This window comes from Sphingomonas psychrotolerans, assembly GCF_002796605.1.
GTDB lineage: Bacteria > Pseudomonadota > Alphaproteobacteria > Sphingomonadales > Sphingomonadaceae > Sphingomonas > Sphingomonas psychrotolerans.
Genome location: NZ_CP024923.1, coordinates 4183957 through 4241627, shown reverse-complemented (window position 1 = coordinate 4241627; position 57671 = coordinate 4183957). Strand labels below are relative to the sequence as shown.

At 65.3% G+C, this 57671-nt stretch carries 49 protein-coding genes (2 of these 49 only partly in view); 27 read left to right on the top strand and 22 right to left on the bottom strand.

Going from position 1 to position 57671, the window contains the following annotated elements; all coding sequences use genetic code 11:
• Nucleotides 1-240 carry the 3' portion of a DUF1801 domain-containing protein gene (locus CVN68_RS19375; RefSeq protein WP_100283647.1) on the top strand. It extends 180 nt beyond the left edge of the window, so only the last 240 of its 420 coding nucleotides appear in the window; the start codon falls outside the window, past its left edge; it ends in the stop codon at nt 238-240.
• Between the two features lie 37 nt (nt 241-277).
• Here the strand turns inward: CVN68_RS19375 and CVN68_RS19370 are convergent, their stop codons facing one another.
• The 4 genes from CVN68_RS19370 to CVN68_RS19355 all read right to left on the bottom strand — a co-directional run bounded on the left by CVN68_RS19370 (nt 278) and on the right by CVN68_RS19355 (nt 3884).
• Complete coding sequence (locus CVN68_RS19370) at nt 278-1540, bottom strand: SAM-dependent methyltransferase (RefSeq protein ID WP_100283646.1); 1263 nt, start codon at nt 1538-1540, stop codon at nt 278-280.
• A gap of 125 nt (nt 1541-1665) precedes the next feature.
• The gene (locus CVN68_RS19365; protein WP_100283645.1) at nt 1666-2397 is read right to left on the bottom strand and encodes a molybdopterin-binding protein; all 732 of its coding nucleotides are present in this window, start codon (nt 2395-2397) and stop codon (nt 1666-1668) included.
• Nucleotides 2394-3122, bottom strand: a complete 729-nt coding sequence (locus CVN68_RS19360) for a cytochrome b/b6 domain-containing protein (RefSeq protein WP_100283644.1) — start codon at nt 3120-3122, stop codon at nt 2394-2396. Before CVN68_RS19360 ends, CVN68_RS19365 begins: the two co-directional genes overlap by 4 nt.
• A gap of 3 nt (nt 3123-3125) precedes the next feature.
• Nucleotides 3126-3884 (bottom strand): sulfite exporter TauE/SafE family protein, encoded by a 759-nt coding sequence (locus tag CVN68_RS19355; RefSeq protein ID WP_100283643.1) that lies wholly within the window; start codon nt 3882-3884, stop codon nt 3126-3128.
• 71 nt (nt 3885-3955) lie between these two features.
• Between CVN68_RS19355 and CVN68_RS19350 the strand changes: the two genes are divergently transcribed.
• Nucleotides 3956-4564 (top strand): class I SAM-dependent methyltransferase, encoded by a 609-nt coding sequence (locus CVN68_RS19350; RefSeq protein WP_100283642.1) that lies wholly within the window; start codon nt 3956-3958, stop codon nt 4562-4564.
• On the opposite strand, the gene rlmN is transcribed toward CVN68_RS19350, so the two are convergent.
• Nucleotides 4561-5745: a 23S rRNA (adenine(2503)-C(2))-methyltransferase RlmN gene (gene rlmN / locus CVN68_RS19345; protein WP_100284545.1), complete on the bottom strand. Its 1185-nt coding sequence runs from the start codon at nt 5743-5745 to the stop codon at nt 4561-4563. The two genes, CVN68_RS19350 and rlmN, sit on opposite strands and share 4 nt — an antisense overlap.
• Nucleotides 5746-5946: 201 nt before the next feature.
• On the opposite strand from rlmN, the gene CVN68_RS19340 reads away from it, so the two are divergent.
• Nucleotides 5947-6360 (top strand): DUF4168 domain-containing protein, encoded by a 414-nt coding sequence (locus CVN68_RS19340; protein WP_100283641.1) that lies wholly within the window; start codon nt 5947-5949, stop codon nt 6358-6360.
• A 44-nt stretch (nt 6361-6404) separates the two neighbouring features.
• Here CVN68_RS19340 and CVN68_RS19335 read toward each other — a convergent pair whose 3' ends face one another.
• Entirely contained in the window at nt 6405-7337 is a 933-nt protein-coding gene (locus CVN68_RS19335) for an NAD(P)H-binding protein (protein WP_100284544.1), read from the bottom strand.
• A gap of 91 nt (nt 7338-7428) precedes the next feature.
• Between CVN68_RS19335 and CVN68_RS19330 the strand changes: the two genes are divergently transcribed.
• Nucleotides 7429-8400 carry a LysR family transcriptional regulator gene (locus CVN68_RS19330; protein WP_100283640.1) on the top strand — a complete coding sequence of 324 codons (972 nt, stop codon included), beginning with the start codon at nt 7429-7431 and terminating at the stop codon, nt 8398-8400.
• On the opposite strand, the gene CVN68_RS19325 is transcribed toward CVN68_RS19330, so the two are convergent.
• Nucleotides 8345-8803 (bottom strand): hypothetical protein, encoded by a 459-nt coding sequence (locus tag CVN68_RS19325; protein ID WP_100283639.1) that lies wholly within the window; start codon nt 8801-8803, stop codon nt 8345-8347. The two genes, CVN68_RS19330 and CVN68_RS19325, sit on opposite strands and share 56 nt — an antisense overlap.
• Complete coding sequence (locus CVN68_RS19320; RefSeq protein WP_100283638.1) at nt 8800-9465, bottom strand: histidine phosphatase family protein; 666 nt, start codon at nt 9463-9465, stop codon at nt 8800-8802. Before CVN68_RS19320 ends, CVN68_RS19325 begins: the two co-directional genes overlap by 4 nt.
• A gap of 155 nt (nt 9466-9620) precedes the next feature.
• Here CVN68_RS19320 and CVN68_RS19315 point away from each other — a divergent pair, with 155 nt between their 5' ends.
• The 5 genes from CVN68_RS19315 to CVN68_RS19295 all read left to right on the top strand — a co-directional run bounded on the left by CVN68_RS19315 (nt 9621) and on the right by CVN68_RS19295 (nt 16269).
• Nucleotides 9621-10211, top strand: coding sequence for an outer membrane protein (locus CVN68_RS19315; protein WP_100283637.1), 591 nt, complete (start codon nt 9621-9623; stop codon nt 10209-10211).
• Between the two features lie 172 nt (nt 10212-10383).
• A complete protein-coding gene (locus CVN68_RS19310) occupies nt 10384-11049 on the top strand; it encodes an outer membrane protein (protein ID WP_100283636.1) in 666 nt (221 codons plus the stop codon).
• A gap of 131 nt (nt 11050-11180) precedes the next feature.
• On the top strand, nt 11181-12293 hold the full coding sequence (gene dnaN, locus CVN68_RS19305) for a DNA polymerase III subunit beta (RefSeq protein ID WP_100283635.1): 1113 nt from the start codon (nt 11181-11183) through the stop codon (nt 12291-12293).
• A 579-nt stretch (nt 12294-12872) separates the two neighbouring features.
• On the top strand, nt 12873-15020 hold the full coding sequence (locus CVN68_RS19300; RefSeq protein WP_100283634.1) for a TonB-dependent siderophore receptor: 2148 nt from the start codon (nt 12873-12875) through the stop codon (nt 15018-15020).
• A gap of 43 nt (nt 15021-15063) precedes the next feature.
• A complete protein-coding gene (locus CVN68_RS19295; RefSeq protein WP_199560137.1) occupies nt 15064-16269 on the top strand; it encodes a PepSY-associated TM helix domain-containing protein in 1206 nt (401 codons plus the stop codon).
• 305 nt (nt 16270-16574) lie between these two features.
• Here the strand turns inward: CVN68_RS19295 and CVN68_RS23440 are convergent, their stop codons facing one another.
• Both CVN68_RS23440 and CVN68_RS19280 read right to left on the bottom strand, forming a co-directional pair.
• Nucleotides 16575-17429 (bottom strand): hypothetical protein, encoded by an 855-nt coding sequence (locus tag CVN68_RS23440; protein ID WP_158298966.1) that lies wholly within the window; start codon nt 17427-17429, stop codon nt 16575-16577.
• A 276-nt stretch (nt 17430-17705) separates the two neighbouring features.
• A complete protein-coding gene (locus tag CVN68_RS19280) occupies nt 17706-18722 on the bottom strand; it encodes an LLM class flavin-dependent oxidoreductase (RefSeq protein ID WP_100283631.1) in 1017 nt (338 codons plus the stop codon).
• Here CVN68_RS19280 and CVN68_RS24500 point away from each other — a divergent pair.
• On the top strand, nt 18690-19019 hold the full coding sequence (locus CVN68_RS24500) for a hypothetical protein (protein WP_407695518.1): 330 nt from the start codon (nt 18690-18692) through the stop codon (nt 19017-19019). The genes CVN68_RS19280 and CVN68_RS24500 overlap by 33 nt on opposite strands.
• A gap of 265 nt (nt 19020-19284) precedes the next feature.
• On the opposite strand, the gene CVN68_RS19270 is transcribed toward CVN68_RS24500, so the two are convergent.
• On the bottom strand, nt 19285-20832 hold the full coding sequence (locus CVN68_RS19270) for an MFS transporter (protein ID WP_100283630.1): 1548 nt from the start codon (nt 20830-20832) through the stop codon (nt 19285-19287).
• Between the two features lie 128 nt (nt 20833-20960).
• Between CVN68_RS19270 and CVN68_RS19265 the strand changes: the two genes are divergently transcribed.
• Nucleotides 20961-21836 carry a LysR family transcriptional regulator gene (locus CVN68_RS19265; RefSeq protein ID WP_100283629.1) on the top strand — a complete coding sequence of 292 codons (876 nt, stop codon included), beginning with the start codon at nt 20961-20963 and terminating at the stop codon, nt 21834-21836.
• 574 nt (nt 21837-22410) lie between these two features.
• Here the strand turns inward: CVN68_RS19265 and CVN68_RS19255 are convergent.
• On the bottom strand, nt 22411-22653 hold the full coding sequence (locus tag CVN68_RS19255; RefSeq protein ID WP_100283628.1) for a hypothetical protein: 243 nt from the start codon (nt 22651-22653) through the stop codon (nt 22411-22413).
• 73 nt (nt 22654-22726) lie between these two features.
• On the opposite strand from CVN68_RS19255, the gene CVN68_RS23435 reads away from it, so the two are divergent.
• Nucleotides 22727-22888: a hypothetical protein gene (locus CVN68_RS23435; RefSeq protein ID WP_158298965.1), complete on the top strand. Its 162-nt coding sequence runs from the start codon at nt 22727-22729 to the stop codon at nt 22886-22888.
• Nucleotides 22889-22891: 3 nt separating this feature from the next.
• On the opposite strand, the gene CVN68_RS19250 is transcribed toward CVN68_RS23435, so the two are convergent.
• Nucleotides 22892-23236, bottom strand: a complete 345-nt coding sequence (locus tag CVN68_RS19250) for a hypothetical protein (protein WP_100283627.1) — start codon at nt 23234-23236, stop codon at nt 22892-22894.
• A gap of 124 nt (nt 23237-23360) precedes the next feature.
• On the opposite strand from CVN68_RS19250, the gene CVN68_RS19245 reads away from it, so the two are divergent.
• Nucleotides 23361-24122 (top strand): Coq4 family protein, encoded by a 762-nt coding sequence (locus tag CVN68_RS19245; RefSeq protein ID WP_100283626.1) that lies wholly within the window; start codon nt 23361-23363, stop codon nt 24120-24122.
• Between the two features lie 4 nt (nt 24123-24126).
• On the opposite strand, the gene CVN68_RS19240 is transcribed toward CVN68_RS19245, so the two are convergent.
• Both CVN68_RS19240 and CVN68_RS19235 read right to left on the bottom strand, forming a co-directional pair.
• Complete coding sequence (locus tag CVN68_RS19240) at nt 24127-24843, bottom strand: hypothetical protein (RefSeq protein WP_100283625.1); 717 nt, start codon at nt 24841-24843, stop codon at nt 24127-24129.
• Nucleotides 24843-25631, bottom strand: coding sequence for a hypothetical protein (locus tag CVN68_RS19235; RefSeq protein ID WP_158298964.1), 789 nt, complete (start codon nt 25629-25631; stop codon nt 24843-24845). The genes CVN68_RS19240 and CVN68_RS19235 overlap by 1 nt, the downstream gene beginning before the upstream one ends.
• 70 nt (nt 25632-25701) lie before the next feature.
• On the opposite strand from CVN68_RS19235, the gene recF reads away from it, so the two are divergent.
• The 4 genes from recF to gyrB all read left to right on the top strand — a co-directional run bounded on the left by recF (nt 25702) and on the right by gyrB (nt 31434).
• Nucleotides 25702-26769 (top strand): DNA replication/repair protein RecF, encoded by a 1068-nt coding sequence (recF, locus tag CVN68_RS19230; RefSeq protein ID WP_100283623.1) that lies wholly within the window; start codon nt 25702-25704, stop codon nt 26767-26769.
• 249 nt (nt 26770-27018) lie between these two features.
• The gene (locus tag CVN68_RS19225; RefSeq protein WP_100283622.1) at nt 27019-28191 is read left to right on the top strand and encodes a hypothetical protein; all 1173 of its coding nucleotides are present in this window, start codon (nt 27019-27021) and stop codon (nt 28189-28191) included.
• Between the two features lie 304 nt (nt 28192-28495).
• Entirely contained in the window at nt 28496-28825 is a 330-nt protein-coding gene (locus tag CVN68_RS19220; protein WP_100283621.1) for an ArsR/SmtB family transcription factor, read from the top strand.
• A gap of 86 nt (nt 28826-28911) precedes the next feature.
• Nucleotides 28912-31434: a DNA topoisomerase (ATP-hydrolyzing) subunit B gene (gyrB, locus tag CVN68_RS19215; RefSeq protein ID WP_407695517.1), complete on the top strand. Its 2523-nt coding sequence runs from the start codon at nt 28912-28914 to the stop codon at nt 31432-31434.
• Between the two features lie 273 nt (nt 31435-31707).
• Here gyrB and CVN68_RS19210 read toward each other — a convergent pair whose 3' ends face one another.
• The 5 genes from CVN68_RS19210 to CVN68_RS24355 are packed head-to-tail and all read right to left on the bottom strand — an operon-like array spanning nt 31708 to nt 39996.
• Nucleotides 31708-32865, bottom strand: coding sequence for a CaiB/BaiF CoA transferase family protein (locus CVN68_RS19210; RefSeq protein ID WP_100283620.1), 1158 nt, complete (start codon nt 32863-32865; stop codon nt 31708-31710).
• Nucleotides 32862-34679 (bottom strand): glycoside hydrolase family 127 protein, encoded by a 1818-nt coding sequence (locus CVN68_RS19205; RefSeq protein WP_199560136.1) that lies wholly within the window; start codon nt 34677-34679, stop codon nt 32862-32864. Before CVN68_RS19205 ends, CVN68_RS19210 begins: the two co-directional genes overlap by 4 nt.
• Nucleotides 34663-36804 (bottom strand): SUMF1/EgtB/PvdO family nonheme iron enzyme, encoded by a 2142-nt coding sequence (locus CVN68_RS19200; protein ID WP_100283618.1) that lies wholly within the window; start codon nt 36802-36804, stop codon nt 34663-34665. The genes CVN68_RS19205 and CVN68_RS19200 overlap by 17 nt, the downstream gene beginning before the upstream one ends.
• Before the next feature lie 14 nt (nt 36805-36818).
• Nucleotides 36819-37772, bottom strand: a complete 954-nt coding sequence (locus tag CVN68_RS19195; RefSeq protein WP_100283617.1) for a ribokinase — start codon at nt 37770-37772, stop codon at nt 36819-36821.
• 37 nt (nt 37773-37809) lie between these two features.
• Nucleotides 37810-39996 carry a TonB-dependent receptor gene (locus CVN68_RS24355; protein WP_100283616.1) on the bottom strand — a complete coding sequence of 729 codons (2187 nt, stop codon included), beginning with the start codon at nt 39994-39996 and terminating at the stop codon, nt 37810-37812.
• A gap of 188 nt (nt 39997-40184) precedes the next feature.
• Here CVN68_RS24355 and CVN68_RS19185 point away from each other — a divergent pair, with 188 nt between their 5' ends.
• From CVN68_RS19185 to CVN68_RS19145, 8 genes are all read left to right on the top strand, one after another.
• Nucleotides 40185-41033 carry an HpcH/HpaI aldolase/citrate lyase family protein gene (locus CVN68_RS19185; RefSeq protein ID WP_100283615.1) on the top strand — a complete coding sequence of 283 codons (849 nt, stop codon included), beginning with the start codon at nt 40185-40187 and terminating at the stop codon, nt 41031-41033.
• Nucleotides 41033-43447: a sodium:solute symporter gene (locus CVN68_RS24075; RefSeq protein ID WP_233503437.1), complete on the top strand. Its 2415-nt coding sequence runs from the start codon at nt 41033-41035 to the stop codon at nt 43445-43447. The genes CVN68_RS19185 and CVN68_RS24075 overlap by 1 nt, the downstream gene beginning before the upstream one ends.
• Before the next feature lie 47 nt (nt 43448-43494).
• Nucleotides 43495-44337, top strand: a complete 843-nt coding sequence (locus CVN68_RS19175; protein WP_233503436.1) for a LysR family transcriptional regulator — start codon at nt 43495-43497, stop codon at nt 44335-44337.
• The gene (locus tag CVN68_RS19170; RefSeq protein WP_100283613.1) at nt 44334-45887 is read left to right on the top strand and encodes a carboxylesterase/lipase family protein; all 1554 of its coding nucleotides are present in this window, start codon (nt 44334-44336) and stop codon (nt 45885-45887) included. Before CVN68_RS19175 ends, CVN68_RS19170 begins: the two co-directional genes overlap by 4 nt.
• A 594-nt stretch (nt 45888-46481) precedes the next feature.
• Nucleotides 46482-47411: a sensor histidine kinase gene (locus tag CVN68_RS19160; protein WP_233503435.1), complete on the top strand. Its 930-nt coding sequence runs from the start codon at nt 46482-46484 to the stop codon at nt 47409-47411.
• Between the two features lie 17 nt (nt 47412-47428).
• Nucleotides 47429-47908 carry a response regulator gene (locus tag CVN68_RS19155; protein ID WP_100283610.1) on the top strand — a complete coding sequence of 160 codons (480 nt, stop codon included), beginning with the start codon at nt 47429-47431 and terminating at the stop codon, nt 47906-47908.
• A 33-nt stretch (nt 47909-47941) separates the two neighbouring features.
• The gene (locus tag CVN68_RS19150; protein ID WP_100283609.1) at nt 47942-49150 is read left to right on the top strand and encodes a TonB-dependent receptor; all 1209 of its coding nucleotides are present in this window, start codon (nt 47942-47944) and stop codon (nt 49148-49150) included.
• 354 nt (nt 49151-49504) lie between these two features.
• Complete coding sequence (locus CVN68_RS19145) at nt 49505-49783, top strand: hypothetical protein (RefSeq protein WP_100283608.1); 279 nt, start codon at nt 49505-49507, stop codon at nt 49781-49783.
• A 427-nt stretch (nt 49784-50210) separates the two neighbouring features.
• Here the strand turns inward: CVN68_RS19145 and CVN68_RS19140 are convergent, their stop codons facing one another.
• Nucleotides 50211-51098, bottom strand: coding sequence for a helix-turn-helix domain-containing protein (locus tag CVN68_RS19140; RefSeq protein WP_158298963.1), 888 nt, complete (start codon nt 51096-51098; stop codon nt 50211-50213).
• A 210-nt stretch (nt 51099-51308) separates the two neighbouring features.
• Between CVN68_RS19140 and CVN68_RS19135 the strand changes: the two genes are divergently transcribed.
• On the top strand, nt 51309-55949 hold the full coding sequence (locus CVN68_RS19135) for an autotransporter domain-containing protein (protein ID WP_100283606.1): 4641 nt from the start codon (nt 51309-51311) through the stop codon (nt 55947-55949).
• A 191-nt stretch (nt 55950-56140) separates the two neighbouring features.
• Here the strand turns inward: CVN68_RS19135 and CVN68_RS19130 are convergent, their stop codons facing one another.
• Entirely contained in the window at nt 56141-57352 is a 1212-nt protein-coding gene (locus CVN68_RS19130) for an MFS transporter (RefSeq protein ID WP_100283605.1), read from the bottom strand.
• Nucleotides 57353-57473: 121 nt separating this feature from the next.
• Between CVN68_RS19130 and CVN68_RS19125 the strand changes: the two genes are divergently transcribed.
• Nucleotides 57474-57671, top strand: the 5' end (the start) of a protein-coding gene (locus CVN68_RS19125; protein WP_100283604.1) for a TetR/AcrR family transcriptional regulator. It continues 399 nt past the right edge of the window; only the first 198 of its 597 coding nucleotides appear in the window; its start codon is at nt 57474-57476; its stop codon lies off the right edge, out of view.

Sequence of the window (57671 nt, the reverse complement as noted above, 5' to 3'; positions counted from 1 at the left end):
TACGACAGCGGCCATGAAGGCGAGATGTGCCGGCTGGGGTTCAGCCCGCGCAAAACCGAGCTGGTGCTCTATGTGCTCAACGGCTCCCCCGAGCAGGACGCGCAGCTCGCGCGACTGGGCAAGCACAAGACCGGCAAAGCCTGTCTCTATATCAAGAAGCTCGCCGACGTGGACCTGGCCGTGCTCGAGGAATTGATGCGCGACCAGCTCACATCGATGGATGCGCGCTATCCGCGCTGACTCCAGTGCTCCTGCGAAGGCAGGAGCACTAGGTGTTTCAGCCGGCCTGCGCGGACATCCGCGCAGGTTCCTCGGACGAATCGCGCAACGCCGCTTCCGTCTCGATCATATAATCCCGCGTGATCGGCAACGCCGTGCGCGAGCGGGATAGCTGGAGCTGATAATTGACCAGCCCGCCGTTGAGGAACCCGACATACGAGCCGGCGAGATAGAAGGTCCACATCCGGAAGAAGCGTTCGTCGTAGAGCGCGACGATCTCGTCTCGCGCCGCGACGGTGCGATCATACCAGGCCTTGAGCGTGTGGGCATAGTGCAGCCGCAGCACTTCGAGGTCGGTGGGGAACATGCGCAGCCCTTCATAGCCGCGCGCAATCTCCGACAGCGCCGGGATGTAGCCGCCGGGGAAGATATATTTGAGCGTGAACGCGTCGGTGACGCCGGGCGCGCCGGCGCGGCCGATCGTGTGGAGCAGCATCACGCCTTCCGGGGTGAGCAGCTCGCGCACCTTGCGGAAGAAGGTGCGGTATTGCGGCGTGCCGACATGCTCGAACATACCGACCGAGACGATCCGGTCGAACTGCCCGGTCATCGCGCGATAGTCGATCAGCTCGAAGCGCACCTTGCCGTGCATGCCGCGCTCGGCAGCGCGCTCGCGGGCGACTTTGAGCTGCTCCTCCGAAAGCGTGATGCCGACGACTTCGGCACCGGTCTTCTCGTGCAGGTACAGCGCCATCCCACCCCAGCCGCACCCGATGTCGAGCACGCGCATCCCCGGCTCGATCGCCAGCTTGGCGGCGATATGCGCCTTCTTGTCGAGCTGGGCCTGTTCGAGGCTGTTGCCCGGATCGGTGAAATAGGCGCAGCTATATTGGCGGTCGGCATCGAGGAAGAGATCGTAGAGCCGCCGCGACAGATCGTAATGATGCGCGACGTTGCGCTTCGCCTGCCGCGCCATGTTGTAGCGGCCGATGCGGTGCTTGATTGTGTTGAGCAGCCGGCTGAGCGGCTTGGGTTCGAGCGCGGCGGTGGCGTCCTCCCAGCGATTGTTGCCGGTCATCAGCACGAGCAGATCGAGGATGTCGCCCTGCTCGATCGTCAGCCGGCCGTCCATGAAGCATTCGGCGGCGCCCAGCGAGGGATTGCGGACGATCGCCGCGGCGGCGCCGGGTGCGAAGCGGATCGTGACCGGCCTGATCGCGGGATCGGACGCGCCGAAGCTGCGGCTGGCGCCATCGGCGTGGAATATGGTGAGTTCGCCACGCTTCACTGCGCGTGCGAAGAATGTGTCGATCAACGCCATAGACCGTCCTGCACCAACAGCCCCCGCCGGCCTGCTAAATTAGGTGCGTAACGACTTTTTGCAATGCGGAAAAATGCAAGCGGATGTGGCGAATCGTCATCCCCGTTCGCCGGGATGACGGAAAGCTAGATCCCGGCATACCATTCATAGCCGTTCGAATCCTCCCAATAGCCGCCCTTGCCTGCGCCGGTCCCCGCGAGGCTCGCCACCGCTTCGATCCGCATGACGTATTTCGCGTGCTTGTAGCCGAGCTGGCGCTCGACCCGCAGGCGCAGCGGCGCGCCATGACCGACGTTGAGGGGGGCGTCGTTCATCGCCCAGGCGAGAATCGTCTGAGGGTGGAAGGCGTCGACCAGATCGATCGATTCGTAATAGGGCGTGCCGCCGAAGCGATCCGCGCAGTGGAAGACGATGTAGCGGGCGGTGTCGCGGATGCCGGCCAGCTGCAACACCGTCTCGAGCCGCGGCCCCTGCCATTTGCCGATCGCGCTCCACCCTTCGACGCAATCGTGGCGGGTGATCTGCGCGCGCTGGGGCAGCGACCGGATCTGCGCGAGGCTGAGGCTCAGCGGCCGCGCGACAAGACCGTCGACGCGCAGCCGCCAGTCGGCGAAGCGGTTCGCCGCGAGCGCATTATATTCGGGCGTGTTCGGGTTGGCGGTGCCGTTGACCCGGAAGATCGGGCTGCGCTGATCGGGGCGAAATTGCCGCGCCAGCGCGGCGCGGCCGGTGATCGAGCGCTGGAGGAAAAGATGGGCCTCCTCGGCGCTCAGCAGCGCCGGGCTGTCGGTGAGCGAATCGCAGCCGGGAAGCAGCGATGCCCCGGTGCCGATCAGAAGAGTGCGGCGGCTGATCACGAAGGGTCTTCGGGCGCGCGCCACCAGCCGGTGAGCATCGCGCGGACTTCGTTGATCGGGCCGGCGAGGATGACCAGCGTGAGATGGACGATCACGAACAAGGTCATCCCCGCCATCGCGATGAAGTGCACTGACCGCGCCGACTGGCGGCCGCCAAACAGATCCGCCAGCCACGGCCACATGCCGGGCGAGAGCGCGAGCCCCGAGGCGATCAGCAGCGGGATCAGCACGAAGACCACCCCGGCATAACTGAGCTTCTGGAAGATGTTGTAGGCGCGCGGGTCTTCGGAATCGTGAAAGCGCAAGGCGAGATGCGCCTTGAGATCACTCCACAAGGCGCGCGGCGCGAGATCGCCGCGGCGGATGCGCAGGTCGCGCTGGATGTGCCGGTTGATCAGCCCGACGATCATGTAGGCGAGCAGCCCGAAGCCGAGCACCAGAGCGAAGAACAAATGCCAGTGGCGCGCGCCGGCGAGGCTGTAATGGCTCGGGATCGTCGCCCAGCCGGGGAAGCGCGGCAGCTCGAGCCAGGCGGGATCGAAATTCGCGCCATAATGCCCCCAATAGAGCCGCGGATGCGCGTTGAAGATCATCAGCCCGCTGGGGATCAGGATCAGGATCGCGAGCGCGTTGACCCAATGCCAGATGCGCGTGAACAGCCGGTGTCGGTACACCATGCGGCGCTCGATACGGGGCTCGGGGATGGGCTCCATCGCTGCCGGCATAGCCTATCCGCCGTAGGCGCGCACGAAGAAGACGAGCGTCGTGGCCCCGGTGACCAGCAATGTCCACACCCGCACCATGCCGGGCGACAGCCGCTTGCCGATCACTGCGCCTAGCCAGCCGCCCAAGATCGACCCGAGCAGCATCGGCAGGCACGCCCACCACCACACCATCGCGAAGCCGATAAAGATGAACGCCGCCGCGAAGTTCGCAACGGCGAGCATCAAGGTCCGGATCGCGAACAACTCGCGCGGGCGGATATTGGCGAGGAGCCCGTAGACAGCCGTGGTGATCAGCCCGACGCCGCCGCCGAAATAGCCGCCATAGATGCCGAGGAACGCCTGGGTGATCAGCAAGGTCCGCCGCCCGATCGTGACGCGCGCATGCAGCCAGTCCGCCGCGCGCTTGCCGAACACCATCACCGCGAAGGCGAACAGCAGCAGCCATGGGATGAGTATGTCGAAGGTCTCGCTAGGGGTGAGGACGAGCAGCAGGCTGCCGACCAGCCCGAACGCAAAGGTGATCGCGGCGAGCAGCCTGACCGACATGCCGGCGACCGGGCCAAGCTCGTCGCGATACGCCCAGGCGCTGGTCCCCGCGCCGGGAAGCAAGGCGACATTGGAAGTGGCATTGGCGATGTTGGCGGGGAGGCCCAGCGCGATGAGCGCGGGCAAGGTCGCGAAAGTGCCGCCTCCGGCGAGCGCGTTCATTGCACCGCCGACGAGACCCGCTGCAGCGGCGAGCAGAAGATTGGAGGTGCTCATCGAAACGCCCTATGCCGGAAAGCGCGAGACGCTCAATGTCGCGCGAGGAATTTCGACTGAGGGGGCACGCGATGGACGAGGTGCTGGCCGACTATGCTGCAGCGGCGACTCCGGCGCTGATCGCCGGTTACGACGAACTTTCGTCGGCACGGATCTATGCGCCTGTGCGCGACTTTCTGCCGCGCGAGCCCGCCCGGATCGCCGATATCGGCGCGGGCACGGGCCGCGACGCGGCGTGGTTCGCCGGGCAGGGCCACCGCGTCCTGGCGGTCGAGCCGGTGCGCGAATTCCGCGAGGCAGGCAGTGCGCTCCACGGCGACAGGATCGGATGGCTCGATGACCAGCTTCCCGAGCTTGCCAGGCTTCAGTCGCACGGGCCGTTCGATCTGGTGATGCTGTGCGCCGTATGGCACCATCTCGACACGCCCGGCCGCGCCTGTGCAATGCCGAGCCTCGCGCAGGTCACGGCGCCGGGCGGCCGGCTGATTCTATCGCTTCGCCACGACCCTGCCCCCGGCCGCGGCACCTTTCCCGCGCCGCCGGAAGAGACGATCGACCTTGCGGGCGCAGCGGGCCTCGATTTGGTCCACCGGGCCGAGGCCGGGTCGGTGCACCCCGAAAGCCGCGCGAAGGGAGTCCGCTGGACCTGGCTCGTCCTGACGAAGGACGCGCGCGATTAGCCCAGCGCCGCCTGCTTTTCCTCGGCGAGCCGGTCGAGTTCGGCGCGGCTCTTTTTCTCCGACGCGGTCTTGAGCTGGCCGCAGGCGGCGTCGATGTCGCGGCCGCGCGGGGTGCGTATCGGGGCCGAATAGCCCGCCTCGAAGATGATCGTCGAGAAAGCACGGATCCGCTCGGGCGTCGAACATTCGTAGGGCGCGCCCGGCCACGGGTTGAACGGGATGAGGTTCACCTTGGCGGGAAGCTTGTACTTCTTGATCAGCCGGACGAGCTCGTGCGCCTCCTCGTCGCTGTCGTTCTTGTCGCGGAGCATGACATATTCGAAGGTGATGCGGCGAGCGTTGTTCGCGCCGGGATAATCGGCGCACGCCTGGAGCAGCTCCTCGATCCCGTATTTGCGGTTGATCGGCACGATCTCGTCGCGGACTTCCTTGGTCACCGCGTGGAGCGAGACTGCGAGGTTGACGCCGATCTCCTCGCCCGCGCGCGCCATCATCGGGACGACGCCCGAAGTGCTGAGCGTGATCCGCCGCTTCGACAGCGCGAGGCCGTCGCCGTCCATCACCAGCTTGAGCGCATCGCGGACATTGTCGAAATTGTAGAGCGGCTCGCCCATGCCCATCATCACGATGTTGGTGAGCATCCGCCCCTCGGGCTGGCTCGGCCATTCACCGAGCGCGTCGCGCGCGAGCATCACCTGCCCGACGATCTCGCCCGGAAGCAGGTTGCGCACCAGCCGCATCGTGCCGGTGTGGCAAAAGCGGCAATTGAGCGTGCAGCCGACCTGGCTCGAGACGCATAGGGTACCCCGGTCGGCATCGGGGATGAAGACCATCTCGTAATCCTGGCCGTCGTCCGAGCGGAGCAGCCATTTGCGGGTGCCGTCGGTCGAGACCTGCGCCTCGACCACCTCGGGGCGGCTGATCACGAAGCGCTGCTCGAGCCACGGCTGCATGACCTTGGAGATGTCGCTCATCAGCGCGAATTCGGTGACGCCGCGATTGTACATCCAGTGGAAGATCTGCTTGGCGCGGAGCTTCGCCTGTTTCGGCTCGAGCTGCGCGGTCTCCAGCGCCATGCGCAGATCGAGCTTCGACAGCCCGAGCAAATCGATGCGGCCATCGGCGCGCGGCTTGAATTCCCGCGGGACCGGCACGGGATCGATGTGCCCCGGAATGGGCATGAGGGCGGCCGACTCTGTATGCATGCGCGCCATGTAGGCGATTTCGCGCCGCTTTTCCACACCCGCGCGGAAGCGATGCGAACCGGCCCCGTCGGTGCCCTTGTCCCGCGAATCGAACGCCGCATCGCGGAACGGGTTGCCACCCGGGACCCCGACTGACCAGCTTGCGTTCAACAGGGGCACCCACAACCGGAGTGACACATGAAGTTTCGCAATTCCACGCTGATCGCCGCTGCGGCGGTCCTCGCCGCACCGTCGGCCTTCGCCCAGACTACCCAGACCAGCCCGGCACCGCCGACTACCACCGAAGCGGCGCCGGCGACCGGCACTTCGGGTGCCGGCACTGCCGCCACCGCCACCGTCACCGAGGCGGAAGTCAACCAGTTCGCCACTGCGGCGCTGGCAGTCGGCAAGATCCGTCAGGATGCGGCGGTCGCCGAACCCGACAAGAACGCCAAATCGGTCGAGGCGATCACCGCGACCGGCCTCACCGCCGCGCGCTTCAATGAGATCGCCCAGACGATGCAGGGCGATCCGGTGCTCAACAAGCGCATCCAGGACGCAGCTGCCAAACAGGCACCCGCGGCTGGCGCGGCCGCACCGGCCCAACGCTGAGGTCTTGCGGGCGGCGGTGCGGTCGCCGCCCCGGCCTGACGGCGTCAGGCCGCAATCCCCAGCGCGGCGAAAGTCGCCACAAGGGATTCGGGGAGCGGCGTATGCGGCTCCTCGCCGAGCAATTCCACCAGGTCACGATTGTCGAGCTGGACCGGGTGGCGCCAATAGGCCCGCATCTCGATCATCTCGCGCATCGTCGGGTTGAACGGCGCTATCAGCGGCAGTGCCCACCATGGCATGCCCCGGACGGGCAGCCGCCTGCCCAGCGCCTCGCGAATCGCGTCGACGAAGCGCGTGCCGTCCGCGTCCCAATGCCCGGCGAAATGATAGCGCGCGCTCTGCGCCATTTCGCGCTCGCGGCCCAGCAGCCGAGCAAAAGTCTCGCCGACATCAGGCAGATAGGCCCATGCATGGCCGACCCCCTTCGCACCCGGATAGAGGATCGCACGCGCCGTCCCCGGTTTGACCATTCCCTGCGAGAGCCAGCTATTGCCCGGGCGGGGTCCGTAGAAATCACCGGCGCGCAGGATCAAGGTCCGGCCTCCCGAAGTCGCGAGGCTGCGCTCCATTTCCATGCGGATCCTGCCCTTGCGTGTCCGCGGCTGCTGCGGCGAATCCACGCGGGCGAGCTGCGTCGCGGCCGGATCGTAATTGTAGATAGTCCCCGGCAGTGCCAGGCGCGCGTCATTGGCCCGCGCCGCGGCGATGCTGTTGGCGAGCATCGCGGGCACCTGCTCGGGCCAGCCGCGATAGCCCGGCGGATTCACTGCATGAACGATCGCCGAAACCCCCTCTGCCGCGCGCAGTACCGCCGCGGAATCCAGCGCATCACCCTCGATCCACCTGATGTCGGGATCGAGCGTGGGCCGCAGCGAGCGCACCAGGCCGCGCACGTCCCAGCCGTGGCGGAGCAGCGCCCGCGCCGTCTCGCCGCCCACCCCGCCGGTCGCACCGAGCACCAAAGCAGTCTTCGTCATTTCGCTTCTCCCGTTGATCATGAGCAGGAGATGCGCGCGAGGCAGCTCAAATAAAATTGTCGTGCATGCACAGCTCGCCTATACAAAATTGATGAGCGCCCTCGACATTGGGATCGATTGGGAACGGCAGCGGGCGTTCCTCGCGGTGATTAGCGAGGGCAGCCTGTCGGCGGCGGCGCGACGGATCGGGGTGGCGCAGCCGACCGTGCGGCGGCGGATCGAGGAGCTCGAGGTCGAAATCGGCACGCCGCTGTTCACGCGCAGCCCGAGCGGACTGCTGCCGACCGCGCGGGCCGAGGCGCTCGCCGGGCATGTCCGCGCGATGGCACTGGCGGCGGAGGCGTTCGTGCGCTCGGCATCGGCGGAAGCGGGCGAAATCGCCGGGCGCGTGCGGATCACCGCCAGCGATGTAGTGGCGATCGAAGTGCTGCCGCCGATTCTCGCCACTCTGTCGCGGAAGCACCCGGAGCTGGTGATCGAACTCAGCCCGAGCAATCGCAACGAGGACGTGCTCCGCCGCGAGGCCGATGTGGCGGTGCGGATGGTCGCGCCGCAGCAGGAGGCGCTGGTGGCCCAGCGCATAGGCGCGATTCCGCTGGGGCTGCACGCGACGGCAGACTATCTCGCGGCGCGCGGCACGCCGCGATCGCTGGCGGAGGTGCGCGGGCATGTACTGATCGGAGTCGAGCACGACACGCCGGTGTTGCGCGCGCTGCAGGCCGGCGGGCTGCCGATCCGCCGCGACGATTTCGCCTTCCGCAGCGATCATGACCTTGCCCAGCTCGCCGCGATCCGCGCGGGGCTCGGCATTGGAGTCTGTCAGGTGCCGCTGGCTGCTCGGGAAGGGCTGGTGCGGCTGGTGCCCGACGCCTTTGGCTTCGATCTCGAGACGTGGGTGGTCTGCCACGAGGATCTGCGCGGAGTCGCCCGGGTGCGTGCGGTGTTCGATGCGCTGGTGACGGGACTCAGGAGGTATCTTCGCCCTCTCCCATCCGGAGAAGGCGATGTTACCGCCCCGCGCACCCCAATGCCGCCGCGTCGATCGCAGTCGCGGCGCCCTTGAGGCCATAGGTGTCGGCGAAAGCGGCGCCGTTGATCGCGATCGTCTCCACGCTCATGCTGCGGCCGTCGCGGATCGCTGCGACGATTGCGGCGTCGGTGCGGGCGTCGGGCGCCCAGGCGTCGGCGTCGCCGGCACGCAGTTCGAACCGCCGCTCGCCGATCGCCAGCGTCACGCGCGCATTGGGCGCGCGCTGACGGCTGAGGCGGATGTGGAGCTGGTTGCGCAGGCCCTGCCCCGGCCATGTCGCGATGCTGGCGAAGGGCTGGCCGTTGCGCACGCGCATCACCGGCCTGGCGATCGCGAAGCAACGCAGCGGCGAGGGATCGCGGAACGCCCCCCAGCTGCCATAGGTGCCGAGCGCGTCGCGCGGCGGCACCAGGAGGAGCAACGCGAGCGCGATCATGCCGGCGCGGCGCCGCGACCGGTGCCGAGATGGACGATTTGCTCGACCCCGTGCTCGATCCGCACGATCGATCCCTGCGGCAGATCGGGCGCCACCGACGCGCCGAATTGCGGCATCACATGTGCGCCGGTCATCACCCCGCGCAGAATCCGGCTCGACATGCCGTGCATGATCACCAGCCGGTCGCCAGGATCCTGATCGGTATCGGCGAGCCAGCCCGATACCCGCACGGCGATAGAATCATACCATTCGCCGCCCTCGGGAGGGCGCGTGTAGAGCCCGTGCTCGAGATCGAGGAAGGTGCCGACCTCCTTCTGCAGATCGGCATAATAGCGCCCGCTCCACGCGCCCATGCCGATCTCAATCAGGCGATCGTCGGTTTTCGTCTGGTGCCAGTCGAGCTCGAGATGCTCGGCGATGATCGCCAGCGTCTGGAGCGCCCTGCCCGCGCTCGACGACCACAAAGTCAGCTTCGGCTTCGCCCCGAGCAATGCGCGCAAAGCCGCGCCCATCGCATCGGCCTGCGCGAAGCCAGCGCGCGTGAGCGGGGTGTGCGGGTGATCGCCCTGCATCCGGGCGGCGATGTTGAACACGGTCTCGCCGTGACGGGCGATGAAATCGCGGCCCATTCTATTGCTGAGGGGGCGGTTGCTGGCTGGCATGGCCGTCATCCTCAGCGTCTCCCGCCGCCGAAGGCAATGGCCGATTTTCGTCAGCCATGATTTTGCCTCGTTTCGTTCAGGCAACAAACAGGTGCCTTACCGCATCAGCACACCAGCTCGGAGACGGGCTTTGTATCAGTATCGGGAGTATTCATATGCGTAAGCTCATCCTCGCCGCACTCGTGGCATCCGCCGCGGCAACCCCGGCCTTCGCGCAGGACGCGACCTTCTCCGGCCCGCGCGCCGAATCGATCGTCGGCTGGGACCATGTCGGCGACGATTCGCTCAGCAACGGATCGCGCGACGGCGTCGTTTATGGCGGCCAGATCGGCTATGACTATCAGGCTGGCAAAGCCGTGTTCGGCGTGGAAGGCGAAATCACCGGCGCCACCACCAAGGACACCGCGAACGGCGTGCTCGTCGCGGGCGACCGGCTGAAAGCTTCGGCGGGGCGCGATCTCTATGTCGGCGGCCGCGCCGGCTTCGTCGTGGGCGAGCGCGCGCTGATCTATGCCAAGGGCGGCTACACCAATGCGCGGTTCAACACGCATTACACCTCGACCACCAGCGACATCGAGGATCATGACAATGTCGGCGGCTGGCGCGTCGGTGCGGGCGCCGAGGTCAAGCTCAACGACAAGGTCTATCTGAAGGGCGAGTACCGCTATTCTAAGTACGATTCGGACAGCGCCGGCATCGATGCCAAGCGTCACCAGGTGGTGGGCGGCGTCGGCGTGCGGTTCTGAGCTAGCTGACCAGATCCTCCCTCGCGAAGCGGGGGAGGATTCAAGCGAACCCGCCTGTTGCAAAAATGCCACCATTTCCGCTGTTTATGTGAGGTTCATGCAACTCGGGACTCGCATCCCCAGTTATGGACCGGCTCGCACGAACAAGCGGGCCAGTACCCAAGGAGTAGTTATGCGTAAGCTTGTTTTCGTCGCCGCTTTGGTCGCCTCGTCGGCCCTGTCCGCTCCCGCCTTCGCGCAGGATGAGGCCCCCCGCGGCCCCAGCGGCTTCCGGGTCGGCGTGGTCGGCGGTCTCGACATCCTGCGTCCGGGCAGCTCGGAAGACACCGACATCGACGGTGACGACCAGAGCACCGAGGGCGCCCTTTACGGCGTCGAGGCCGGCTACGACATCCCGCTCGGCGGCGCCGTGCTCGGCGTCGAGGCCGAACTCACCGATTCGACCGGCAAGACCCGCGTCAACCGCGCCGATCCGAACACCTTCGGCTATGGCTCGGTCACTGCCGGCCGCGACATCTATGTCGGCGCGCGTCTCGGCTTCGAGGCGAGCCCCGGCACCCTCGTCTATGCCAAGGGCGGCTACACCAATGCGCGGTTGAACGTTCTCGCCGCCGACGGCTCGACCGAGCTCGAGGACCAGAACTTCCAGCTCGACGGCTGGCGTGTCGGCGCGGGCGTCGAGAAGTCGATCGGCCGCAACACCTATGCCAAGATCGAATATCGCTACTCGAAATACACCGACGGCGACTTCCAATATTCGAACGGCACGACCACCGACACCTTCTCGGTCGACACCGACCGGCATCAGGTGGTGGCGGGCGTCGGCTTCCGCTTCTGAGGCCTGCCGCACTATTTTGGTGTGCATGAGAGGGTCGGGGCGCTTGCCCCGGCCCTTTTTGCCGTTAGAGATTGTCCGTGAGCCAATTCGCCAGCGCCCGGATTCGCGCGCGGCACCGGGGGTTTTGAGTGATGAAGGCGACGATCGAACGCGCAACTCTGTTGAGGGGCCTCAGCCACGTCCAGTCGGTGGTCGAGCGGCGCAACACGATCCCCATCCTGTCCAACGTGCTGATCGAGGCGCAAGCCGGCGGCACGATGCGGCTGATGGCGACCGATCTCGATCTGCAGATCGACGAGACGATCGCCGCCGCGGTCGACCAGCCGGGGGCGATCACGCTCTCGGCGCACACCCTGTTCGACATCGTCCGCAAACTCCCTGAGGGATCGCAGGTCGAGCTAGCCGCGGCCGAGGGACGGATCACGGTCAATGCTGGCCGCGCCAAATTCACTTTGTCGACGCTGCCGCGCGACGATTTCCCGATGATCGCCGAGGGTGATCTGCCGACGACGTTCGAGCTGCCGGCCGAGACGCTCAAGCAGATCATCGACAAGACCCGCTTCGCGATCTCGACCGAAGAGACGCGTTACTATCTCAACGGCATCTTCCTCCACGTCACCGACGACGCCCAGCCGCTGCTCCGCGCCGCGGCGACCGACGGCCACCGCCTCGCGCGGGTCACCGTGGCGCGCCCCGACGGCGCCGACGGCATGCCCGACGTGATCGTGCCGCGTAAGTGCATCGCCGAGCTGCGCAAGCTGCTCGACGAAGTCGACGGATCGGTCGGCGTGTCGCTCTCTGCCTCGAAGATCCGCTTCGATCTCGGCCAGGCGATCCTGACCTCCAAGCTGATCGACGGCACCTTCCCCGATTACAGCCGCGTCATCCCGACCGCGAACGACAAGATCCTCAAGATCGACCCCAAGAGCTTCATGCAGGGCGTCGACCGCGTCTCGACGATCGCCACCGAGAAGACTCGTGCAGTCAAGATGGCGCTCGATCGCGACAAGATCATCCTCTCGGTCACCAGCCCCGAAAACGGTGCGGCGGCGGAGGAAGTCCCGGGCGAATATGCCGCGATGCCCTTCGAGATCGGCTTCAACAGCCGCTATCTGATGGACATCCTCGCCCAGATCGAAGGCGACCTCGTCGAGGTCCATCTCGCCGACGCCGCGGCGCCGACGCTGATCCGCGAAAATGACAGCTCGCCCGCTTTGTACGTGCTGATGCCGATGCGTGTGTAGGACGCCGCCAGACTGCAGTGTAAAGCAACAGCACCAAGGTAGTCGGTTTAAACGATTTTTCTGTCAGAGGCAGCTTATGGTGGCCGCCTCGACAAGAAATCCGACTCGCGGTTCAACTGTAAAGCAGGGTGCTTATCTTTTCGGATTTCCGACTGGCAAGCGGCGAAGCGATGCCGCTCGTTGTCCGTCGCGACAGCCGCCTCCCCCATACCTACGCGCTTCGCTATGTGATCGTGGCATGCCGCACACCGGGTGCCAGTTCCAATAGCATCCGAAACGTATGCCAGGGCATAGCGGTAGGCCTGTCCTTTCTGGAGGATAGGGATATCGACCATAGCTGCAAAGCTGCCTGTCCCTTCAGATAGTTCATTGGATCGCGAGCGGAGGAGCCATCGCCGCGCCGAGCCTCTTTACGACCTGCCACGATATTTGCTTGCGGTCGGCGCCTTCGCTGCGACGCAAGCGCCTTAATAATATTGACTCGCAATAGCGTAATACCTAGGCGGCCTCCCCAACGGGGTTCCAGCAGGGGGATGAAGGTTGCGTTATCGGCTCGCCGTGAGTTTGTGTTGCTCGGTCATGTCCGCTCCGGCGATGGCACAGGATACGCCTGAGAACGGTGCGGCGAGCGAGGCAGAGACAAGAAGCGAGGGCGAGGGCGAGGGCGAGGGCGAGGGCGAGGGCGAGAACGACATCGTCGTCACCGGACGCGCCGCGCGGCTCTATCGCGTCGAGGAGACGGCCAGCGGCAAGCTTCCGACCGAGCCGCTGGCGTCCTCGCAAGCGATCACGGTCCTCACCAAGGAGCTGATCAAGGATCAGGGCGCCCGTGACGCGCAGGATCTCTACCGCAACATTTCGGGCGTCAGCTTCTTCTCTTATGCGGGTGTGACTGCGCGCGGCTTTCGCCAGCAGGAGAATTTCTACGATGGCCTGCGCGGCGATCCCTATATCGGCTTCTCGGTGCCGCAGCTCTTCAACATGGAGCGCGTCGAGTTCCTGAAGGGACCGGCGGGCATGCTCTACGGCCAGACGTCGCCCGGTGGCCTGTTCAACTATGTGACCAAGAAGCCGTCGCAGACCTTCTCGGGCTCGATCGGCGTCGTCGGCGGCACGCAGAACCGCTACGGGGCACAGGCCGAGGTCACCGGGCCGGTCAATGACGTGATCTCACTGCGGGCCGGCGCCTTTTTCGAGGACCGCGATCTGCCACGCATTTTCGCCGGCAACAGATCGCTGGTACTCGACGCCGGCTCGACCTTCGATTTCGGCATCGCCAAACTTACCGCGCAGATCTTCCGGATCGAGCTCGACCTCGACGCCAATCGCCTGCGGGGCATTCCGGTCGACAAAGACGGTCATTTCCTGGCCGACCGGCGCTGGAACCACAACGAGCCGAGCGACTTTCTCGACCTGCGCTCGACCACGGCTCAGGCCCGGCTCGACCTCGAGCCGACCGACAATCTCAAGCTCGACGCTTCGGTCCGCCACATCGATGCGGTCGAGACCCAGAAATATCACGAGCCGATCGCGCTGCTCGACAGCAATCGGGACGGCCGGTTCGACGGCGTCGCGCGCCAGTATCGCGACCAGCTGCGCGACAATGACGTCTGGTCGTTCGCCACTAATGCGACCTGGTCGACCGCGCTTGGCGATGGTCTCTCGAACCGGCTGTTGGCCGGCTTCGACTATAGCAAGACCGACTCGATCTTCGACAGCACATCGGTAACCGGTCGCGCCACCGCGACCGCCGGTCTCCCCTGCCCGCTCACTTTCGCCGACCCCGTCTATCGCGCCTGCGATCCGGCGAGCTACGCGCTGCCGCCGATAGTGCGCGACCTGACCCAATCGACCCGCAGCGGCTTTTATCTGCTCAACGAGCTCACGCTCGGTCGGCTCGTCGCGGTGGCGGGAATCCGCACCGACAGGTTCGAGGACGTTTCGCGGCCGGGCAGCGGCGCCACCTCACGCTTCAAGGGGAGCGACGAGAGCTACCGCGTCGGACTCGTCTGGCGCGTGCGCGACGATGTCTCGCTGTTCACGCAATATGCGACCAGCTTCGAGCCGCAAGGGGCGAGCGCGCAGGACCCACGCGCAGGCGGGCCCTTCGCGCCGACCACGGGCGACATTATCGAGGGCGGGGTGAAGACGGCGTTGATGGACGGCCGCATCCAGTCCAGCCTCTCGGTCTACAAGATTCGGCGCGAAAATCTGCTCCAGACCGATCCACGCGGCGATCCGGAAGGCGACGGCGTCAACAACTCGGTCGCCTTCGGCGAGGTCACCTCCAAGGGCGTGGATTTCGACATCGCCTCGGACATCACGCGGAACTGGGTGTTGACGATCGCCTATTCCTACAATGACGCGAGGATCACGAGGACCAACGGGTTGACGGCAATCACCAACGCCGTCGCCGGCGGCCGCTTCGCCAACGCCCCCCGGCACAAGCTCGGCTTCTGGACGCGCTACCAGCCGCCCCGGACCGGTCTCGCCTTCGCCTTTGGCGGCGATTACGTCTCACGGCGGATCAGCCTCTCCAATCAGCCGGTCAATCCCTACATGGTCTTCGATGCCTCGGTGACGTATGCCCGCGGCCCTTGGGAAGCGCGCGCCCGCGTCGACAATCTCTTCGACAAGACCTACGCCGCCTCAGGCTTCAACGATCGCGGCGGCCATTTCCCCGGCGAACCGCGCTCGGCCTTCCTCGAGCTCGCCTACAAGTTCTAACGCGATGGCGACGGCCACACTTCCAGCCGGGCGAACAGGAAAGATGAAGACGAGCCGCCTGTGGTGGCACGTCCATCACTGGGTGGGTTTCAAGCTCGCACTGTTCATGAGCTTCGTCTTCCTTACCGGGACGCTGGCCGTCGTCTCGAACGAGATCGATTGGCTGCTCCAGCCGTCGTTGCGCGTGTCGCCGCCGGGCGAGGGCGCCGAGCCCGACTGGGAGAAGATCGTCGCCGGCGCCACGACCCATCCCGGCATCAAACAGATCCAGGGCATCGAGGAGCCGATCGCCGGCGCTTTCGCCGCCAGGGTCTCAGTGATCTGGGACGATGGTCGCTACGGCTTGCTTCATATCCACCCGGCGACTGGCGCGGTACAGGGGGAGGCCCCTTGGGTCGGGGCGCAGCGCGTCCTGCGCAACATGCACCGGCATCTCAACCTGCCGGTCTGGATCGGGGTGCCGATCGTCTGCACCCTCGCCTTTCTGATGCTGGTCAGCCTCGTCAGTTCTCTCATGGTCTACAAGAAGTGGTGGCGCGGCTTTCTAAAGCTTCCGCGCCGGCGCGACGCGCGCACCTGGTGGGGCGACTTCCACCGGCTGGCCGGCGTCTGGAGCCTCTGGTTCGTCACGCTGATCACGCTGACCGGCATCTGGTATTTCGTCGAACAGATGGGTGCCGACGCGCCGGTTCCCCGGGTCGCGTTCAGCAAGGATGCGCCGCGTGCCGCGCACGGCCCGATCGAGGCCGGCCAGCGGTTTGCGGCGAGCCTGCGCGCCGCGCGCGCGGCCGATCCGCAGCTCGACATCCAGAGCGTTCGATTCCCTTCGGCCAGATCGCCCGCCTTCGTCTTCGAAGGCGCGAAGAGCGCGATGCTCGTTCGCCCGCGCGCCAACGCGGTGTGGACGGATGTCGCGTCGGGCCGCGTCCTCGCTACCTATGACGGCGCCGACCTGGATCTCCACCAGCGGATCAGCGAGATGGCCGATCCGCTGCATTTCGGCACCTTCGGGGGCTATTGGACCAAGATACCCTGGTTTGTGTTCGGCGGATTGCTGACCAGCCTTTCGGTCTCCGGCGTAGCTATCTACGCACTGCGGATCGGCCGCGAGCTCAAACAGGCGACGCCGTTCGCCCTCGGTCTAGGGCGCGCCTGGCACGGGATGGCGAAGTGGCGATGGCTCGCACTCGCATTGGTCCTGACCGCCTTCATCATGCTCCCGGCACTGCTAGCGGAACGGGCAGGCTAGCGATCGGCCGGGCTCGAATGGCCAGAAATGGGCACGGTAGCGATCGCAATTTCAATGGGCTGGAATTGGGCCGTTAGCCGAAGGTCATATAGAGAAATCACGTCATGAAGCGAATGGCCGCTAGTGGGCGCTTGCCGACTGGCCGCCTTTATGAGTCTACGGCCTAGCAGGTTCAAGTCGGGACTGTGGGATATGACCGACGGCGGTTCCGTTACAGCAGGACACCAGAGGACGTGGAACGGCCCTGAACGGCCCTGAACGGTCCCCACCGAGTGGTCCGGCGGCGGGCAGCACTCCCAATCCGGTCAGTCTGCCGCCGCTGGTGGAGGCGGCGGCGCTTGGGGCTTACGCAGATGCGGATACTTTACCAGAAAACGCTCGCTCGCTTCGGGCGAGCCGACAACATGGATTTCGCCGGGACCGCAGGCTTTTTGCAACAATCGCTCAGTTTCCCGGTCAATGTCAGCGCTTGCCGGTCCCGCCCAGCTCATTTCTTCGCCAAGCCGCGCAAGCGTTTTGCCGCTTACTCTGTCGCGCAAGACAAAATAGCCCGCCAGGTCGATGTCGAGTCCTATCTCGGCATGAAACCACGCCAGCCTGGTGGCCGACCGACCTGCCTCGCCGACGAAAAAACACCCATCTCGCAGTTCCACCCGACCATGATGGAGGGCCTGATTCTGCGCCCCTGTCCGGGCGGTGGAGGCTGGCCATACGCGGATGGCATCCCTTGCCGCAGCGCTCACACGCGGAAGGTTCATTTCCGGGACAAAGCTCCAGCGGATATGCCTGGGCACGCGCCAGCCATTCTCTTTCACCCAAGTTTCGAACTCGATCTCGGTCAGGCCTGTGTCGATCATCTCAACTGGCCCGTCGGGTCCCTTTCCGGCAAGACCGTAGCCCAGCAGAGCATTCCGATTTTTCAGCCGCGCGATCCACGCGTCACCTGTCGCCTTGGCGTCAGGTGATGGGCGTTCAGTGGCGTCGCGCTTCCGCCGCCCGCCGTCAGCAAGTGCGGGCTGATCGAGCAGCGCGCGATAATTCGGAGACGGTGCACTCGTCTGCGTCGCATAAGGATGCGAAGTGACTGTCGTGCGATTCCCGCCGTCTTCAACTGCAGGAGAACATGCAGCGCACAAGGCTAGCAGGGGGAACTGGCGCATTGCCGGCATTTTCCGCCACGCATCCTTGCACAGGGCTGAATAAGGTCAATGGCTGCTGCCAGGTCACTGCTGGCCACGGTCCGCCCCCTCTACCAGAGCGGGCTGCCCCGCACGCGACGGCTCGAGCTGATCTCGGCCACCCCGCTCCGCAGCGGCGCCGTCGCCATGCATTACCGGCGCTCCCGCTAATTTAGAGGAGCCTTTTCGCGCTCAGGTCGCGCCGCCGCGCGCCGTAGGTAGCTCTCTCCGGGCAGCGGAACACTCGCTGCGCTCGACTCAGCGCCAGCCCAGGGCAGGCGCGACATGCGTCAAAACGCTCTCAAGAACATGCGCGTTGTACTCAACGCCAAGCTGATTGGGTACGGTCAGCAGCAAGGTATCGGCCTCGGCGATCGCTTCATCGGCGCGCAGCTGCTCGATCAGTTTGTCAGGCTCGGCAGCATAGGAGCGACCGAACACGGCGCGCATATTGTCGATAACGCCGATCTGATCCTGCTCGTCGCCACGCCCGAAATAATCGCGGTCCTCGTCATTGGTGAGAGCGAAGATCGAGCGCGACACCGATACCTGCGGCTCACGGGCGTGCCCTGCTGCCTTCCACGCGTCGCGATAGGTGCGGATCTGCTTTGCCTGCTGAACATGAAACGGTTCACCACTCTCATCGGCCTTCAACGTCGAGCTTTGCAAGTTCATGCCCTGCCGCGCCGCCCACACTGCCGTCGCGTCCGATGCCGACCCCCACCAGATGCGCTCTCGCAGCCCGGCCGAATGCGGCTCCAGCCGGAGGAGCCCTGGTGGATTGGGGAACATGGGGCGTGGATTGGGCTGGGCGAAGCCTTCGCCCTTCAGGAGGTCGAGAAATACCTCGGCATGCCGGCGGCCCATGTCCGCGTCGCTCTCGCCCTGCGCCGGCGTATAGCCAAAATGCCGCCAGCCCTCGATCACTTGCTCGGGCGATCCCCGACTGATGCCGAGCTGAAGTCGGCCCCCGCTGATCAGATCGGCGGCACCGGCATCCTCGGCCATGTAGAACGGGTTCTCGTAGCGCATGTCGATCACGCCCGTGCCGATCTCGATGCGCCGGGTCTTCGCACCCACCGCTGCGAGCAGCGGGAATGGCGAGGCCAGTTGCCGGGCGAAATGATGCACGCGAAAATAGGCACCGTCTGCACCAAGCTCCTCCGCCGCGACCGCAAGCTCGATTGATTGCAGCAGCACATCGCTTGCCGAGCGCGTCGCCGAATGCGGCGCCGCGGACCAGTGGCCAAAGGACAGAAAGCCGATCTTCTTCATGATATCATCCAGTCTAGACAGTCTTGCGAACTGGGGACGGGGAATATCTACGGCAAGGTCAGGATCAGAACCGCTGGATTTCCGATCAGTGACTGCGATTTCCGCGGCTGCGATCCAGCCGGCGGGCGCGGACTGAAACCCATCTCGCTCGTGGCGAAGGTAACGAGCGCCAACGGACGTCCCGCAGTGAAGCTCTCCGACAACCCTTCCAAGGCGACTGGGGAATCTGCCGAGATCGAGCGCTACCTGCGGATCTTCGGCCAGGACGGTCGAGTGCATCAGGCGGTTGCAGTTTAATCAGCCTCTGGCCGGGGCACCTAAGTTATTTGGGCTCGATCTGCGGAGTGAGGCCGTCCCGACGACCGTCTGCGATGAGGCCTCTTAGCAGCGACGCGTATCGGGATTCGGGGATTGCCGCCATTGGTTCGGAGGATGAACGAATGGCGGCTTGTAGAACCGTCGGAGGATCGCCGGGGCGACCGCTATGAGCGCGAAGCTGCCGTCCCGCTCTCCCTATCAAGTTGCCACCGACAACCTCTGAATTGGTTTCCGTCGTGCTCAGTCATTCTCGACGCTCCAGCTCTGTTGCAAGCTGCGCTTGAACATTTCTCGGTACGGGTCGGAACAGGACGAAGCTAAGCCCGGCGAGAATCCACGCTCCGATGCCGCCGTAGACCATGACCAATCCGAACCCCTCGGCGAGGCTGTGCCGGACCAGAAAGTCCGGCAGTTTCCCCACTCCTTCAAGGCCCGCCCCGCTCCCGAAGTGGCCCGACGCAAGGGTCTCCGCCGCGCTGCGCAGGCGAGCGACATCTACCGAGCTTCCCGCTGCCCCTCGCAATGTCGATGCGATCCGCTCAACGAGCAGAAAGCCCATGAGCGCGATATTCACCGCAAGCGTAATCAGGCGCGCGCTCATGTCGATGCCAGATGCCATGCCGGCACGGCTTGCGGGAACCGAGGCCGTCGTCGTGTTAGTCACGGGCGTGTTCGTGATGCCAATCCCAATCCCTGAAAGCAGCAGGCCGGGCAGCATCGTCAGCCAGCCCGGTTGCGCCGCAGCACTACCGAGCTTCATTGCGACGAAGCCGAGACCGATGGTGAACAGGCCGACCGGTATGACGGCCCCTGCTCCGTAGCGCAGGGACATGCGCTCGCCCAGAGGAGGAAAGATCAGCGCGGGCAGGGTGTAGGCGAGCAGGCACAGGCCCGTGCTGAGCGGATCGTATCCCAGCCCTACCTGGAAATAGATCGGCAGGTAGATCATGAACGGCCAGTAGCTGACGTTCATCGCGATGCAGCCGAGGATCGCGCCTGAGAATTGGCGGCTCCGGAAAACGGAGAAATCGAACATCGGATGCGCCTGCCGCCGTTCGGCGAACAGAAACGCGGCGAAGCTGGCGACGGTTGCGATTCCAACCGCCGCGGCCCCTGGCGCGCCCAGCGCGGGGCCCTGCGTGATGAAATAGACGAGGCCGAAGACGGCGAGTGACAGCGTGATGATCCCCGTCGCGTCGAGACGCGTGGCGTCGGGATCCCGGGACTCGCTCACGGCGCTTGCGGCCATTGCGAGCGTCAGCGCAGCGAGGGGCAGATGAACCAGGAAAATCCACTTCCAGCCCGTCAGTGCGATAATTGCACTGCCGACCAGCGGGCCGAAGCCCAGGCCGATCCCCGACACGATGCCCCAGGTTGCAAAGGCCCGGCTGCGGCCGGCGGCATCCTGAAACGCATGCGAGAGGAGCGCGATCGAGCAGATCAGCATCGCCCCGCCGGCCAGGCCCTGCAGGAAACGCCCCGCGATGAGCATCTCGATGCTTTGCGCAAATCCGCAAAGCGCGGAAGTCGCGCCGAAGGCAATGACGCTGATCAGGAAGGTTCGCTTCCGGCCAAAGCTGTCTGCCAGCGCACCCGTTGCCATCAGGACGGTGGTGCATGCCAGCGTGTAGGCGTTCATCACCCACTGCATCTCCTGGAAGTTGCCACCAAGCGTCCGCTCCAAAGTAGGCAGGATCACCGGTACGCTCGTGATCTCGAGGCCGAACATCAGCGCGCCCAGACATACGGCGAGCAGCGCCATCCGGTTCTTGCTGGCTGGACGGAGGGTCATGTGCGGGTGCCTTTCCAGTGCTCGAGCCGAAAATCGGCCGGGCAGGCTGGCTATCTGGCGAGCGCCCAGTAATTACAGAAATGATTTTATTTTCTATCATCCATTAACAATGGTAATAATTGCCCGCCATGGATATCGACCCGCATCTTCTGCGCGCCTTTGTGGCCGTCAGCGAGACCGGGGGCTTCACGCGCGCTGCCCGGCGACTCAACCTGACTCAGCCGGCGGTAAGCCATCAGATCCGGCGGCTTGAGGAGCTGGTTGGTCGGCCGCTCATCCGCCGTACGACGCGCAGCCTGACGCTTACCGGAGATGGCGAGGATTTTTTGTATCATGCCCGGCAGATTCTCACTGGCCTGGAGGCGCTTACGCAACGCTTCCGTCCGCCCGAAGTGACTGGTGTCGTACGGTTCGGCACCCCCGAGGCATTCATGGGCGAGCGTTTGCCGGCGCTACTCTGCCGCTTCTCACGCGCGTTCCCCGCAGTCCGGCTCGACGTTCATGTCAGCACTTATTTGGACCTCAGCACGATGATTGCCGCCGAAGAGCTGGATCTTGCGGTCGTCCTTTCCACCGCGGGAGGCGAGAATGGCGGAATCACGCTGCGCCGGGCAGATTTCGTCTGGGTGGCCGCCGATGGATTCGTTCTGCCTGCGGGCGCGTCGCTGCCCCTCGCCTTCCATCCCCCCAATTGCTTCAATCGGCTGGTTGGCGTGTCAGCGCTGGAGACTGCTGCGCTCAACTGGCACATTGCCTTTACGTCACCGAGTGAACAGGGACTCCGCATGGCAGTGCGATCGGGTCTGGCGGTTGCGGTGCTGACGCGCAGCGATGTCGAACCGGGTATGCGCATACTGGATGGCCACTATGGTCTGCCTGGCCTCCCCGGTGCCGATTTCATGCTGATCCGCAGCCGCGGTGCGGCATCTCCCGCAGCGCGGGCCCTCGGCGAGATGATCACGGAGAGCGAGTCTCCCATGGCATCCGGAGAAATCGCCGTTTGATGTCATGCCAGCTGAATGGACGACTTCGACGAGCCCGACAGCGTTCCAACTGTCGGCACGTCATACCGAGCTGGCGGTCAATCTCGCCGGATCGATGGCGACGTTCCCGGTCGAGACTTGGGAGGTGCGAGCGTCCGCGGGCGATGCATCGCGGACTGCTTCGGGTATCGGCGGATCAAAAGCGGCAGCTTTCGGGACCGCAGCGAGTCGCGTTGAACGACAGCAGTTGGGCGCAAAGCAGAAGTCCAACGCCGCCCACGTGGGGTCGACCTGGCTATGCGAACCCGCCCTGCTACCAATGCCGAATGAACGCGATGGCGGCGTCTCCTCTACCGTTCTCTACCAGTTGCTGCGCGGTATGCCCCCCGAGCGCGGGTAGCGGCTGTTGCGGGTCCGGATCACGTTCCCGCTCGTTACCTTGGGAAGCGACGTGAGGACTTTCGATGTCATGATCAAGCGGCCGTCGGGGAATCAGCGTTTCGCGTCGCCATAGATCTGCCCAACGACCGCGATCCCGTCGAGAAAGATGACGATCCACCATTCCTTGAGCACGGCATCGAAAGTGGGCGGGACATTAGAGCGAGCCATCGTCTTCGTCGCTGGAAAGCTCGACCACCCAGTCGAAGCCTCGCGGTAGTCCATCGGCTTCGAGCCATGAATAGTTGCGGCCGACGTAGCGCGACAATGCGCGGTGCATCCTGTCCATCGCCGCAATGCCCCAGATCACGAGCTGCTCGAGCGGAGAACCCCCAGCGAAGGCTGCTATCGTGGCATCGATGCGCCGCGTACGCGTATAAATCGCGGCGAATCGATCCACTTATCCACGTATTTCCGCGAGTCGCATCAATACGTAGGATTTTGTTTGGGTCCGCCGTGGTAGGGCGCTGCCCATGCACGGATTGGCAGCCCTTGTAGCCTTTAACGACCGGCGGGCGAGCGAAGAACGCGAGCGCGCGGAGCGTGCCGCCAATTCGCGGGATCGCGCGCTGCATCTCGAAATGGCGACGATTTTCGAGCGCCGCGCCGAGTTCCGCAAACGGCTGCTGCAATAGCCTTTACTGCGCCTTGAGGGCGCTCACATCCGCGCGCGCACGATCGCGCACCGCCTGCACCTGTGCGTCGGCATGCCGCTCTACGATCTTCGCGTCCTTCTGCAGCGCTTCGGCGCGGGCCCGCAATCGCTCGGCCTCGAAGCCGTTGGCGATCTCGGCCTGCCCGGAAAGAGTCTCGGCCTCGGCGCGGATCTGCCCGATCTGGTTCTTCGACGCCGACTCGATCGCGTCTGCTTCGGCGCCGGCGGCATCCTGAATGTTGGCGATCTGCGCCTGTTCGGGGGTTTGCGGGCCGCATGCCGCGAGCGTCAGACCCAGCAATGCGGCGGACGCCATCCAGCTTCGCATGACCTTTTCTCCCTTTTTCGCTACGCCAACAGGGTAGCGCCTGATTTGGTTGCGCGCGACCGGATTGAACTTTCGCTCGCGCTCTGCTATTTACACTAATGTCAGTAGAGTGAGCAGGCAGATCATGGCGACCCAGGCACAACAGCCGTTCAATCCCGGCATCCCGATGAAACGCGAATGGGGCACTGCGCTCTCGGCGCTGCGCCGATTGCTCGCCAATGGCGACGACACCGAGCAGGTGTTCCGCATCATGCGTGCGTTGAACGGCGACGTGACCCAGAAAAATTATCGCAAGCTGCTCACTGTCCCCGGCGGCGGCAAGCTGGCTTATCACCGGCTCGAGCTGGCGGAGCGGCTCTCCGATCGCAGCTGGATCGACGGCTTCGCCGAAGGCACCGTCGGGGGGACCTATCGCAGCTTCCTCGACGCGACCGGCTATTCGGCCAAGGGACTCGCGGAAGTGAGCATCAACGCGATCGGCCCCGATGCGCTCGCGATCGAGCACCCCTATGCGTGGATGGGCCGCCGCGAGCGCGACATCCATGATCTGTGGCACGTGCTCACCGGCTACAAGGCCGACGAGCATCTCGGCGAGGCCTGCCTCGTCGCCTTTTCCTATGCCCAGACCGGTGGGCTCGGCTGGGCGTTCATCGCCGCCGGCGCGGCGCTCAAGAGCATCCGCATCACCGGCAAGCTCGATTTCTTCCGCGCCGTGATCGAGGGCTATCGCCACGGCAAGCAGGCCGGCTGGCTGCACGGCGAGGATTATGAAATGCTGCTCGCCGAGCCGATCGAGGCGGCACGGCGCCGGCTCAACATCGCCGAGCCGCGGGCCTATCGCACTGCGCAGGCTAGTCTTGCGGCCGCCGGACTGAGCGGGATCTGACGGTTCAGGGTAGTGGCGGCGGCGGCGGTACCGTTACAGTCGTCGTAGTCGTCGCCGCCGACATCGCCTGATCGAAAGCCGACGCGTCCATCACCGGCCCGGGCAGCGCGAACCGCGCCGCGTCGATCTCGGCCTTGCTGACCGAGCGCAGTTGCAATTCCTCCATCAGCACCAGCCGCAGCGGCGCGCCCTTGGCCATGACTTCCCGGATGCGCTCGGCGAGGTTCGAGTCGGGAAGCAGCGCACCGAACGTCTGCAACCCGGCGTCGAGCACGCTCGCGAATACGGCGCCGACCGGCGCCAGATCGCGATCCGCGCTCATCACCGCCTGGATCGCTTTTCCGCCGGGCTTTTCCGCCCGGATCGTCCACAAAGTCCCGCGCCGACCGGCGACGGTTTCCTCACCGGCGCTGGCGACCAGCATGTCGCGCCGCTCGCCGGCGGATTTGGGAAACATTCCCGACACCTTGTTCGTCGCCAAAGCGAGGAACGCCTGCCGCTCGACGACGAGCGGCGTGGTGCCCTGAAAGATCACGACATAGTCGACCCCGCCGCGACGCAGCAGCATGACCTTGCCGGCGACCTCGGCGCGATAGTCGCCACCCTCGTCGACTTCGACCGTGAGCGCCTCGCGCCCGAGATCGTAGCGCGCAGTGACGTCGGCCGCGGCCGGCAGCGGCACCAGCGCCAATGCGACGGCAAGCACCGCTGCCCGGCGCATCACTTGGCCTTGGTCGCAGGCGTCGGTGCGGGCGCAGGCGCAGGTACGGGCGCCTGCGACGGCTGCACCGACGCCGGCGGCTGGGCCGCCTTCGCTGCGGCGCGGGCGGCAGTCAGGCGGGCCTTGAGCGCCGCTTTGTCGAGCACCGTCGGCAGCGCGAAGACCTTCGGGTCGATCGGGCCCTTCTCGACCTTGTCGAGCTTGAGCGAATTCTCGAAGCGCAGCACCATGCCCTTGCCGAGCATCTCCTCGACGCGCTTGTCGAGATTGCCCACGCCGCCCTGCAATTGCTGCATCCCCGAACCGAGCCGCGTCTGCATCGACAGCGCCTTGCCGACATGGGCGAATGCGGGATCGCTACTGATCACTGCCTCAACCGGCTCGGCCGGTCCCTTTGCGGCGTCCTTGGGGGTGACCTTCCAGATGTCGCCCTTGATCCCGCCCAGCGTGTCGGTGCCGGTCTTGGTGAGTTCATACTCGCCCTGCGGCGGCATCGGGGTGGGCTTCATCCCGTCTTCGCGCATCATCTCGCCGATCGCGGCGAGAAAATCGGTCATTTTCGCCGCGAAGGCGCCCTTGCCGTCGGTGATCAGCATATAATCGGTGTCGCCCTTGTGGACGAGCGCCTGCTGGCCGCTCTCGACTCGGGCGTCGCCATTGGCGGCCGCCTGGACGGTGACCGCCCCGGCGCCGCCGCCCAGCGTGTAGCGGGCAGTGACGTCCTCGGGCGCCTTCGAGCAGGCGGAAAGGGCGAGTGCCGCGACGGCGGCAAGACACATACGGATCATGGAATCTCCTTTGCGCCTTCATCGGCGAAGCGCTGTCCGGCGGCAAGTGGCTGCGCTAGAGGACAGTCAAATGGCTGTCACGCGACTTGTCCTCACCGAATTCCGCAACCATCGCGACGCGACCCTCACCGCCGGCGCGGGCTTCGTCGTGCTCACCGGCGAGAATGGCGCGGGCAAGACCAACATTCTCGAGGCGGTATCGCTGCTCGCGCCCGGGCGCGGCCTGCGTCGCGCGCCGCTCGGCGAGATGGTGCGGCAGGGCGCGGCCGGCGGCTTCGGGGTGGCGGCGACTTTGGGCGATGTCGAGATCGGCACGGGCACCCTTGCCGATGCGCCCGAACGCCGGCTGGTGCGGATCAACGGCGCGGCCCATGCTGCGGCGACGCTGGCCGAATGGGTGACGGTGCTGTGGCTCACGCCGGCGATGGACCGGCTGTTCGCCGAAGGGCCGGGCGAGCGCCGCCGCTTCCTCGACCGGCTGACCCTCGCGCTGGCGCCGGGGCACGCCCAGCATTCCACGCGCTACGAAGCCGCGATGCGCCAGCGCAACCGGCTGCTCGCCGACGAGACACCGGCCGATCCCGAATGGCTGAGCGCGCTCGAGGCGCGGATGGCAGAGCATGGCGCGGCGATCGATGCGGCGCGCCGCGACACGGTGACGGCGCTTGCGGCGCGGATCGCGGCCGAGCCCGAAAGCGTCTTCGCGAGAGCCGGGCTGGCGATCGAGGGTTGGGAAGGCGATGCCGCCTCGCTTGCCCGTGACTTGCGCGACGGCCGCCGCCGCGACGCCGCCGCCGGCCGCACGCTTGCCGGCCCGCACCGCGCGGACCTGCTGGTGACGCATCTCGGCAAGGGCCAGGCGGCGCACCTCTGTTCGACCGGCGAGCAGAAGGCGCTGCTGCTCGGCCTCGTCCTCGCGCATGCCGAACTGGTCGCCGACCGGGCCGGCCGCGCGCCGATCCTGCTGCTCGACGAAGTCGCCGCGCATCTCGATCCCGGCAGGCGGGCGGCATTGTTCGAACGGCTCGCGGGCAAGGGACAGGTATGGATGACCGGGACCGAACCCGCGCTGTTCGAAGCGGTGCCCGGCGGAGCGACGCGCTACTGCGTGGCGCATGGGGTGATCGACCCAGTCTAACGCTGAGGTTGGCTAACGATCCGGTTTCTCCCTCGCCCGTCGCGAGGCTTTGGCTACCCCTTTCCCCCGACATTTACGCGAAGGGCGCGCCTTCGTTTCGGCCGGAAAGTTGGTTGCGAAGGGGCGCTCGTCCTACATTGGAGCAGAGTTTCTGACGCCTGGGGTCCCCTTGCAACTTCCTTCATGTTCTTTTGCCCGTCCCGGGCTCGCGATCCGCCGCGCGGACGATCGCCGGCATCGCCGCCCCGTATGAAGGTCCTGTTCTACCTTCCCGTCGTAACGCCCTGGTGGTTCGACAATATAATCGAACCCATGATCCGGGCCTTGGCCACGCGGTGCGAGATCTATGTGCTGGCACCCGCGCCATGGCGTGGCACGGGCATCAGCGCGCGCGAATTGCAACGGTGCGTCGACCTGCCCGGAATACATTGGTGCATCATGGAAGGTCCTGACCATCCGAGTACCCGCACGATGCCGGAAACCCGGGCTGACATGGTTGCCTGGGTGCAAGACCTTGCGCCCGATTACGTACTTTGTCGCAGCGCGGACTATGACACGGTTCAGGCTTTTCCCGGAACCGTGAAGCTGCTGATGGAGGGGCGGCTCGAGCCCTTCGCCACGCCGCCCTGGTGGATAGTCTTCCAGGATCGTCCGCTCGATCAGGGAATTCTTCCCCAACTTTCCGCCACTGAGCGTGACGCGTTGGTGAACTCGATCGCACCGGCCTGGACGCACTTGCACGAACGCCATGCGGCGCGGCCTGGCCAGCGCGAGAATATATTCGCCCGATGCGGCATCGCCGGCGATCGGCCGGTGCTGCTCGTCCCGCTGGAATATGAAAACGAAGACAATTTCTTCACCATGCACAGCATCCGGACGATGCCCAATCATCGGCTGGTCGCGGAATTGGCGGCACGCGCCGGCCCCGATTTCACCTTGGTGGTTACGAACCATCCGCTCAACGACAGGCATGTCGACAGTGCGCCGCTGCTTGCCGCGATTGCCGAACTGGAGAACGTCGTGCTTGCGCCGCCGGTTCTCGGTAGCCTGCCTGCGACCCTCGCCTTGGCCAAACACGTCGACGGCATGATGCTGGGCGATTCCAAGAGCTTTGCTCAGGGCGCCTTCTTCGGCAAACCGATGTTGCGGCAGAGCAGGTTCAGAAGCGGAGAATGGCTCAAAAACTATTCTGACCTCGATTGCTTCCTGCATGCAGTGGCCGCGGGCGAGGCGGAACGCCCCTCCCCGGAAGATGCGCTACTCTGGTTCGCCTTCTACATGGCAAACGACGCCTTCGACCCCAATGCAGCGGACCTCGGCGCCGGACAGATCCTGACCCATATGGAACGACCGGTGGACAGCGGGCGCTGGGAGGCCGGCATCGCACGGTTGCGGCTCGCGGCCCCTGCGCTGTTCGCATGAGCCGGAACCGCACCGGCCGGCAATCACGCAAATAAATATGCTGGGAATGTAGGATTTGTTCTGCTTGTGTTCGCCAATGAGCGAACCGCAGAACCTCCGCACCAGGCCCCGGCAAACGCCCCCGCCGCTTGACTCGACCCCGCCGCTTGACTCGACCCCGCCGCTTGACTCGAAAAGCGCCAGACGGGTCAAGCAAGATTCCCCCTGCTCCCCTGCCTTATCCGGCAAAACCCCGAACAATCAGCCATTTACCAATCCAACCGAAAGGTTGGCTCCGGCCCGCGCTGCCGCAATTGCCAACCTGATGGTTGGCTATCGGCTTGACTCGACCTTGCATGCCCTCGCCGATCCCACGCGCCGCGCCATGCTCGCGCGGCTCGCAGAGGGGGAGAAGTCGGTCGCCGAGCTGACCCGCGACCTTGCGATGAGCGACACCGGCGCCGCCAAGCACCTTGCCGTGCTCGCCGCCGCCGGCCTGGTCCGCCGACGCCGCGACGGTCGCCGCAGCCTCTGCACGCTCGATGCCGATCCGATCGCCGAGGCGGCTCTGTGGCTGCGCCGCTGGCAGCGGTTCGAGAGTCCCCGCGCCGTCCGGCTGCGCGCGATGCTCGCCGCTGCGGACCGTGAGCGGTGATGCCGGCGGCCGAGGCCCGCGCGAAAGCCGCGCCGCAGCGCCCCATTTTGCTTCCGTTTCGTGACGCGCGACCCTATATGCTGGGCATGGCATCCAACGACGATCAGACCCCCGAAAATCTCCCCAACGCGAACGCCTATGGCGCAGACTCGATCAAGGTCCTCAAGGGCCTCGACGCAGTCCGCAAGCGGCCCGGCATGTATATCGGCGATACCGACGACGGCTCGGGCCTCCACCACATGGTGTTCGAGGTCTCGGACAATGCGATCGACGAGGCCCTCGCCGGGCATTGCGACAAGATCGTCATCCAGCTGAACCCGGACGGATCGGTCTCGGTCGAGGATAACGGCCGTGGCATCCCCACCGGCATCCACACCGAGGAAGGCGTGTCGGCGGCCGAAGTCATCATGACCCAGCTCCATGCCGGCGGCAAGTTCGAGAACACCTCGGACACCAATGCCTACAAGGTCTCGGGCGGTCTCCACGGCGTCGGCGTCTCGGTGGTCAACGCGCTCTCCGAGTGGCTCGATCTCAACATCTGGCGCGACGGCGAAGAGCATTACATGCGCTTCGCGTTCGGCGATGCGGTCGCCCCGCTCAAGGTCCTCGGGCCAGCGCCCGAAGGCAAAAAGGGCACGCGCGTCACGTTCCTCGCCTCGCCAGCCACGTTCAAGATCACCGAATACGACTTCGAGAAGCTCGAGCACCGCTATCGCGAGCTGGCCTTCCTCAATTCGGGCGTGCGGCTGTTCCTGCGCGACGCGCGGCACGAGGAAGTCAAGGAAGTCGAGCTCTATTACGAGGGCGGGATCGCCGCGTTCGTGAAGTATCTCGATCGCAACAAGGTGCCGTTGATGCCCGAGCCGGTGGCGATCGCGGGCACCCGCGACGACGTCACCGTGGACGTCGCGCTCGAGTGGAACGATTCTTATTACGAAAACGTCCTCTGCTTCACCAACAACATCCCCCAGCGCGACGGCGGCACCCATCTCGCGGCGTTCCGCGCCGCGCTGACTCGCACGCTCAACAATTATGCCGACAAATCGGGCGCGCTGAAGAAGGAGAAGGTCACCCTCACCGGCGACGACATGCGCGAGGGGCTGACTGCGATCGTCTCGGTCAAGCTGCCCGATCCCAAGTTCAGCAGCCAGACCAAGGACAAGCTCGTCTCGTCGGAGGTGCGCCAGCCGCTCGAATCGCTGATGGCCGACAAGATGGCCGAGTGGCTCGAGGAAAACCCGGCAATGGCCCGCGCGATCATCCAGAAGGTGATCGACGCCGCCGCCGCGCGCGAGGCCGCCAAGAAGGCGCGCGAGCTCACCCGGCGCAAGGGCGTGATGGACATCGCCTCGCTTCCCGGCAAGCTCGCCGACTGCCAGGAGCGCGATCCCGCCAAGTCCGAACTGTTCCTCGTCGAGGGTGACTCGGCCGGCGGCTCGGCCAAGCAGGGCCGCGACCGCCATTTCCAGGCGATCCTTCCCTTGCGCGGCAAGATCCTCAACGTCGAACGCGCGCGCTTCGATCGGATGCTGGCCAGCCGCGAGATCGGCACGTTGATCCAGGCGATGGGCACCGGCATCGGCCGCGACGACTTCAACGTCGAGAAGCTGCGCTACCACAAGATCGTCATCATGACCGACGCCGACGTCGACGGCGCGCATATCCGCACCTTGCTGCTGACCTTCTTCTATCGCCAGATGCCCGAGATCATCGAGAAGGGGCACCTCTATATCGCTCAGCCGCCGCTCTATAAGGCGACCAAGGGCCGGTCGGAGGTCTATCTCAAGGACGATAGCGCGCTCGACCAGTATCTGGTCGACGCCGGTGTCGGCGGCAACGTGCTCGAGGCTCCGGGCGGCGCGCGCAGCGGCGACGATCTGCGCGATCTGGTCGAGCATGCTCGCCGCATGCGCACGCTGATGCGCTACGTGCCGCGGCGCTACGATCCGATGATCATCGAGGCGCTGGCGCTCGGCAACGGGCTCGATCCCAATGCGAGCCGCGAACAGCGCGAGGGGAGCCTGACATCGGTGGTGACCCGGCTCGACGCGGCGGATGCCGATGCGCGCTGGTCGGCGCGAGTGACCGACGATGGCGGCTATCATTTCGAGCGGCGCTGGCGCGGCGTGACCGATCACCACATCGTCGAGGCGGCGTTCCTCGTCTCGGCCGAGGCGCGCAAGCTCCACGCGCTGGCGATCGAGCAGTCGGCGAGCTATCTGCTGCCCTCCAAGCTGGTGCCGTCCAAGGCGATCCCCGCCACCGAGATCGAGGCCGCGGCCACGCTCGAAGGCGAGGAAGCCGAGGAGCCGGTGACCGTGGCCAAGGGCCAGACCCTGGTTTCGCGGCCGAGCCAATTGCTCGACGCGATCCTCGCCGCGGGGCGCAAGGGGCTGTCGATCCAGCGCTACAAGGGTCTCGGCGAAATGAACGCCGAGCAGCTCTGGGAGACCACGCTCGATCCGACCAACCGCTCGATGCTGGTGGTCCAGGTCGACCAGGCCGATGTTGCCGACGCGATCTTCACCCAGCTGATGGGCGACGTCGTCGAGCCGCGCCGCGAGTTCATCCAGGAGAATGCGCTGAGCGTCGCCAATCTCGACGTCTGATCGGTTCTGGTTGGTAACGGCCGGATATAAACTGCGCCCGGTCGGCATTGGGCTGCATCAGGCCAGAAATGCACTGCATTCGCGGCGAGCGAATGCGATCCGTCAGCGTGCCCGGGCAGGTCGGCTGACCGATTTTGTGCGCGGCATCGGGTTCACGAGCAGGCCAAAGATGGTGGGAATTGGACCGCAACCGGTCCGGCCTGTTCTAGGCGAGCCACGGCGGATTGTGCTGAAGAAGTCGCTGCTGGGGCATTGGCTGGTCAATCGCCGAGCTCAAAGCCGAGTGGCCTTTAAGGTATCGCTGTCTTCATCCAGAAGCGGTGCGGCGAACGCCTCGGGCCCAGGCGTCCGCGAGAACTTGATCGGCCGCGTCACGCCGCGATAGCTGCCCAAGATCGGATGCGGAATCTCGGCCATCATATTTTCGGCTGCGACCTGGGGATGATCGAACATGTCCTCGACGGATCGTACGACAGAACAAGGGACCGCATCGGCCAGCAGATTCTCCCAATCCTCGGCCGAGCGCGTCAGCAGCACTTCGCGCAACTGCGGCACGAGTTCGTCTGCGTGTTCGGCGCGCTTCTTGACGGTGTTATAGCGCGAGTCGTCGCCCAGCGCAGCGAGCCCGATACGGTCGCACAAGGCGCGCCAGAAGTGCGGGGCATTGGCTGACAAATAGAGCCAGCCATCGGCGGTCGGGTGGAGCCCGGTGATCCCGCCCGAGCGCATATCGCGGGAGACGTCGTAGCGCTCGCCTTCCCCCTGAACCATCCGCGCCGACTGCATCGCCATTGCGCTACGCAACAGCGAAACGCCGACATATTGCCCCTCGCCGCTGCGCTCGCGTTCGTAGAGTGCGGAGGCGACGCCGGCCGCCACCAGCGCGGCGGCATAATAATCGACCGGCGAGCCATAGGTCAGCTCGGGCGGCCCGCCTGCCCTTCCCTGCAGCTTGCACATGCCGGTCATAGCCTGGAGCACCTGATCGTAGCCCGCGCGGCCGGCGAGCGGGCCCGCCTCGCCATAGCCCGTGACCGCGCAGTAGATCAGCCTCGGGTTGCGCGCCGAGAGCGTCGGATAATCGATGCCGAGCCGCTCGGCGACGCCCGGACGGAAATTATGGACAAGGACATCGGCTTCGTCGGCAAACTCGAGCAGGATGTCCCGCTCGCCATGCTCCTTGAGGTTGAGCACGACCCCGCGCTTCGATCGATTCACCCCGAGGAAGGCGCGGTTCTCGCCTTCTAGCGTCGAGGGATATTCGCGCAGATTGTCGCCCGCTGGTGGCTCGATCTTGATGACGTCGGCACCTTGGTCGGCGAGGAGCGTGCAGCCATAGGGGCCGGCGATATAGGCGCTCAGGTCCAGCACCTTGACGCCGCTGAGCGGACCCGCGGGACCGGTTCGCTTGGGGCTGAAAAACGGGCTCATGTGACATCCTCGGGTGCGAGCCGCAGCCATGTGAGGCGCCACGCCCCGTCGTGGCGGCCGCCAGCGCGATAATAGGGTTCGAATTTGATCGGAGCGCGGTCGCGCGGAGTGAGCAGCAAGGCTCCCTCAGAATCGGCCGCCACGGCGTCGGCGTCAAGGCGCACCGTCTCTTCGGCTTTGAACCCGTCGATCAGCCGCGTGGCATAGACCAGGGCCCCGCTTGTGAGAGCGACATATTCCTGGCGCAGCACCTCCTGTGCGACGGCAGATCCGTCGGGCGTGAGCGATTCCTGGACGTTGCGGGCCATTGCGCGATGCAGCCGCGGCTTCATCGGAAGGGTGAGGGCAACCGTGCCGGCGGTCTCGACGCGGACGAAGCTGTCGGGCGTGAGCGCTTCATCGTTGCCCGACAGCGTCGCGCTTTCCGCCCAATCGGGAACGCGAATGAGCAGCGGAACCGGCGCGCCGTCGGCTTCCACGGTGAAGTCGATGCTATTGCCGAACGGGTAGCCAGTCGTCTGGGTGATCCGCACCGTGCCGATTCCGGGCACCTCGAGCGTCGCTGTGGACGCGCCGAGCAAATTGATCGCGACTTCGCCGTTCGCGGTCACGCCATAGGCGATACCCGGCAATTCCTCGAGCGCGACCGCCCCGCTTGACTTGCAGCACCGCCAATAAGTCGTGTGGACGCGCTTGCCGTTAGGGAAGCTGTAGTAGCACCAATCCTCGCCGTCGGAAGCCTGGGCGCCGAGAAGATCGTTATAAGCGCTGCGCTCGATCGCCTGGGCGAACTTCGCCTCGCCGAGGATCGCCAGCAACTCGCGGTTGAGCTGGATCCAGGCCATTGTCGAGCAGGTTTCGACATAGCCATACGGGCTGAATGACCCGGCGGCATTGAAGACTTCGCGGGAACGATGCGCAACGCCGCCCCAGGGGCCGCCACCCAAGGTGAGATGGTCGCCGCGCACTCTCTCCCACAGGAAATAAACTGCGGCCAGAAAGCGGTCTTCGCCGGTCGCGCGGTGCAGCTTTGCCAGGCCGACAAGGTTCCACAGCAGCTGATAGGCTTTGCCGGTCGCGATCTCGGACGGGTCGGCACCGGCGAGTGCAGCGGTCAGGAAGGCGCTTCGCGGGTCGGCCTCGGCCTGGTCCAGCACGAGCAGCGCGAGGTCGAGGTAACGCTGCTCTCCGGTGGCGAAATAAAGTTCGCACGCCGGATCGAGCAGCACCGTGGCGGACAGGCCGAAATGATTGCCGAGGTCCGTGATTCGCACCTCGCTCTGGGTGAGGGTGCGCCAGACCAGGTCGCCGATCGCACGCGCGGAGGCCATGTAGCGAGCCTCGCCCGTGGCGCGCGCCACTTCCAGCAGACCGAGGATGAGATAGGCGTGGGTCCAAATATCCCAGGTCCTGAACGCCGGCTCACCGTTCCAGCTGAAGGGCTTGGGGGGCTGCTTGACGGTGAAACGGCGGTGCGGCGGATAATTGCCGAGATAGCCGTCGGCATCCTGCAGCGCGACCAGATGATCGGCGACCGCGCGGACGCGGCCGAGAAGCGCGGCGTCGCCCCATCCCACAGCGGCCCTCGCAGCCGCGTAAAGCCATTTGCCGGCATGCTCGCCGTACCAGTCGCCGCCGTCGTTGACCGCTACCGCGACAGGATCGAAAATCGCGATCGCGGGGCTGTCGGGACCGGTAATGAAGGTGGACAGCCGCCCGCGGCGGTTCGCCTCGATGGCTTCACCGAGCAGCCCACCCAACGTCACTGCGCCAGGCGCTACAAAGCGCAGCTCGCGGCTAGAGATCGACAGCACAACGGAATCCTATCCCGCCCGAACGGTCCTTGGACGGTGCCATGAGCAGATATTTGCCGTGCTCGTCGAGCGCATAGCCCTGCGGGAAATACCAGTGCGAGCTTTGCGGCTGGTATGGGCTGCCCCCGCGGACGACGGCGGCGCGGACATGGCGGTCGCGATATTCATCGGTCCACTGCCAGACATGGCCGGTCATCGCCATCACGCCGAAAGGGCTCGCTCCCGCCGGGTAGGCATCGACGTCCACGAGTCTGGGCATCGTGCGTTCGAGCGATGGAGGCGGCGCCGCGTCGGAGCGCCAGTCGTCCCCCCAGGGATAACGGCGACCGTCATACCCTTGTGCCGCCAATTGCCATTCCCATTCGCGCGGCAACCGCTTGCCCGCCCAGGCGGCGTAGGCGCGCGCGTCCTCGATACCGACCCACACTACCGGCATACGCTCGCTGCCCGGCGCCGGGGAACCGTAGGTCCAGTGCCGCAGGAAGTTGCGAGTGTCAGTCGGCGCGTAGCCGCTTGCATCGAGGAAGGTCTTGAACTCGGCGTTGGTCACCGGGAGGCGATCGATCGCGAAGGCTTCGATCTGCATGCGGTGGCGGTGGAAACGTCGCGGGCTGGGTTCCCACGGATATTGCACGTCGACGCCTTCGGCCGCGTAGCCCTCGATCACGATGCCATGCACTGCGAAGTCGAATGCCCCGGCGGGGATCGAAATCATTCCATCGGGCGCTGCACCATAGGCCTTGGTCGAGGGAATGGGGACAAGCGCTTGCGGCGACGGCGACCAGGTTGCCGAGTGATCGCCAAGCGGAGTCGCGAAGCGGCGCATTTCCGAGAGGAAGGCATCGAGGCCATCGGGGTCTACCCCGCGCTCGAACTGGAGCAGCGCGGCGAACCCGTGCGCCTCCAGTTCGGTGTCGAAAAACGCGCGGCCATCGCCTATCCGGGGTTCGATCGCTTGCCCGTTCCACAGGTCATAATAGGCCGCGCCCTCGATATGATCGACTGCGATCTGCTCGCCCGCCACGCCATATTCCTGACGATTGATCAACGCCCACAAAGTCCGCCCGGCTCCGGGGAAGCGGCTGGCGAATATGCCGGCTTGCAGCGTGCGGTCGTAGGGCACCCAATCGTCGGTCACCAGCAACGGCGCGAACCGGCGCTGGATCATCGCCACCCGGCGCAACGTCGCTGCGTCGCGATCGGTGAGCCGGTTGACGAAACCGAAGACATTCTCCCAGGCGACATAGCCGATCCCGTTGAAAAAGGCGTGCTGCAGGTCGCTCCACCGCTCGCGGCTCCAGCGGTTCTCGATCTGGACGATGTGGCGCGGCTCGACCCATTTGAGCTTCACCACCGTCGGGATCGACTCGTTGGGGACGCGCTTGGTCCAGCTTTGCAGATTCCAGCTGAGGATATGATCGCCCGCCTGCGCGGTGGATTCGGGCTGGAGCACCACCGGCCGCCCGCGTTCCTCGCAAGCGACATGGAAGGCGCGCGGCACCCCCGAATAGGTATCGCCGTTGATACCGTCGGCGCCAACCGCGGCGACGATGTCGGCCATGCGCTCCCAATCGGGCGCGTCGCCTTCGCGCGTGCCATGGTCCCAGGGCATCGTCGGCAGGAAGACCTTGACGCCGCGCCGGTGAAAATCGGCGACGACGCCCTTCAGCCCATCGAGCCCGCCCGGCAAATCGTGGACCAGATCGAACTGGCCGCGGTCATCGACGCCGATGTTGGGATAGATGTACCACAGCAGCACGCTATCGACGCCGCCGAAACGGGCCTGGAGATCGTCTAGATAGCGGTCCACGGTATAGCGCCCGATGTCGGGATCGTAGAAATGCAGATCCTCGACCATCGTCAGCGCATGTACGAAATTGGCCTGCGACCAGGCGAGGTCGGGCCGTCGATACAGGCTGTCGTCGAGGCCGATCCGCAGCCGGTGTTCGCGCCGCCACTCGCGCAGGCCCGCCAGCCATTCGTCCGCCGCCGCCCCGACGTCGATCGTCCAGCGCCCCATTTCCTGGAACGGCCAGCCCGGCGCCTTGCCCGGCGTCGGCAGATAGGGGCCGGTCAGCGCATGGCTGAACTTGATGTTGCTGGTGGTGTGGTGGGGGGAGGTCATGTGCGTCTGGTTACTCAATCCGCTCGATCGCCGACGCCGCAGTAATGCGCCAGATCCGCTATGTCGGCATCGTCGACGGCCGTTGCCAGCAAGTGATCGACTTCGCGCTGCGCTGGAATCCCGGATTGCGCGCCCGCACGTGTCGTCGCAAGCGCACCCGCGGCACTTGCCGTGCGAAGCGCCATCGACAGCGCATCGCCGCGCGCGAGTGCCGCCGCCAGGGTGCCGCAGAAGGTATCGCCCGCCGCCGTCGTATCGATTGCGTCCACGCCGAACGCGCCCTGCAGCACTGCCGCGCCGTCCGACCAGGCACAGCATCCGCGCGCGCCGAGGGTTACGATCGCGATCGGCGTGCCGACCGCGGCCAGCCGATCCACGATCGATCCGTCACCTCCGGCGATCAAGGCCAGTTCCTCTTCATTGGCGACCAGTACATCCACCGCGTCGAGCAACGCAGGCGGGACTGCACGCGCCGGCGCGACATTGAGCAACACCGAAACCCCCTGCGCCCGCGCCGCCCGCGCAAAGGCCACCACCGTATCGATCGGCGTTTCCAGCTGCATCACCAGCCACGCGACTCCGGTCAGGTCGGGCAAGTCTCCGGGTGCCAGCGCCGCATTGGCGCCTGGCGAGACCGTGATCGCATTCTCTCCGCTGTCCGCGACGGTGATCAGCGCGGCCCCGGTCGGTTCGGCAGTGCGGACGATATGCAGCGCGACCCCGGCATCGCCGAGCGACCGCTCGAGTAGCCCCGCCGAAGCATCCTCCCCCAACGCCAGCAGCATCGCAGTCGCCGCCCCGCCGGCGCGGGCAGCGGCGACCGCCTGATTGGCCCCCTTCCCCCCCGGCACAATGCTCAGGTCGCCCCCGAGCACTGTCTCCCCGGGGGAAGGAATGTGCGAAGCGCGTACGACGAAATCGGCATTGGCGGATCCGGCGACCAGGATCCGGCCGCCGAGTCTCGACATGGTCACATTATTCTCCCCCGCCTTTCGCCCGCCGCGATCAGAAATCGCTGCGCAGGCTGAGCGATACTACCCGGCCACGACCGGCGAAGTAATTCTGGAAGAAGTCGATCTGCGAGAAGGCGAGGAAATAATATTTGTTGAACAGATTCTCCACGCCCAACGACAATTCGCCCACGCCCTTAGCCCGATATTTGACGTTCAGGTCGAACAGGGTGCGCCCGGTGGTTCGCTCGCCCTGATTGGTGGTGCGGGCCATCAAGTGGTCCATCCCAAGTGAGATCGACGCATTCGGGGTGGGTAACCAGGTGGCTGTCAAATTGACCTTGTCGGGCGAGATGTTGACGATGCCGAGTTCCACATCGACCGGCTCGACGACGTTGTTGGCGCGGGTCGTGAAGCCCTTCAGATGGCTGTAGAGCGCATTGAAGCGAAGCTGCGACATCGGCCGGATCTCCGCAGTCGCCTCGACGCCCTCGATGCGCACGGGCCGCCGCTGAAGAATGAAGTCGAGGGTGACCGGATCGACTGCAAAGCTCGAGCCGAGCGGTGAGAATGAACGATAATAAGAGGCCCCGAAGCTGCCCCAGCGGCCGCGCCAGTTCGCGCCGATTTCCTTGTTCTCGAAGATGACGGCCTGCAGATCGGTGATGCCATCCACGCTTTGACCGGGCACGCTGATGTTGCGCAGCGGGATACCGATATTGGGCAAAGTGAAGCCCTCGGTGTACGCGCCGAAGAACGAGAAGCCGGCGCCCGGCCGGATGACGATGCCGCCGTTGAGCAGATCGTTCGTGTACTTCAGCGTCCCGCCAGTGACGGCGGCGCGGTTGCGGAAGTAGGTTGTGGTATAATCGTCGACCTTGATGCGGCCATCCTCATGCCGGACGCCGCCCGTCAGGGTCACCGGGCCCACGTCATAGGATAGCTGCAGATAGGGTGCGTAGCTGGTGTATTTCAGCGGCGGCACCCAAACGCGATTGGTCAGCGCGAGCTTTTGATCCGTCGTGTCGTGCACCGCATCGAAGCCGAAGCGCAATTCGAATCCATCGAACAGGAAATCCGGTCGCGTATAGGATGTCCGCAGCCCGTATTTCTCCGAATTGATCTCCGACTGATCGACCAGAGTGCCGAGCGGCGCGATCAATGGATCCTGCCGATCGACGCCGTTTTCGCCCGCGAACCGCATTGCCTGTTTGGCGTAGTACGCGGTGGCGATCAGACTACCTCCGAACAGATTGGAGTGGCTGTAGTTCAGCGCCGTCTGTTTGAAGTCGTTGAATTCCTGGCGGAGGACGTCTTGTCCGTTGACGAGCTGCGGGCCGGGTTCGGACGTGTCGGGAAGGCCCGATGCGCGGCTGCCGGGGACATAATGGTAATTGTTCTTGCCCTCGAGCCTGAAATAGCTGCCGGTCAGTTCGAGCCGCTGCGCGTCGCTGGCGCCGAAATTCATGCCGACCTTGGCGAAGAAATTCATCTGCTTGGTATCGGCCAGCGAGAATGACGAGGAAAGACCGATGCGCCGGCCCTTCGCGTCATAAGCTATGCCGCGGTCGAGATAGGCCGCGGCCGCAAACACGTCGAACCCGCCGTCCTTATACGCGACGTCGCCCTGGACTTTCCAGCCTTCACTGTCGTCTTCGAACTGGGTGCCGAACCGGCCGCCGCCGTTGATATGCAGGCCATCCCGCGTCGCGCGCTTGGAAATATAGTTGATGACGCCGCCGGCCGCGCCGATGCCTTCCGCCGCGGAGGCGCCGCCGATCACTTCGATACGCTCCACAACCGCCAGATCGGTGAAAGTCGCATTGCGGCTGCCGTCCCGCAGCGGGGTCGACTGCGGGATACCGTCGAACAGATAGAGCGCGATCCGGCCGCGCAGCGTCTGGCCCAATGTGTTGCCCGTCTGGTTCGATTCCGAATAGCTCGGCACGTTTTTCGACAGCACCGCAGTCTGGTCTTCGGTAATGGCTAGCGATCGCTGAACGTCGGCCGGCGAGACTACCGTGACCGCGCCGGGAATCTTGTCGACTTCCTTTGGCGTACGGCTGCCGGTGACGATGATGGTGCGCTCGTCTTGCCGATCTCCCTCGTCGTCGTCGGCGGTAGCCGCGTCCTGAACCGTCGTCGGATCGGCGGGCTGCGGCCCGGCCTGCTGGGCCAGCGCCCCGTCCCATGCCGCCGACAGCATCAAGGTCCCCAGCGCGACGCGCACCAAATTTCCCATAAATCCCCTCCCTTTTATATTTGTCCGGACTGTATCCGCGATATGCTTGCGATTGGAACGGGCCACGGCTGCGTTCACACCACAGGTTTCGCGTGGTTTCCCGGTTCAGACTTGCGCGTCCGCAGTCCTACACGATAGCTTTCCTGCGGTCCGATACGCGAAGCGGGGGACTATGGAGGGGACAATCGGTGCGCAGTAAGTTGTTCGTCCCGGCCACGCGCGCCGATTTCTTCGCCAAGGCCTTGGCGAGCGATGCCGATGCGATTGCGTTCGACCTCGAAGATGCCGTGCCTGAGGACGCCAAGGCTTCGGCACGCACGCAGCTCGGCGAGTTCCTGGCGAGCGACGTGGCGGGCGCGACCTCCAAGGTGATCATCGTCCGGGTCAATGCGCCGGACACCGCGCATTTCAACGAGGACGTCGCCAGCGTGCTGCGCGGCCGGATCGACCTGATCAACCTGCCCAAATGCGACGATGGCGCCGCCGTACGCGCGGCCGCGGAACGCATGGCCGCGGCCGCCGAAGCTCCTCCGAAATTGCTCGTCAACATCGAGACCCCGCGCGGGCTGGCACGCGCCGCCGAGATCGCGAGCGCGCATCCCATGGTGGTCGGGTTGCAGGTGGGGTTGAACGATCTGTTCGCATCGCTGGGCATCGAGCGGCGGCGGCAGGAGCATGTCCACGCCGCTCTATGGTCGATTCGCCTGGCCGCGGGCGAAGCCGGGTGCTTCGCCTATGACGGCGCCTGGCCCGATCTGGGCGACGAGCAAGGCTATCGCACGGAGGCGGAGCTGGCGCGCAGCCTGGGCTATCTGGGCAAGAGCTGCGTGCATCCGAAGCAGATCGCCATCGCCAATGCCGTGTTCGGCCTGGACCAGGCAACGCTCGATCGCGCGCGCCGGATCGTCGCGGCGGCGCGTGCCGCGGAATTGGACGGGCGCGGCGCATTCACGCTCGATGGCGAGATGATCGATCGGCCCGCGATCCAGCAGGCCGAGACAATGCTAGCAGCGGCCGGACCGGGGCAAGAACCATGATGATCTGGACCGTCCGGCGGCTGATTGCGCTGTTCGCGATCCTGCTCGCGACCTGGACCACACCCGCTTTCGCGAACGAAGGCGTCACTGCGGTCAAGACGCGTTCGCTGCCCGCGCTAGCCGGGCTTCCCGGTGAAGGTCAGCCGATCCTGGTGGCACTCGACGGCAGGCCCGTGGTCATTCGCGGGGGCGTCGCGGCGATGCTGCGCGCCGACAGCTCGGCCTGGGAGCGCCTGGACGCGGGCGAGTTTCAGCAACTCCTCGGCGCTGTCAGCGATGGCCGGCGCAGCGCGGCGCTCATCGGCACGGCCAAAGGGATCGAGAGCGTCGCCGTGATCGCGCGTGAAGGCGCAACGCTGCGGGCGCGACCCTTGCCTCCTCTCCCGCTGGCGCTGGCCGGGGTGCAGGGCGCCTGGCTGGCCGATGCCCTGGTCGTCGCCGGCATGGATGCTGCGGGGCAGCCCAGGATACTGCGCGTGCCCACAGCCGGAGGCGCCTGGACCGCCCTCCCCGTCTGGCCGGGCGCCGGCGCGCCGGTCGCGCTCGCCGCACGCGGGCCGGCGCTGTTCCTGACGCTGCGTGGCGCGTCGGGCGACCGTCAGCTGCAATGGACGAGCAAGGAAGGCTGGGTCGAGCGCACGCCCGCCCCCGGCGCAGTCGTCGCCGGATCGTCGCGGGCGATCGGGCAGGCGTATCTCCTCTATCTTGTCGGTTCGGGAGAGGGCGCGGAATGGCTCAGCTACAGCGCCATCACCGATGCCTGGGCCCCGCTGGGCCACAAAGTGGCGACGGGGACCGCGGCGGTCGCGTTCGGCAACGGCATCATGACATTGCGGGCCGAGGGCGACCGCCTGACCGCCGCGATCGCCGAGCTCGAGCTCCAGCGTCGCCCGCTCGGCTGGCTCGATTGGTCGATCATCGGCACCTACCTCGCCGGAATGCTGGGGATCGGCTTCTATTTCTGGGCGCGCTCGCGGATGGGATCGACCAGCGAATTCTTCCTCGGATCGCGAACGATTCCGTTCTGGGCCGCGGGCATCAGCATGTTCGCCACCAACACCAGCTCGATCAGCTATCTCGCCGTGCCGGCCAAGGCTTTCGATACCGACTGGCAATATCTGATGTCGAAGATCGTGACGGTGTTCGCGTTGGTCGCGGTCGCTTTCTGGGTCATCCCCTTGTTCCGGCGGCTCAACCTGGTGTCGGTCTTCGCTTATCTCGAGACGCGCTTTCATCCCGCCATCCGCATGCTCTCGTCGGCGATGGCGATCCTGATGCACGTCGGCGGCCGGATGGGGATCGTGCTTTTCCTGCCGGCGCTGGCGATCGGCACGATCACCGGCGCCAATGTCGTCCTTTGCATCCTGGTCATCGGACTATGCACGATCGTCTACACCGCGCTGGGCGGCATGAAGGCAGTCGTCTGGACCGATGTGTTCCAGGTGGTGGTGCTGATGGCGGGTGCGATCTTCGCGATCGGCTTCATCGTCCATTCGGTGGGCGTGGGCCAGATCATCGATACGGCGGCGCAGTTCGACAAGACCAAGCTGGTCAACGTCAGCTTCGATTTCACGACGCCGACGATATGGGGCTTCATCATCCTCTACACCTTCGACACGATCCTCACCTTCCCCAAGGATCAGGTGCTGATGCAGCGCGTGCTGTCGACCTCGTCGGAAAAGCAGGCGAGCCGCTCGGTCTGGTTCTTCGCCGCGATCCTGCTCCCCGCCGGGCTGTTGTTCTACGTGATCGGCACCACCCTGTTCGTCTATTATCGCGCGAACCCAGGCCGGCTCGACCCGTTGCTTCCAGTGGACGCGGTGTTCCCCAGCTTCATCGGCACTGAACTGCCGCACGGCGTGACGGGCATCATCATCGCCGGGCTTTTCGCTGCCGCAATGGGGACACTCAGCGGCACGATCAACTCGGTCGCCACCCTGCTGTCAGTGGACTTCTATGAGAAACTTCGCCGCGAACCGCCCACGCAGAAGCAGTCCGTGCGCTTCGCCGAGTGGATGACCGTGCTGGTCGGCCTGGTCGGCGTCGCGATCGCGGTGGTCCTGTCGCGGCTCGACATCCATTCCTTGCTCGATCTGACGATCGAATTGTTCGGCCTGTTGGGGGGCAGTTGCGCCGGGGCCTATACGCTCGGCATGTTCACCACGCGCGCCAATTGGCAGGGGACCGCGATCGGCATTCTCGGCGCATCGGGGATCACCATGGTCACGTGGATCTTCGGGCTGGTCCACTCCTATTTCTACCTCGCGATCGCGATCGTGATGTCGATCGTGATCGGCTATATCGCCAGCCTGTTCTTCCCGCCCCCCGGTCGCGCCCAGATCGACGGGCTGACGGTCTTCACCGGCGGCGGCAGGAAGGGCCGGCCAGATATCGAACGGGAGGGCCTGGCATAGACATCAACTTCCTGAGGACCTTCGTAGCGGTCGTCGATCAGGGATCGATGGCCGCCGCCGCGCGCACGCTCAACATCAGCCCCTCCGCGATTGCGCAGCAATTGAGCGCTTTGGAGCGCGAGCTTGGCGCACCGCTGATCGTGCGCGTCGGGCGGACGGTGCGGATGACCGAGCAGGGCGGGCGGATCCTCTCGCAAGCGCGCCAATTGCTGCGCGATGCCGCCGATCTCAAGAGCATCGCCAATGACGATGCGCTGAGTGGCGAGCTCCACCTGGGCGCGTGCACCACGCCGCTGATGGGCATGCTGCCCGAGATTCTGGCGCGAGTCAGCGCGCGCTTCCCCGACATCACCGTCCATATCGAATCGGGCAATTCCGCACAGCTCTATGCCCAGGTCGAGGCGGGCAATCTCGACGCCGCCTTCGTGCTCGAAGCGCCCTATCTGCTGCCCAAGACGAGCGACTGGATGGTACTGCGCGAAGAGCCCCTGATCGTACTCGCGCCCGCACGGCTGGCGCATCGCAGCCCGCACGACTTGCTCGCGAACGAACCCCTCATTCGCTACGATCGCAACCAATGGGGCGGGCGCCACGCCGACGAGTATCTCCGCAAGGCCGGGATCTGCCCGCACGAGCGCTTCGAGCTCAACGCGCTCAACGCAATCGCGGTGATGGTCGATCGCGGGCTGGGCGTGTCCATCGTCCCGGATTGGTCGCCGCCCTGGCCCGAGGGGATCAACATCGCCCGGCTGCCGCTGCCAACGCAGGAGATCGGCCGGCGGATCGGCGTAGTATGGTCGCGCAGCTCGATCCGGATGCGGCTGGTCAACATCCTGCTCGCCGAAGCGGTGGCGGCAACCCGACCCACCGCGCTGGGTCTGACGCCATGACCGGGACGACGCGGCGTGCCGTGCTGGCGGGAGGCGTCGGCATGGCCGCGGCGGGGGCGGTGTTCGGCCAGACCGCCGAGGTGCGAGTGGCGTGCCCCGCAGGCCGCTTCATTGGCGAACGGCTGGATGGTGGCATCAATCGCTTCCTCGGCATTCGCTACGGGCGCGCGGCGCGTTTCCAGCCGCCAATTGCCGAGGCGCCGAGCCGCGACCCGGTGTCCGCGGTGAAGCTGGGTCCCGTCTGCCCCCAACGCGGCAAGCGCGGGCCCCAATCGGAGGAATGCCTGGTCCTCAATGTCTGGACCCCCGATGCGACTCCCGCCGCACGCTTGCCGGTAATGATCTATATCCACGGCGGCGCCTATGCTTTCGGCAGCGGCGGAGACCCGGTATGCGACGGGCGCCATCTCGCCGGCCGCGGGGTCGTCGTCGTGACGCTCAATCACCGGCTGAACGTGCTCGGCTATCTCTATCTGGCGCGACTCTCTGCGACTTTTGCCGACAGCGGCAATGCCGGCCAGCTCGATCTCGCGCTGGCACTGCGCTGGGTGCGCGACAATATCGGCGCGTTCGGCGGCGATCCGGCGCGCGTGACTGCGTTTGGCGACTCGGGCGGCGGAGGCAAGGTGACGACATTGCTCGCGATGCCCGCCGCGACAGGCCTGATCCACCACGCCGCGACGATGAGCGGCCAGCAGGTCACCGTCTCCGGCCCGCTCAACGCCACACGGCGGGCGCGGGCTTATCTGGAGAAACTGGGGGTGAGTCCGAGCGATTTGTCGCCGCTCACGACTTTGCCGGTCGAACGGCTGATCGAAGCACTCGACGCCGAGGACCCGATCCTGGGCGGGTCGGTGCACATGGGCCCGGTGCTCGACATGCGCACGCTAAGGAGGCACCCGTTTTGGCCCAATGCGCACCCGGCGGCGGTCGCCGTTCCGATGCTTTCCGGCAACGCGCGCGACGAGATGCGGGGCTTCTCCGATCCCGACGGCGACTTCGTCCGCACGATGAACTGGACGAACCTGGCTACCCGCATCGCCGCCGAACTGCCGGTAGATCTACCCCCCGAATGGATCGTCGCCGAATACCGCCGCCACCTGCCGGCCGTGAGCCCCGCCGATGTCTATTTCCTGGCGACCACTGCAGGGCGCAGCTGGCGCGGACAGCTCGAAGTTGCCGAAGCACGCGCACGCGCGGGCGCGCCGGTGTGGTTGTACCAGGTCGACTTCGTATCGCGCGCTGATCCGCGCCAGGGCGCCTTCCATTGCATCGACGTACCGCTTGTTTTCGGCACCTTCGACGCTGCCGGCGCGGGCACCGGCACCGGCCCGGATGTCCGCACCGCGTCGCGCACTATTCAGGATCGCTTCATTGCATTTGCCAGAACCGGCAATCCGAACTTTCGCGAAGTACCGCATTGGCCCACCTACACCTCGCGCAAACGGGCAACGATGATCTTCGAACTCGCCGGTCACGTCGTGGACGACCCGCGCCGTTGGCAGCGCGAACTCTTTGCCGGCGCGCCCTATGTCCAGCCAGGAAGTTGAACGCAAACATTCCCTTATCTACCCTTAACGCAAATTGCTGCGGAGAGACAAAGGCGAAGACATTTGGCCTGGTAAGGCCTTCTCCGATTTGTGTGCGCACCAATGTCGAAAATCAGCAAGCATCCAAGAGCTTCACCAGTCACCGCAGCTATTAGGCCCGATGGGCAAAGAACGCTGCGATTGCCGTGTCAGAGCAACCATTTTGACATTGCCCCCTCCCCTGAAATGTCGACTTTTGGACCCGCTGCAAGCGCTCCAGATGGCCGAGATTGGCCGCATGCTGTTTGTTATCCATTCCCGCAAGTTCTGGGCCGTTAGCCGCTTGGCAGCTTTCAGGCGCCGATCGCGCGAAGCAGACATTCCAGCGTCGAGTCACCACCGAATAGCTGCTACCGCCGACTTGCGGATGGCTATCGTGCATATCACGTTCCCGGCATGATGACGCTGACACCAGCCGCGACATAGGGCGCTATTCCGGTCAGTCGAACCACCCGGACTGGCCGGAGCCGAGCGGTGATAGACGCTACTGCCGATCTTCGTTACGCCATCCACGTGAACATTGCGCCTGATCTTCCGAACGAAAGCCTGGGCGCGGTGCTTAAGACAGCGCTCGACGCGGTCATCGTCATGCGTCTCGACGGGACAATAGCCGGCTGGAACGATGTCGCCGAGCGCTGCTTCGGCTGGTCGTTCGACGAAGCGAACGGGCAGCGGATGAGCGAGCTGATCATTCCGCCGCGGTTCCGCGACGCGCACGAGTGCGGGCTGACGCATTATCTCGCGACCGGCGAGGGCCCGGTGCTCGACAAGCATATCGAGATTCATGCGCTGCATCGCGATGGGCGTGAGCTGCCGATCGAGCTGTCGATCACCCGGACCAGCCAGTTCGGCAAACCGGTATTCCTCGGCTTCCTGCGCGACATCAGCGATCGTCGGGAAGCCGCGCGTCGCCAGGAATTGCTGATCGGCGAGCTCAACCACCGCGTGAAGAACCTGCTCGGTGTCGTAGCCGCCATCGCCCATCAGACCGCACGCTCGTCGTCGACGATCGCGGACTTCGAAACGGCGTTCGCGGGACGCCTGGCCTCGATGGGCAAGGCGCACGAGATCCTGACCGCGGCGACATGGGAGCGCGCGCCGCTGCGCCGTCTGGTCGAGGAACTGCTCGCGGCCTACACGCAAGGGGATGGGGAGCGAGTGACGGTATCGGGTCCCGACGTCCTGCTGGCACCGCGCCATTTCCTCAGCATAAGTATGATCTTGCACGAGTTGCTGACCAACGCCGTGAAATATGGCGCGTTGTCCAACACAGTTGGCAGAATTGCGCTCAGCTGGACGCTGGACCATCAAACGCTCAAACTGATCTGGATCGAGAGCGGGGTCCCGAACGTCTCCGCGCCTAGCCGCCGCGGCTTCGGGTCACGCATGATCGAGCTTGCCGTATCGCACGAGCTTCACGGCACGGCGGCGAGCGAGTGGCGCGCGGACGGACTGGCGTTAACTCTAACATTCGGCATCGGATAAGATCGGATAAGGTAGTCATGGCGATGCACCTGAGCCTCCCCTCCCCATCGCGCTGCGCCGGCACACCTCCGACTGGTCATGGCGCGGCCACACGGCCGGCAACCCATCTCGAGGGAGTCGACCTGGATACTCCCCTGTTGGTCGTCGAAGATGAGGCGATGATCGCCTGGATGGTCGAGACGATGCTCGAGGAGATGGGATTCCGCTCGATCGCGATCGCCGCGACCGGCGACCAGGCGATTGCGCTCGCAGGATCGACACCGCCCGGCCTGATTGTCACCGATATCAATCTGGGGCCCGGCCTCGACGGGATTGCCGCGGCGGCGGCGATTCGGGCGGAGCGTCCCGCTCCGGTGATCTTCATCACCGGCTATGCAGGCGCGGAAGCCTATGCCCGCATTCAGGGCGAGGTGCCCGGCGCGGCGCTGCTACGCAAGCCGGTCTTGGTCGTGGAGCTGCGGTTGGCTGTCACACGCGCGCTGCGACCGGCAAGCTAGGCCCGGCGGCCGATCCGCCTGCCTGCGGGCCGGGTGGCGATCACGGCAACAGCGGAAGCGACGCGGTCGACCGCAGCCTCCTCCTCACGCGGATCCAACCCATCCGATCTGCGGCTGGGCCGCACGCGCATCGAAGCGGGCGTCGCAATCGACATGCCGCTGGCATCAAGGCGCGAGAACGTACTGCGTTTCGTTGGCGACCTTTCGGTGAATGCTTCGCTCAATGTGCGCGAAGTCAGCGGATTCGGGGCGATGCGCGACGCGACGTTCGGCATGGCGTGGGGGCCCATAGAGGGCGTGCAGATGCTCGCCACCGTCAGGCGCAGCGAGGCCGCGCCCGATATGGTGCAGCAATCGACGCCCGTGACGCGCGTTCCAAACGTTCCGGTATTCGATTATGGAAACGGTCGCACCGAGCTCGTCACGCTGATTATGGGCGGTAATCCGGACCTCGCCCCCGAGCGCCGGCTCGTCGGTTCACTCACGCTTTCCGTCAAACCGTTCGCCAAACGCGAATTGCGTTTCTCCGCCACCTATGAAGCAACGACGATCCGCAACCAGACGGGCACGGTCTATGCGATCACGCCGCAGACCGAGGCTGTGTTGCCGGATCTGTTCATCCGCGATCCCGCCGGACGTCTGGCGTCGGTCGCGTACCGGCCGATCAACTTCGGAGTCGAGCGCCAGCGCACGCTGAACCTGACGGTGAACGCTACCGGGAAACTGGGCAAGGCGCCGCCCGCCTCCCTTGGCGCCAAAGGCAAGGCGCCCGCGCTGACCAACTATTATGCCGGCATCGGGCCCAGCATCAAATTCAGCGACCGGCTGCAGCTACGCCCGGGCACTCCCGAACTCGACCTGCTGCGCGGCGACACGATCCGAGGTTGGGGCATGCCGCGGACCTATGGCTACGCCTATGGCGGGATAAACCATGGCGGCATGGACCTGACATTCAATGCTTGGTATCAGGGGCCGAACCGGATACGCAGCGCCGACCCGGCGGCGGATCTGCGCTTCTCGTCGATCTTCAAGCTCAACACAGGCGCTTATATCAGTCTCGGCGGCCTGCTGCCGCGCGAGAAGTGGGCTCGCAGGTTGCGGATAGCATTCGACGTTAGCATTTTCACCGACGCGCAGCAGCAGGTGCGCGATCGCAACGGGATCGTCCCGAACCGCTTGCAGCCGGACCACCTTGATCCCCTCGGGCGGACCGCCACAATTACGCTGAGAAAATTGTTCTAGTTGGCGCCCGAGCGTCCGCTTCTGGGCTTCCGCGCGACTGTGCTGAATGGCAACAAATGGGCGCACAGCTGACATTGAGGTGGACGAAACCGCGCGTCCCTTATGCGCCCGATAGCGGTCGTTCAGCGTCGCCGTGGTACTGCCCGAAAGCCGACATACCTTCAGGTTGAGAGCTAACGGTCGCAAATAGGCGAGGCATTCGTCGGCGAAATGCAACCGTTGCATGCAACGTCGCGTAGCGGTGGCGCCGTGCGCGGCCCGCCGCTGCAACTGCCCGCACCGGTTTCCCCTGCCTAGTGACGCTTCATCGAGCCGGCAGCGACGCCGGACGAAGTGGATAGAGGATACCTCCCAATGTCGAAGATCATGGTCATCGCGGCCGCCGTCTCGGGCCTTGTCATAACGACCTCCGCTTTCGCGCAGGACCGCGGCGAGCCCTCCAGCAGCCAGTCGGCCGGTTTCGGCGGGCGCAACGGCTCCGCCACCAATCTGCGGGACACCCCCCGCCGCGACGACGCCATAAAGCGTGAAATCCGGAGCAGCGGCGTCGTGGAGCCGCGCCAGACTCGCGAGCCGGCGTCGCGGAGCCAGGCGACCAACAATATGAAGCAGCTCAGCCTCGGCAACCACTAAGCAGCCTAACCGTGACTGGCTCCCTCCTCCCGAGAGGAGGGAGCCGCATCGTCTCAGCTGCGAAAGCCGATCCCGGGGCTCATGTATCGGTCCCTTACGCTCGCGACCGATCAGCCGACCTTCAACTTCCGCCTTCAGTCGCCTCCAGGGCTTGGTGAGTCGGCAGTGCGTCAATCCTCGCCACAGTCTGGCGTGCTGCGTCAGTTCGAATGAGCGGAGGAATCTCAGATCCCCGTGGCGGATTCATTTCAGACAGGCCTCCCGACCGCTGGCGGCCACCCAGATTTTTTCCAACGTTTCGTGTGAGATTGCACGGAGCGCCACAGCAAGGATGCTACTGTTCTGCGCCCAAGGGGTTTTTCAGGAGCCTCAAGTTTTCGCCCTGATGGCGGGAACAGAGTTTGCCATTGCGAAGCGATATCGACCGTCAGCTTCCATAGCTGCGCGCCGCGATGAGTTGTGCGAGATCCGGACTCCCGGACACGGTCAGTAGAAGATCGCCCCCGGACTTCGCTGCCTCAGGACCGAAATCGCGGATCAGGTGATCGCGCATCGCCTGGGAGATGAGCGCTTCGTCCTGGACGAACTGGGGCAGGCGCATCAGCTCCGCGGCATGGGCGTCATCGGCGTCCCTGTCACCTGACAGGTCTCCGATCCGTTCCATGGTGATCGGGTAGGCTGAAGGATTTCGCATGGCATTGCCTGCGGTCAGCAGCAGTCCGTCCATCAATACGATCTTGGGCATCGTGACGATGTTGAAGATCATGTAGCAGGGAAGGTGTCGGACGGAATCCGTGGCAGCGACGAAGACCTGGCCATCAATGGGGAGCATCGACCCGACATATCGGACATCGGGTCCGCCCAGCTCAGCTCTTAGCAGGCCTGATTCGTCGCGACGTACCATGCCATGCTGATGGAAAAATCTCCCCGGCGCTATGATCGCCGGATGCGTGGCACGCCAAAACCCCTCATAAGCTGCTCCGCGCACTCTAATTGACGCCAGGGCGGCGTCCAGCGTTTCCGCTGGAACGTCCAGGCCGCTCGGTTGTCCGCTTTGCGGACCCGGCGGATTGATCCCGAGCAGAGCGGCAAATTCGGTGGGCTCTCGCTCCCAGTCCAGCAGCGTCAGTTCTGGGAGCTTCCCGGCAAGAAGTCGTGTGAGGCGCTCTAGATTGTGCGCCGAGGGCCGAACGGCGCCCGAGGCCCAACGGCCCACCAGCGACTTGTCGACCCCCAGCTCCGCGGCAAGCCGGGCACGGCTCATCGTTAGCGCCTTCAGCGCGAGCGTGAGCCTTTCTCCAAAATTGTTCGTCATCGCTGCCCTCCGATCGCAGCCTGACCACTTGGACCACCAGATGCAACCCCGTTGCATTCCAGCGCAGCGTTCGACGACGGCCGACGCACCTGATCGTGAGTCTGTCCTTTCCGCATCGAGCCGCCGTCCGGCTCGGGCGCTGCATCCGTCCCTCTTCTGGAAGGTGGCGAGCCGAGCCGGGCGCAATCAGGAACAAAGGGACTCACCATCATGAACGCTCGGATCTCGAACCTCGCTCGCACCAGTCCACGCCGCAGGACCGTGTCGCGGCTCGCAGCACTCGCCACCTCAGCAAGCCTCGCAGCGATCGCATCGCCAGCGTACGCCCAGTGCGTCGAAGGCCCGCCGGCCAACTTCACCTGCGCAGGCGCGACCGACGTCCCGCAGATAATCGTTACCGATGATGCGACGGTGACCACCGTTCCCGGCTTTTCGATCGACGCCAGCGGCAATGGCAATGGCCTCGCCTTGCAGGTCTCCGGCGACGGGCTGATCAGCTTCGAAGGCCCGGGCGAACTCATCGGCTCGGGCGTGCGCTTCTCGACCACCGGAAGCAGCGCCGCATCCGCCGGAGAACTTCTGGTATCCTCGAACGGCAACATCCTGGCCAATGGCGCCATCGGACTTGGTCTCGACAATGCCGGCGGCGGCGCCACCTCCGTCCATTGGCAGGGGTCGATCGTGAACAGCGGCGGCCACGGCATATATGCCGGCAGCTCGCCTGGCGCAGGGGACCTCGTTCTGGTCATCAATGAGGTGACCGCCCGCGGTGACGGTGTCTGGGCACAGTATAATTCGGATGAATCGGTCATGATCACCGCCCTCGGCCCGGTCATTGGACGCGACGGCGTGGGCGTGCGGATTGATGCCGGCGCGTCAGCTGCGAGCGTCGAACTGAATGTGACCGACGCAACTGGCGGCACCGACGGCATCGCAATCAACAACATGGGCACGAACATCACCACAATCGACGCCGGCGGGGTGGTCACAGGGCTCAGCGGGGCAGGCATCATTGTAGAAACCGGCACAGACGCCCTCACGGTTGCAGTTCATGCGGCGCAGGTGAACGGCCAGACCGCCGGCATCCAGGTCAGCAACAACGGGGTTCGAGACACCGATATCATTGCGACCGGCCAGGTGGCCGCCACCACTTCGGCAGGCATAAACGCCATCAACGGGAGCAGCGCCCGGGACATCTCGATCGCAGCCGCCGACGTCGTGGGTTTGCTGGGCGTCAATGCATCCAACGGGGGAACCGGTTCGACCACACTGGTCACGACCGGTACTGTCGTCGGTTTCGGATCGGACGGAATTCGCGCAACCGCCAGCGTCGATGCGACCAACATCTTGGTGGACGCTCATAATGTCGAGGGCGATCGCGTCGGAATCTCGGTGCACAATGATGGAACCGGCACAACCGCAGTCCGCGCCAGCGGAACCGTGGTGGGTCAGAACGCCGACGGGATTGACGTCATCACGACGCAGTCCTTTCAGGGCACTACGGTGGATGCGGTCAACGTCACCGGCTATAACGGAATCTACGTTGACAATAATGGCGGCGGTTCCAACCATGTAACCGCTACGGGCACGGTCACCGGCAACGGCGCGACCGGAGACGGCATTCTGGTCAACAACCAGACTGGTGGAGCCGATATCCGCGTTGCGGCAGTCGACGTGTCGGGTGGGCGACGCGGCATCAGCGTCGAAAACTACGGCACCGAGACTTTGATCGCGACGACGGGTCTGGTCACCGGCGGCGAATCCGGCATCTTTGCGTTGAATGGCGTTGCCACGACCGACCTGACAATTCGCACTGCCAGCGTGCGTGGCGAGGATCAGGGAATTCTCACCGAACATTTCGGAACGGGCCGAACGGTGATCCTTGCAGGTGGTCCGGTGACCGGCGTCAACGGCGCGGGAATTCTCGTCAATGCGGATGGTGCCGGCGCGGTGGATGTGATTGCCGGGGACGTAACCGGAGGAAGCCGTGGCATTTCGATCTTCAACTCCGGCACGGGCACCACGAGGGTCGATGCAAGCGGCACAGTGACCGGCCTGGGCGCGGCCGGGCTCGCGATCAGGAATAGCGGCAGCGCCACGGGAATCGAGGTTCGGGCCGCTGCCGTGAACGGGCAAACGCTCGGCATCGAGGCGGAGAATTTCGGATCCGGCAACACGACCATCGCCGCCACAGGTTTCGTGGCGGGAGCTACCAACGCGGGCGTAAGAGCCCATAACAGCCTCGGCGCGGCCGATATCTCGATCACGGCGAGCGATGTCGCCGGAGCGATCGGTATCCTCGCCACCAGCGACGGCACCGGGGCGACCAGCGTTGTGTCGAGCGGCGCCGTCGTGGGCTTTGGCCATGACGCCATTCACGTCAGCACCGCGGCCACCACCACCAATGTGCTCGTCGACGTGTTCGATGCGGAAGGCCTCCAGTCGGGAATCCAGATCGACAATCTCGGAACCGGCACGACAACCGTCCATTCCAGCGGCACCGTTACAGGTCAGGTCTTCAGCGGGATCCAGATCGAGACGGGCACCTCTGCGCAGGATGTGATCGTCGATGCTGTGAACGTGACCGGGACGTCCGGCATCAATGTGCGGAACTTCGGCACCGGTTCGGCCAGCGTCGGCGCCACCGGCGCCGTCACGGGCACTGAGGCGGACGCCGCAGGCATAGTGGTGGTCGGCGGCACCGGATCGTTGGACCTCCGCGTTTCAGCCGTGACGGTCGAAGGCGGCGCCGTTGGCATCGATACGAGCAATCAGGGCAGCGGCCAGACGTTCATTGCCACTACCGGACAGGTCAAGGGCGGCGACTCCGGCATCGTCGCTCGCAATGGCCTTGGCGCTACTGATCTGACGATCCTCGCAACCGATGTTTGGGGCGCCAGCAACGGAATCGTCGCCGAGAATCTCGGCAGCGGCGACATGGATGTGACCGCGACGGGCAATGTTTTCGCGCTGGATCAGATGGGCATCCGCCTTTCGGCCGGCGCAGGTTCGGGCGATGTCACTCTCAAGGTGGGCAGCACGATCGGCGACTTGAACGGCGTTTCGATCGTCAACGCCGGGCTAGGCGAGACGCGAGTCCGCATCGACGGCGTCGCGCGGGGCGGAACGAACGCGATCGAGGTCTTTTCCAGTGCTGGCCAGGACGTGACCATCGTCAACAACGGTACCGTACGGAACATGTCGGGCCAAAGCGCCGACGAAGCAATCCGCGCCACTGGCGGATCGACCGGTATCGGCAATACCGGCACACTGTTGGGTACGCTCGCCATTTCGGGTGGCAGCAGCGTCGTGGCCAATACCGGAAGCTGGCGGAGCATCGGCGGGGTCAGCAGCTTCGGCACGGCCGACGACCAGCTGTTCAACACCGCGACGGGCACGATCGTCGGCGGATTGCTGTCGGGAGCGGCGGAATCAACTGTTTGGCAGGGGCTCGAGCGTTTCCAGAACAATGGCGTGCTCAAGCTTCAGGACGGCGGCGTCGGCGACATCCTCCAGACCTCGGCAGCCACCACCTTCGCCAACGGGTCGGTGCTGAACGTCGACATTGCCGGAACGAGCGGCGCGGACAGTTTCCGCACCACCGGGACGGTCGCGATCGACGCCGGCAGCCGACTGCAGGCAGTTACTACCCAACCGCTGGTGCTCCACGGAAAATATGTCGTGGTGCAGGCCGATGGGGGGCTGACCGGCCAGTTCGCCTTCGAGGACAAGCTGCTGACGGCGTTTGCGGGACTGCGCGACGGCTATACGCCAACCTCGGCGTTTCTCGAATTCGCCCAGCTCAAGGCTCTCGCGGGCGCCGGGCTCACGCCCAACCAGAAGGCAGCAGCGGGCGGGGCTGACAGTCTGCCCGACGGCAATGCGCTGAAGGACGCGCTACTGTTGCTGCCCACTGACGCCGCGGCACAGGCGGCCTTCGATCAGCTCTCCGGCGAGATCCACCCCTCCGCGCGCAACGCCATGGTCGAGGACAGCCGGCTGATTCGGGGCGCCGTGCTCGGCCGTCTGGCCGATGGCGAGGGTTCGGGGCTGTGGGGACGATTGTTCGCCGCTTCGGGGATCAGCGACGGCGACTCTAACGCCGCCGCTCTCGATCGCGATACGAAGGGAGGCGTGCTCGGACTAGATCGCAGCTTGGGTCCGGTGACCGTCGGGGTGGCGGGAGGCTGGTCCGACACCAGTCTCCGCATCGCGCGCCGCGACAGCAACGGCTCGATCGAGAGCATCCATGGTGTGGTATATGCCGGGGGGCGCTTCGGGCCGTTCGGGCTGCGTGGCGGGGCCGGCTATGCCCGTACCTCCACCGAGACCACGCGCCGGATCGCCTTTGCGGCGATCAGCGCGACACCGACTGCCGATTATCACGGCTCGGTGCTGCAGGGCTTTGTCGAGGCGGGCTATCGAGTGCCGCTGGGGGGCGGGCATGTCGAGCCGTTCGCCAGCCTGACCGCGATCCGCGCGAAGACCGATGCCTTCACCGAGGCCGACGGCCCGGCGGCGCTGTCGGGCACTGCGATTAGCGAAAAGACGATGAGCACGATGTTGGGCGCTCGCTTCGAGACCAGTCCGGCCGGCGCCTTCTCGTTGCGCGGCACCGCAGGTTGGCGCCATGCCTGGGGCGATCTCGACCCGGCCGGCCGCCACGCTTTTGCCGGCGGCACTCCTTTTACTGTCCTCGGTGCCGCAGGATCGAAGAATGCAGGCGTGTTCGACGTCGAGGCGCGCTATCGGATCTCCCCGAGCGTCACGCTGAGTGTCGGCTATAACGGCGTCCTCGGCGCCCGAAATGCCGACCACGCAATCACCGGGGCCTTCAAGATCGTCTTCTGACGATCGGCGCCGGCGGGCAGGTCCGTTCCTGAACCTGTCCGGCTCTCCGGGTGGCCGCACGCCACCCGGAGAGATTGTGTTTGCGTGTGCGACATTCGTCCGCTTTCAAGCCTTTGCACCCAGAAGCTGCCTGACTGCTAGCGGCCCAAATGCGGGCGCTTCGGGAGGAGAAGGCCGTGTGACGGTTTCGGCTAGGCTGGACTGACATTTTCTTCGCCCGCGTGGTGTTCGCTGCCCAGCGCGCGCTGGCCGAGCAATGTCACCAGCAGTGCCAACATCGCGGCGGCGACCGAAACCCAGAAGCCGTTCTGCGCGCCGAAGCTGTCGACCACCCAGCCGGTGAGGAACGCGCCCAGTGCCATGCCGATGCCGATGCCGGTCATCACCCAGGTCACGCCCTCGGTCAGCACCTCCGGCGGCGCGCGCCGCTCCACAAGGCCGAAAGCTGTGATGAAGGTCGGTGAGACTGCGACACCGCTAACGAAGATTGCGGCCACTAGGGAGGGCACACTGCCCACCAGCAGCAGCGGCAGGGTGGTCAGCAGCAGCACACCGAGCACCACCAGCAGTTGTCGATGCAACGGGAAACGCAAGTTGAGCGCGCCAAGGATTAGCCCGACGACGAACGAGCCGAGCGCGTAGACACCGATCACGAGGCTGGCCGCGCCGGGCTGGCCGAAATCGCGAGTCAGCGCAACGGTGGTGACCTCGGCGGTGGCGAAGATCGAGCCGACAAACACCAGCGCCAGTGTGACGAGTTGGACCGGACGCAGCAGGATCGCCGAGCGGTGCGGGCGTCCCCCGACCGCGCGCACTTTGGGCTCGGTGGCGCGCTGGAGCACAAAGGCGGTCATTCCAACCGCGAGCAGCAGCGTCGAGACGAGCACGCCCGCTTCAGGGAACAGGCCGACGCTCAGACCTACCGAGACCGAAGCCCCGCCGATGTAGACGAGCTCGTCCGCCACCGATTCGAACGCAAAGGCAGTGTTGAGCTCCGGCCTGTCGCGGAAAATCTCGGTCCATCGGGCACGGACCATCGCGGGCATGCTTGGCATGGCCGCGGCAGCGAGCGCGGTGGCGAACAGTGTCCAGGCCGGCCAGTCCAAATGTGTCGCGAGCATCAGCAACGCGAAGGCCGCCACCGCGATCACGGTGGTCGGGATCAGCAGGCGGGTCTGACCGTGGCGATCGACCAGTCGGGAGATCTGCGGTGCGGAAAAGGCGTTGGTGAGGGCGAAGGTCGCGGCTACCGCGCCGGCGAGCCAATAGCCGTTTCCCGCTTGCGCGACCATCGTGACGATTCCGATCGGCGCCATCGCGACCGGCAGCCGGGCGACGAACCCGGCGGCGGCAAACCCCTTGGTCCCGGGCGCGCGAAAAATCTCGCGATAGGTTCCGAACATGTCGACCCTCTCGTCGCTGGAAATGCAAGCGTTCCCGACTTACATACGCTTCGTATGTGACTGAGGTGGTGACATACGCGGCGTATGTCAATGCTGCGTTCGTAGAAAAGCGAGGACTTGAATGTCACGCAGATCGCGTCCCGAAATGATCGCGGAAACCCGCGCCAAGTTGATCGCCGTGGCGCGCAAGGCATTTGCGACGCATGGCTATGCCGAGGCGTCGATGGACGATTTCACTGCCGAAGCAGGGCTTACCCGCGGCGCGCTCTATCATCATTTTGGAGGCAAGCGGGGTTTGCTCGAGGCGGTGATCGAGCAG

Excerpts from the sequence above, each read along its gene's own strand:
- CVN68_RS19370 (WP_100283646.1), bottom strand. The coding sequence starts at position 1,540 with ATGGCGTTGATCGACACATTCTTCGCACGCGCAGTGAAGCGTGGCGAA.
- CVN68_RS19360 (WP_100283644.1), bottom strand. The coding sequence starts at position 3,122 with ATGCCGGCAGCGATGGAGCCCATCCCCGAGCCCCGTATCGAGCGCCGC.
- CVN68_RS19355 (WP_100283643.1), bottom strand. The coding sequence starts at position 3,884 with ATGAGCACCTCCAATCTTCTGCTCGCCGCTGCAGCGGGTCTCGTCGGC.
- CVN68_RS19350 (WP_100283642.1), top strand. The coding sequence starts at position 3,956 with ATGGACGAGGTGCTGGCCGACTATGCTGCAGCGGCGACTCCGGCGCTG.
- rlmN (WP_100284545.1), bottom strand. The coding sequence starts at position 5,745 with ATGCCCATTCCGGGGCACATCGATCCCGTGCCGGTCCCGCGGGAATTC.
- CVN68_RS19340 (WP_100283641.1), top strand. The coding sequence starts at position 5,947 with ATGAAGTTTCGCAATTCCACGCTGATCGCCGCTGCGGCGGTCCTCGCC.
- CVN68_RS19335 (WP_100284544.1), bottom strand. The coding sequence starts at position 7,337 with ATGACGAAGACTGCTTTGGTGCTCGGTGCGACCGGCGGGGTGGGCGGC.
- CVN68_RS19330 (WP_100283640.1), top strand. The coding sequence starts at position 7,429 with ATGAGCGCCCTCGACATTGGGATCGATTGGGAACGGCAGCGGGCGTTC.
- CVN68_RS19325 (WP_100283639.1), bottom strand. The coding sequence starts at position 8,803 with ATGATCGCGCTCGCGTTGCTCCTCCTGGTGCCGCCGCGCGACGCGCTC.
- CVN68_RS19320 (WP_100283638.1), bottom strand. The coding sequence starts at position 9,465 with ATGCCAGCCAGCAACCGCCCCCTCAGCAATAGAATGGGCCGCGATTTC.
- CVN68_RS19315 (WP_100283637.1), top strand. The coding sequence starts at position 9,621 with ATGCGTAAGCTCATCCTCGCCGCACTCGTGGCATCCGCCGCGGCAACC.
- CVN68_RS19310 (WP_100283636.1), top strand. The coding sequence starts at position 10,384 with ATGCGTAAGCTTGTTTTCGTCGCCGCTTTGGTCGCCTCGTCGGCCCTG.
- dnaN (WP_100283635.1), top strand. The coding sequence starts at position 11,181 with ATGAAGGCGACGATCGAACGCGCAACTCTGTTGAGGGGCCTCAGCCAC.
- CVN68_RS19300 (WP_100283634.1), top strand. The coding sequence starts at position 12,873 with ATGTCCGCTCCGGCGATGGCACAGGATACGCCTGAGAACGGTGCGGCG.
- CVN68_RS19295 (WP_199560137.1), top strand. The coding sequence starts at position 15,064 with ATGAAGACGAGCCGCCTGTGGTGGCACGTCCATCACTGGGTGGGTTTC.
- CVN68_RS23440 (WP_158298966.1), bottom strand. The coding sequence starts at position 17,429 with ATGCGCCAGTTCCCCCTGCTAGCCTTGTGCGCTGCATGTTCTCCTGCA.
- CVN68_RS19280 (WP_100283631.1), bottom strand. The coding sequence starts at position 18,722 with ATGAAGAAGATCGGCTTTCTGTCCTTTGGCCACTGGTCCGCGGCGCCG.
- CVN68_RS19270 (WP_100283630.1), bottom strand. The coding sequence starts at position 20,832 with ATGACCCTCCGTCCAGCCAGCAAGAACCGGATGGCGCTGCTCGCCGTA.
- CVN68_RS19265 (WP_100283629.1), top strand. The coding sequence starts at position 20,961 with ATGGATATCGACCCGCATCTTCTGCGCGCCTTTGTGGCCGTCAGCGAG.
- CVN68_RS23435 (WP_158298965.1), top strand. The coding sequence starts at position 22,727 with ATGCACGGATTGGCAGCCCTTGTAGCCTTTAACGACCGGCGGGCGAGC.
- CVN68_RS19250 (WP_100283627.1), bottom strand. The coding sequence starts at position 23,236 with ATGCGAAGCTGGATGGCGTCCGCCGCATTGCTGGGTCTGACGCTCGCG.
- CVN68_RS19245 (WP_100283626.1), top strand. The coding sequence starts at position 23,361 with ATGGCGACCCAGGCACAACAGCCGTTCAATCCCGGCATCCCGATGAAA.
- CVN68_RS19240 (WP_100283625.1), bottom strand. The coding sequence starts at position 24,843 with ATGCGCCGGGCAGCGGTGCTTGCCGTCGCATTGGCGCTGGTGCCGCTG.
- CVN68_RS19235 (WP_158298964.1), bottom strand. The coding sequence starts at position 25,631 with ATGATCCGTATGTGTCTTGCCGCCGTCGCGGCACTCGCCCTTTCCGCC.
- recF (WP_100283623.1), top strand. The coding sequence starts at position 25,702 with ATGGCTGTCACGCGACTTGTCCTCACCGAATTCCGCAACCATCGCGAC.
- CVN68_RS19225 (WP_100283622.1), top strand. The coding sequence starts at position 27,019 with ATGAAGGTCCTGTTCTACCTTCCCGTCGTAACGCCCTGGTGGTTCGAC.
- CVN68_RS19220 (WP_100283621.1), top strand. The coding sequence starts at position 28,496 with ATGGTTGGCTATCGGCTTGACTCGACCTTGCATGCCCTCGCCGATCCC.
- gyrB (WP_407695517.1), top strand. The coding sequence starts at position 28,912 with ATGGCATCCAACGACGATCAGACCCCCGAAAATCTCCCCAACGCGAAC.
- CVN68_RS19210 (WP_100283620.1), bottom strand. The coding sequence starts at position 32,865 with ATGAGCCCGTTTTTCAGCCCCAAGCGAACCGGTCCCGCGGGTCCGCTC.
- CVN68_RS19200 (WP_100283618.1), bottom strand. The coding sequence starts at position 36,804 with ATGACCTCCCCCCACCACACCACCAGCAACATCAAGTTCAGCCATGCG.
- CVN68_RS19195 (WP_100283617.1), bottom strand. The coding sequence starts at position 37,772 with ATGTCGAGACTCGGCGGCCGGATCCTGGTCGCCGGATCCGCCAATGCC.
- CVN68_RS24355 (WP_100283616.1), bottom strand. The coding sequence starts at position 39,996 with ATGGGAAATTTGGTGCGCGTCGCGCTGGGGACCTTGATGCTGTCGGCG.
- CVN68_RS24075 (WP_233503437.1), top strand. The coding sequence starts at position 41,033 with ATGATCTGGACCGTCCGGCGGCTGATTGCGCTGTTCGCGATCCTGCTC.
- CVN68_RS19175 (WP_233503436.1), top strand. The coding sequence starts at position 43,495 with ATGGCCGCCGCCGCGCGCACGCTCAACATCAGCCCCTCCGCGATTGCG.
- CVN68_RS19170 (WP_100283613.1), top strand. The coding sequence starts at position 44,334 with ATGACCGGGACGACGCGGCGTGCCGTGCTGGCGGGAGGCGTCGGCATG.
- CVN68_RS19155 (WP_100283610.1), top strand. The coding sequence starts at position 47,429 with ATGGCGATGCACCTGAGCCTCCCCTCCCCATCGCGCTGCGCCGGCACA.
- CVN68_RS19145 (WP_100283608.1), top strand. The coding sequence starts at position 49,505 with ATGTCGAAGATCATGGTCATCGCGGCCGCCGTCTCGGGCCTTGTCATA.
- CVN68_RS19140 (WP_158298963.1), bottom strand. The coding sequence starts at position 51,098 with ATGACGAACAATTTTGGAGAAAGGCTCACGCTCGCGCTGAAGGCGCTA.
- CVN68_RS19135 (WP_100283606.1), top strand. The coding sequence starts at position 51,309 with ATGAACGCTCGGATCTCGAACCTCGCTCGCACCAGTCCACGCCGCAGG.
- CVN68_RS19130 (WP_100283605.1), bottom strand. The coding sequence starts at position 57,352 with ATGTTCGGAACCTATCGCGAGATTTTTCGCGCGCCCGGGACCAAGGGG.